Raw genomic sequence first — 57,671 nt, 5'->3', positions numbered from 1 at the left:
TTGGAGGGTATTCTCAAAGTATTGTAGTCGATGAAGATTTTGTACTTCATATTTCAGATAAATTAGAACTTTCTGCTGTTGCGCCATTATTATGCGCGGGAATCACAACATATTCTCCGTTAAGACACTGGAAAGTTGGTCCTGGTCAAACAGTTGGAATTGTTGGCATTGGAGGTTTAGGGCATATGGGAATCAAATTAGCAAAAGCTATGGGAGCTCATGTGGTGGTTCTAACCACTTCTTTATCTAAAGTAGAAGATGCAAAACGTTTGGGTGCCGATGAGGTTATTTTGTCTACAGATCCAGAGCAAATGGCAAAACACGCCAAAAGCATGAATTTTATCTTAGACTGCGTTTCTGCTGAACACAACATCGATTCTTACCTAAATTTATTAAAAGTCGACGGAACTTTAACTTTAGTTGGAGCGCCAATGGATCCGCTTCCTGTAACTTCTTTCAGTCTTATTTTAGGAAGAAGAAGCTTCGCTGGTTCTGCCATTGGAGGAATCGCAGAAACTCAAGAAATGCTTGATTTCTGTGCCGAACACAATATCACAGCAGACGTAGAAGTAATTGGTGTTAATGATGTAAACGACGCCTACGAAAGATTATTAAAAGGAGATATTAAGTACCGTTTTGTAATTGATATGGCTTCGCTTAAATAAGGTTCAAAGTGGCAAAGGTTTAGAGTAGCAAAGGTTTCTAATCTTTGTGCTGAAAACAAAAATGCTGCATTAAGGAAAAAAGAAGCAAAGGTTCAAAGAGACAAAAGGTTTCCAATCTTTGTATTAAATAAAGGTTTAGAGCAATAAAAAAAGAAAGGGAGGTAGTTTTTAATCTTAGTTTCTAAAAAAGAAATCTATTAAGGAAAGGATTGAAGGTGCAGAGAAAAAAACTTTGTACCTATGTCCCTCTGAACCTTTGCACCTAAAAAAGAAAAAATCATGCAAACAAGAAAACTAGGAAATAGCGGTTTAGAAGTCTCAGCATTGGGACTCGGCTGCATGGGAATGAGTTTTGGATACGGTCCAGCTCATGATAAAAATGAAATGATAAGTCTGCTTCGTTCTGCTTATGAAAAAGGAATTACTTTTTTTGATACGGCTGAATGTTACGGACCATTTTTGAACGAAGAACTTTTAGGAGAGGCTTTAGCGCCTTTTCGCGATAAAGTAGTAATTGCAACAAAATTCGGCTTTTTGGAAGGCGATTCTAAAAAAGGATTAGACAGCCGTCCAGAATGGATTAGAAAAAGCATAGAAGGTTCGTTAAAAAGATTAAATACCGATGTAATCGATTTGTATTATCAGCATCGTGTTGATCCGAATGTGCCTATGGAAGATGTTGCTGGAACCATAAAAGATTTAATTCAGGAAGGAAAAGTAAAACATTTTGGACTTTCAGAAGCTGGCGTAGAAAGTATTCGCCGTGCGCATGCTGTTCAACCTGTTACCGCACTACAAAGCGAATATTCGCTGTGGTGGAGAACTCCAGAAGAAGAAATTCTACCTGTTTTAGAAGAATTAGGAATTGGTTTTGTGCCTTTTAGTCCGTTGGGAAGAGGTTTTTTAACTGCAAAAATTGATGCAAACACACAATTTGACAGCACCGATTTTAGAAATACATTGCCTCGTTTTGCTCCTGAAGCCAGAAAAGCAAATCAAGCGTTTGTAGATCTATTAGGAAAAATGGCTGCCGATAGAGGAGCTACAAATGCACAAATTGCACTTGCGTGGATTTTAGCTCAAAAACCTTGGATTGCACCAATTCCAGGAACTACAAAATTACATCGTTTAGAAGAAAACCTTGGCGCATTAAACTTAGTGCTTTCTGCTAGCGACCTTTCAGAAATTAACGATGCCGCATCAAAAATAACAATAGAAGGTTCCAGATATCCAGAGCATTTACAGAAAATAGCTGGAAAGTAAATTTTAAAAAGGTTCAAAGTTGCAAAGATGCAAAGGTTTAAAGGCAAAAATCTTTGCGCCTTTTCAGCTTTATACCTCTATAACTTAAAAAAGAAAAACCCTCAAGCAATTCAACTCTTGAGGGTTTTGTAATATATACGAAGACTTAAAATGTAAAGAATTTTTCTTTTAAAAGAAACCTTTGAACCTTTGCATCTTTGAGCCTTTGCATCTAAAAAAATAATCAATTATTTTTTTACTTTTTGTCTAGGTTTTGTTTCAGCAATTTAGCGTGTTCCAAATGCGCTGTTAAACCTACAATATTGTTAGAAGCCCAAGTTCTCACTTCTTGATCATTAGCATCTTTTGCGGCCTTATCTAGTTTTTTTATCGCTTTTTCGTGACCATCAATCATCATATCGGCGAATTTTTTATCAAAATCAACACCCGATTTTTCGTTTAATTTATTGTATTCTTCTTGTCCTTCCTCAGTTAGAGAAGTTGGAAGAGTAAAGTTTTTCGCTTTTGCTAAAGCACTTACTTCAGAAGCCGATTTAGTGTGCTCATCAACAAGCATTTTACCAAATTTTTTCACTTCAGGATTTGTACTTTTTGTTTGTGCCAGTTTACCGATTTCGATTTCAGCCAAATTAATTTCAGCTTGATCTACCAAAAATTCAGAATCATCTTCTTTGCTGCCTATAGAATCAAATTTTGCTTCGTTTGCGTCTTCTGCAACTTCTTTTGGATCTTCCTGTTTGGTTTCGTTTTTACAAGATTGAAGGAATATAATAATAAGTCCTGCTCCTAAAATGGCTTTTCCGGCTAATAATAACTTTTTCATGATTTTAATAGTTTAAATGTTATAATGTAAAATTATGGAGTAGTTACAGGAATGTCTTACAGGATTTTGAGAGATTGTTATAGGATTAAGATGTAGTTATTAGCTATTTAATTTTGTTTGGTATTTTAAATAAGCATAAGTTTGTTATTTTAAGAAAAATATTACTTTTAAAAATGAATATTCAATCAGAGTTTAGAAATGCATTGTTTGTAAGAATACTAATGGGTGTTGTTCTTTTTGTAACATCATTATTTTATGTTGTATATAATTTACTGATAATCTTCAATCCAAATCCATTATTGATTGTTACATGTTTGGTTCTTTTATTTACTATTTATTGTATTCCTGATTTGTTTGAAATATTTACATTGACGATTAAAGATGATGGAATTGAAATAAGAACGCTTATTACTGGTCGTAAAAAGTTTATTGCTTATGATAGTATTAAAAATATTAAGAGAGGAAAAGTTAGATTTCGAACTAAAACAGGAGCCATATCAGATGGATATTATTATAGTACATTGATATTTAAAGATAATACAAGTATAATAATCTCTCCAGATCATTTTAAAAATTATCAGACTTTGATGAGTTATATTTATGAGAAATTTTAAGTTTAAGAAATCAATAAGAGAGCCTAATCCTAATTCCAAAAAGAATTGGGATTTTTTTTTGACTACTAACATTTCACAAATCACATTTCACACAAAAATCATTTTACATTTCCTCTTACACAATTCCCATCCTAAAAATATGAAATATCGAGCCAAAATTCTATAACAGATTCGCTTAACATTTTAAGGAACTTTGACTTATCAGATTTTTAGAATTTAACCCCTTAAAATTTAAAGTCATGCCAGATCCAAGAATTAAAAATGAAAAGCAGTATGAAGCGTTGGTAAAAAAAGGATACAGCAAAGAAAAATCGGCTCGAATTGCCAATACCCCAGACGCAGGTAAAAAAGGCGGAAAAGCGAAACCGTATGAAGAATGGACTAAAGAAGAACTTCTAAAGCAAGCTATGAAAGTAGGCATAAAAGGAAGATCTTATATGAACAAAAGAGGTTTAATTGATTCTCTAAGAAATAACTAAAATTATAAATAAGTTTTAATGTGATAAAATTTTAAATACCATGAATGCTGCAGCTAGAAAAGAAATCTTAATGAATCAGCTGATTAAAGCTCCACATTTGGTCATCGAAAAACTGGATTTGGAATATATCAACGATCATCAATTGACAATTGTACGCTGCCGCGAAGGTGAGAATTTCGTTTATAAAAAGAACGGAAGAAACCTTAAAAATAAAAATGAAATTAAACGCATTAATAGCTTAGTACTTCCGCCGGCTTGGGAAAATGTTAGAATTACAGATGTAACAAACGGACATTTGCAAGCAGTAGGAACCGATGTTAAAAACAGAAAACAATACCGTTATCATCCGAGATGGAATTTGATACGAAACCAAACCAAGTTTTACAAAATTGCTTCGTTTGGTGCCAAGCTTCCTTTAATTAGAAAGCAGGTTGATATTGATTTAGAAAAGAAAGAATGGTCAAAAGAGAAAGTAATTGCTTTGGTGATTCGGTTAATGGAAGAGACGCACATTCGAATTGGAAATGAGAAATACGCCAAAGACAATAAATCGTATGGACTTTCGACTTTAAGAAAGCGCCATATTAATATCAATAAGAATTCGCTTCGATTTGAATTTATTGGAAAAAAGGGAGTACAGCATACCATTACGACCCGAAATAAACAATTGATCAAACTGGTAAGCCGCTGCGAAGAAATTCCAGGTTGGGAAGTTTTTAAATATTACGATAAAAATGGCGAAAAGAAAGTGCTCGACAGCCATATGGTCAACGAGTATCTGCATACTATTTCGGGAGAAGATTTTAGTGCAAAAGATTTTAGAACTTGGGCAGCTTCGATTATTTTTTTTGAAAGTCTAATGGAGCTCGGAATTGCAGATGACGAAAAAGAAAGCAAACAGAACATTATAACTGCTTTCGATTTAACCGCCGAAGCACTTGGAAATACAAGAAAAGTATGCAAAGATTATTACGTTCATCCGCTTTTAATTTCGACTTATGAAGACGGCTCGATTCAGAAATATTTTGATATAGCCAAGAAAAGCCGAAGTACAAAAAAGTATTTTACAAAATCAGAAATAGCATTTTCAGAATTGATTCAGAATTATCAGATCAATTTAGAAACGCCTTGTCAATAAAAGAGTTACTGCATCTCTTAAAAAGCTTAAAAGTTTGAATTACAAACAAAATCATTATTAACTAAAAAACTATTATTATGTTACGTTGGACAGTCACTTTTATTATTCTAGCCATAGTGGCGGGAATATTTGGTTTCGGTGGAATTGCCGCTGGAGCCGCTAGTATAGCTAAAATTTTATTCTTTATATTTTTAGTTCTTTTCGTTATTTCTTTAATAAGCGGAAGATCAACAAGAGTATAAAAGAAGTATCAGTAAATACAAACAAATCAAAACGGCACATCTCATTTCGAAGATGTGTCGTTTGTGGTTTCATTAAAAAAAGCAAATCATGGGAACAAAAAGCGGTGCTTATCAGGATGTTTATATTAAAAGAGAAGATGAAATGGTGAGCCTTAAAAATGATGTGACAGATTTTTGTGAAAAGTATATAAAACCTGTTCATCCTAAAGATTGGGATTGGTCGGTGCGTGATTTTGAAAATCCTAAAAACGATCCCACAACTGCAGAAGCGCGAGCTATTGCAAATGTGGTTTTTAAGGATTTAAATGATAAAAAACACACCGATGTTGATCTTTCTACAATGAATAACGTTCATGCAATAAAAGCCTACCTGGATCCGAAAAGCAAACATGAAGCTTTTAATATGGAAGAATTTGCTTTTGCATTAAAAGTTGAATTGGAGCACGGAAGGGTAAAAGATGTAAATGTTACCAATAACCATCCGTTTTTGACGGCTATGATTGCGCTTGCACACATGACTGAAAGTCTAACATATTATAAAAGATTGAAAGTGATGGAAGCCGAAGGGGAAATTTATGAAATTGTCAGAAAAATAGAATCAGCATCAGTTGGCAAGGAAAAATGGTATAAAGAATTAGGGAAAGCAGAACAGGAGCTTAACGAGGCCAAAGCCGGATTAGCCGAGCGTTTGGCACGTATGGACGATATTCCAGTATTGAAAATTATTGGAGATTAGTGTTAAATTTTAAACTCAAAAAAACCGTCTTGTTATTCAACGAGACGGTTTTTTATCCTTTTAAATAAGAAATTAGAATTTGCGAGGATCATTTTCGGGATATCTTTCATCATCCTTATCTTCCTGAACATCATCTTCAATATAATCGGTGTCGTCGTCCTCGTCAATATCTTCCTCTATGTACTCGTCTTCGTCGTCTTCATCATCATCGTCTTCATCAAGATCTTCCAAGACGTCTTCAGTTTCATTAAAATCATATTCTTCTTCGGTTAAATCTGAAGGATTATCAAATTCGTCGTTTTCTTCGAAATCATCTTCTAATTCGACTTCATAAATATCATCGTTATTATCTTCTAAATCTCTGTCCTTATGAAAATCATCATTTAAATCATCCAAATCATCATCGGCAAAATCTTCCTGATCTGGATTAGGTCGATTCGGATTGTAGCCATTTCTTACCGTATATCCTCGCTCTGCAATTTCACGATTATCGGTATCCGGTTTTCTAATATCGTTTTTAAGATCTTCTGCCAAATTTCGGTCATCTGAGAAATGTTCTCTAAAATCTTTATTTGTGCCGTTGTTTTTATCTATAGTACTCATGGTCGCTGTTTTTATGATTATATATACAAAGCTAGCATGAAGCTGACAGAATATATTATAAAATTATAAAGTGTAATTCTATAATTAACAGATGTTTAGAATAGAATTTTAACTTGTAATCATATAACCAGTCTGATTGTGCAGGCAGTAATTTTACCAGCATATTAATCATAAAAACTATTACCATGAAAACTACAGATAATAAAAATGCAAAAGAAACTACGCCGAGAGGAGTTACCAAGCCGAAGTCGAATGCTGCTTCAGGATTAACAGAATTATTTGAAGACGGATTAAAAGATATTTATTGGGCAGAAAAAGCACTGACCAAAGCTTTGCCTGTAATGGTAAAAAATGCTTCTTCTGTTGAATTGAAGGATGCGATTGACAATCATTTAACCGAAACGGAAGAACAGATTATTCGTTTGGAAGAAATTTTTAAAATTATTGGTAAAAAAGCAACAGCAAAAAAATGCGATGCAATGGAAGGTTTAATTGAAGAAGCCAAAGGAATGCTCGAGGAAACCGAACTTGGAGTAGTGCGAGATGCAGCAATTATTGCAGCAAGTCAGAAAATTGAGCATTATGAAATTGCTACTTATGGTACTTTAAGACAATTTGCAGAAACGCTCGGTCTGCCAGAAGCGGCAACTTTATTAGAACAAACGCTCGACGAAGAAAAAGGAGCCGATAAAACCCTTACAGAAGTCGCTGTAAACGCAGTAAATCTTGAAGCTGCCGAAATTGAGTAGCAGATTAAGAAATGAAATAAAAGTGCAGTTCTAAATCTGCACTTTTTTAGTTAAATAAAAAATACAGTATATGCCCGAAGGTCCGTCTATAGTAATCTTAAAAGAAGAAGTGCAGCAATTTGCCAGACAGAAAATAATTTCTGTATCTGGAAATGCCCATATTGATATTTCTCGCCTGAAGGATAAAACCGTTCTTGCTTTTAAAACCTGGGGAAAACATTTTTTAATCTGTTTTGATTCCTTTACAGTGAAAATTCACATGTTAATGTTCGGAACGTATCGAATTAATGAACGTAAAGATTCAAAACCGAGATTGAGTTTAGTTTTTGAGAATGGAGAGATCAATTTCTACACCTGCTCAGTTAAAATTTTAGAAGGCGATGTCAATTCACATTACGATTGGAGTGTCGATGTAATGAATGAAAATTGGAATCCGAAAAAGGCAAAAGCTAGTGTCGACAAAATGGAAAATAAAATGATTTGCGATGTAATTCTAGATCAGGAAATTTTTTCTGGAGTGGGTAATATCATTAAAAATGAAGTTTTGTACCGCTGTTATGTACATCCTGAATCGATTGTAGAGAAAATTCCGTCTCATGTTATTAGTGAGCTTATTGCAGAATGTTCTACTTATAGTTTTGAATTTTTGTATTGGAAAAAGAAATTCGAACTGAAACAACATTGGGAAGCTTATACCAAAAGTATTTGTTTGCGATGTAATCTTCCGTTTCAAAGAAAACAGACGGGAGAGCGAAAACGCAGAAGTTTTTTCTGCACCAATTGTCAACAACTATACAAATGAAAAATCAAGTAATAATAGGATGTTCAAGCTTTTACAACAGTTTCTGGAAAAATATTTTTTATCCTCAAAACCTGCCTTCAAAGCAATGGTTTGAGTTTTATTGTCATCATTTTGATACTTACGAATTTAACGGCAGTTTTTATAAATTTCCGACAGTAAGAATTTTTCAAAATTGGTACAATAAAACGCCTGAATCTTTTTTGTTTTCTGTAAAAGTGCCCAAAGAAATTACACATATTAAAAAACTGCAAGAATGTGAAACGCTATTGAATGACTTTTATGAAGTCTGTAAAGTAGGTATGAAGGAAAAACTTGCAGTAGTTTTATTTCAATTTCCTCCGAGTTATATTTTTAGTCGAGAAAAATTAGAAACTATAATCAATAGCCTAGATTATAATTTTAAAAATGTAGTCGAATTTCGTCATGAAAGCTGGTGGAATGACGAGGTGTGGAATGTTTTCAAAGAAAATAATATTACATTTTGCAGTGTGAGCCATCCCAATCTTCCTCAAACTATTTTTAAAGATTTTCCGCTTTTCTATATGCGATTTCACGGAGTTCCAAAATTGTTTTATTCCAGTTATTCTACTGAAGAATTGACTAAAATAAACCGTGAAATTCATTCCAAAAAAGGTTTTATTTATTTTAATAACACAGCAAGCGAAGCAGGAATTTTGAATGCTTTAGAGTTGAAAAGAATGAATGGTTAGAGTCTTTCTTGCTTTTTTAACCGCAAAGTTCGCAAAGTTTTTTATTTTGAAGGCTTAATGCAAACGTAAAAAAGTTCGCAAAGCTGTTCTTAGTATATGTAGATTTAAACAGATTCAAAATCAATTTAATCTTTTATCCCGATAACTATTGGGAGTGGCAAAAAAAATTAACCGCAAAGAGCGCAAAGGTTTACGCAAGACAAGCAAAAGAAAAAATCTTAGCGAACTTAGCGTAAATCTTTGCGCTCTTTGCGGTTAAAACCTTTTCGGTTAAACAGAAAACTACAATTTCAAGCTTCCTTCAATTCCATCATCCATTGTTTTTCCTGTTACAAAAGCAGCGGTCATTTTTGCAATTGCAACCATTTTTCCATTTTTGTTGTTCCAATAATATCCATCTTCAGGAACTACTTTAATCACACTCAAATTTGGATCATCGACACCGCCAGGCATCCAGATTTTCACAGTAGGATTCCATAATTTTTCGATAGTTTCCCTATCGTATGAAATGCTTGCGGTTCCGTGAAGTGTTAGAAATTTATCATGCGGTTCAGAAAAGAAGATTTCAACCATTGGGTTTAATGTAATTTCTGCATTCTGACTGCTGTTTCGGTCAGATAAAAACCATAAGTTTCCCAAATCGTCAATTTTCTGAACAGACATTGGTCGCGACTGTAGTCTATATTCATTGTATGTACAAAACATACAAGTTTTAATATGCTCAGCAAGATCTTTTATCTTATCAACAGCAAATTCATCTGTAAGGTCTTTATGATCGCCCATAACGTTATTTTTTTAAGTTTTTTCATATTTAATTATTTGACTTACAATAAGATATTGTCTGAAAAATACCGAAAGTAAAGTTGGTGCTTTTTGTACTTTTTTGGTTTATATAATTAAACTTATAAATTATGAGATTTCTATTTGTTTTGTAACAAACTCGGGCGGTTCTGCCTTTTGTTACATAAAATTGCACTATATTTGGAAAAATAAACTTCTAAGCCGAAAATACCATGACAGATTTTACCATATTCTATACCGATGATGACGAAGATGATTTGTGTATTTTTGCTGATGCTGTAGAATCTATACCTCAGAATATCAATTTGCAAACTTATTCAGGAAGTCAAAATTTTCTGAATGCTCTTTCAGATTCATCTGTTGTTCCGTCTGTTATTTTCTTGGATTTAAATATGCCAGGAAAAAATGGTTTTGATGTTTTGGAAGAACTTAGAAAATCTGATGATAAAAAAGACATTCCCGTTGTGATTTATTCAACATCGAGCGAACCTGGAAATATTGAGAGATGTCTTAATCTTGGAGCCAACTGCTTTATTACCAAACCAGTTTTAATGAGCGATATTATAAAGGCAATAGAACACGCAATGCAAATTGACTGGTCTAAATTTATCCCGAACCGATCTAATTTTGTATTTAAATATTAATATCTGATAAATCGGGAATATAAATATTAAAAACCGAGCCTTTACCTTTTTCACTCGAAACTGTAATTACGCCTTTGTGGTTTTCTACGATTTTTTTAACTATTGCAAGACCGATTCCTGTTCCTTTGTATTCGCTTTCGGTGTTTAGGCGCTGGAAAACTTCAAAGATTTTTTCTTTATAAATCAATTCAAAACCAATTCCGTTATCTGAAACTTGGAGATGATGGTACATTTTGTCTTTAAATTCAGCATTTGGAACCGATTTTCCATCAACTTTTGTAACCGCTATTTTTACTTTTGGAGGAACACCCGGACGCGAGAATTTTAAGGCGTTTTCTACTAGATTATGAAGCAGCTGTCTAAACTGAAATTGTATAAGAGTAGCTTCTCCTAAATCGTGATATTCAACTACAGCATTTTTTTCTTCAATTCGATCCGAAAAATCACTGATTATGTCGTCGGCAATTTCGTCTATTTTAACCGTTGTAAAAACACGATCGGCAGAATTGGCGCGGGAATAGGTTAGTAAATCCTGTATTAGATTTTGCATTTTCTTTGCCGAAAACTCAATTCTTGCTAAATAGGTTTTGGCATTCGCCGAAATATTCTGCTCATCTAAGTCAGATAATCGGCTTGCAAAAGTCTGTATTTTTCGTAATGGTTCTTGAAGGTCATGGCTAGAAATATAAGCAAATGATTGCAGTTCAATATTCATATTGACAAGGTCTCTATTGGTAAGTTCCAGCTGTGTGGTACGTTCAATAATCTGTTCTTCCAATTTGTTGGTAAAGTTCTTTTGTTCTTCTATATCGGTGCTGGTTCCAACCCACATTTGCACCTTTCCAGATTCGTCCAATTGTGCAACAGCGCGGCTCAGCTGCCATCTGTATTCTCCATCATATCGTCTAAAACGATGTACAAAAAGAAATTCGTGACCGCTTTTAACAGATTCCATCCAAAGCTTTACATTTTCTTCTCTATCATCTGGATGCACGACCTGAAGCCATCCATTTTTGTCAATTTCTTCCTTTGTAAATCCAGAATAGGTAAAGAAAGTTTCATTAAAATAATTCAGATTACCTAAAGTGTCACTTGTCCAGATTAATTGAGGGATAGAGTCGGCAAGGAGCCTGAATTTTTTCTCACTTTTTGCTAAAACTTGCTGACCTTCTTTTTCGGTTGTAACATCCATAACAGTTCCCACCATTTTTGAAGGTTCATTATTTTCATCAAAAAAGATTTTGCCATGCACTTTAATCCAAGCTATAGAATTATCTAGCTTAAAAACACGGGCTTCATATTTGTAAATACTCGTTTGTAAAGCCTTTTCAAACGCATCTGCAACAATATGTTCATCTTCAGGAATAACACGGCTTCGAATGTCTTGATGTACTATTTTCGTATTTTTGTCAAATCCGAAAATGTCAAGGATATTATCGCTGTAGATTAATTTTTTGTTCTTTAAATTCAAATCCCACATTGCAATTTCGCCAATTTCGGCAGCTTGTCTAGCTCTTTCTTCGGCAGTTTCAATTTTTTTACGGGCTTTGACTTTAGCAGTTACATCATAAACGGTACACATAATACCAGAGGCCGTTCCATTCTTTTCATAAAGTGTTGTATATTCATAATCAAGGTAGAATTTTTTTAGTTTTCCGTTGATATCAACATAAGCAACGCCTTCATTTTCTTGGATTGTTTTTCCATTAATCAGAACTTCAAGCAATAATTCAGGATATTTTTGATTTTTCAATTCAGGAAATACTTCTAGTAGCGGTATGCCAATACAGTCTTTTTCTTCTTTTTGCCAGATATTATGCATCATGGCTTTATTGGCCATTTCGATTACAAAATCTTTTCCCCTAAATATCGCCATAGCAATAGGAGAGTCCATTACAATTTCTCTAAACGCTTTTTCGCTTTCAGTCAAAAGATGTCTTGCTTTTACTTCTTCGGTTACTTCGTAAGACACAACGGTGACACCTTCGATAACCCCGTTTTCATCTTTTAGCGGATAAAAAACGAGATTAAAGTAGCCCAATTCTTCTTTGTTATAACGATTTAAAGTCACCGGAAGTTCATCAGTAAAATAGGCAGTTCCAGTTTCGAAAACATTTTTCAGCAACGGGAAAACCTTTTCTTTTGCCTCAGGAACCGAATCAAAAATAGGTTTGTCAAGAATATCTTTTTCCTCTTTGTCAATAATATGAAGATAGGTTGAGTTGACCATTTCCGCAATAAGATCTGGACCTTTTAAGATGCAGATTCCAAGAGGAAGCTGTTTTACCGTATTTCTAAATCGCTTTTCACTTTCTTCTAATTTTTTTCGAGTCAGTACTTGCTCTGTTGTTTCATTACAGATAACCAAAACACCAGTCGTTTTTCCATTTTCATCATTTACCGGACTGTAGCTGAAAGTCCAGTAAACATCTTCCATCTTACCATTTCTATAAATAGGCAATAATTGATCTTCATGCCAGGTTGCTTCTCCTTTCGTGAGCACTTGATCTATCAACGGTTCAATAAAGTCCCAGATTTCAGGCCAGTAATCAGCGCCTTTTTCACCAAGAATCGATGGATGTTTGCCATTATTGCCCAAACTCGGGCGATAAGCATCATTATAAAAACAAATATGGTCTGGTCCCCAAAACAAAAACATGGGAAATTTGGAGTTTAAAAGAATTCCCAGAGTAGTGCGAAGACTTTGTGGCCAAGATTCTACTGGCCCTACTGCCGTTTTGCTCCAATCTTTGGCACGGGTAAGTTCACCCATTTCTCCTCCGTTGGCCAGAAAATCATAGTTTTTAATCATTAATATTTTGTATTTTATTTAATTTCTAATGGGCTTATTATCAGACTTTATTGCATGTTCCGAATTAAGCTCTGTTAAAATTAATAAAAAATAAAATCTCTTTTAAAGCCCTTTTTTGAATGAGGTAAGATTAAAATCTATTGAGTTAATTTTATCTCGTTTGTATGCGGAAATTTGATAAACAGATAAACTCAAAAGATATGAAACGAGAAGATTCAAAACATGAAACCGACAATATAAAAAGATATCAAGAGGAAGGTTATACTGCTAATTACATATTCGAAAATGATCGTTTAGTAGACTCAGAAACTAAAGAGGTTTATAATCCTGAAGATGTATTTATTGTAGCGCATCATCGATATGAAGGAATGAGCGATCCAGATGATATGTCAATTTTATACGTTATCGAAACAAAAGATAAAAGAAAAGGAACTCATTTATTAGGATACGGTCCAATGGCCGATTTGGAAGAAGCAGAATTTTTTAAAGACATTCCGAAAGCCAATTATGCTAAAAATGCAGACATAAACGAATTGACTTAAAAGAATAAAAATAGATTGGTATTTTTATTTTGCTGATGAGCAGTTGTTTCAAATTTATTTGAGGCAGCTGCTTTTTTTTTTAGGTGCAAAGGTTCAGAGGAACAAAGGATCAGAGGTTTCTATTTGAAGTTTGTTTTTGTTTAAAGAGGTTTAAGAGGCTAAAGACAGGCTTTTGAATCTTACTAAATCATTCGATTTTAAACCTTTGAACCTTTGTTCCTTTGAACCTTTTTGCTTTCCAAATATAAATTATGAAATATCTTCCAAAAATTGTATAAAGAGTTGAAGGTTAATATAAACGAAATTTGGATTATAGAAATGAAGTAAAAACCAAAGTTAGTTTTTGTACGTAAATAAGTACTAACCACTTTATTAAAACCAAACCATATAATGAAAAAACTTTACATAAATACTGGAAGCTTTGATGCTGTTTTTAACAATTTGAAAGATAGTTTTGGCGGAAACTTAAAAGTTACTGCCAATGAATACAAATTGACAATTAAATCAAAATGGGCAACAGGAAGCATTTCTGGAGTGCGTTTTGAAAAAGAAATGACGTATCTCAACTTTGATTTGGCTTTTAATCAAGACGTTAATTTAAGTATCGAATCTAATCCATTTGCGCCTGTGTTTTTTGCTTATTGCGAAAATGGAAATGTCTTGCACAGTTTTGGCGCAAACGGAGCTGTTAAACGCTTAAAAAAGCAACAGTCTGGTATTATGAGTAATTCTTCTTCAATTAATAGCGTGTTGTATTTTGAAAGCCACAAACAGATTCAGTTTTCATTGATTGGAATGCCAACTAATAGAGAATCAAAAGAAGCCGATGTTGATTTTATTGCTCAAGTTAGAAAGAGATTTACGTGCGAATCTGGAAATTATATTTATATCGGAGCTGAGAATTTAAAAATAGGCGAGAAGTTTCAGGAACTTAAGGCAATTCCAAAGCAAGGAACTGTTCGTTATCTGCTGATGAAAAGCATCTTGCGAGATATTTTAGAGTTGGAGGTAGCGCAGCATAGTTACAATTATTTAACTCCGTTTGTTCCGATTTTGAATTTCGCTATTAAACAGCTAGGCGAAATCAGAAAACTTTCAGAAATAAATTTGGGAGCAGTTATGTCGCCAGTACTATTCTTTAAAAGAAGCTTGCAATCGCGAACTTTAAAAGAAAAGTTGCATTTAGAATTAAAACCTTATAATCAAAAATTAGCTAGCTAGTAAGCAATATTATATTCTTCAATTTCTGAAAAAACAGCTTCATCCGAGCTGTTTTTTTATGCTTATTCTTTTTCATAATAAATGATAAAATAAACCATAATGAGATTTAAAACGAAAGAAATACTATTGGTCAGAATAATTGGAAGGTCTTTTTTAAGAATTCCGTAGACAATCCAGACCGCAATTCCAAAGGTTAAAATGCTGAACATTCGTAGCGAAATTTCTTTTACTTTCTTAGTTTTCCAGACCTTTATAATTTGCGGAATCGTAGATAGTGTAATACAAGCTCCAGCAAAAAGTCCGATGATATCTATATAATTCATTTTTCTTTTTTTAAGGTTCTAAGCTCCTAAGGCGCTAAGGTTCTGAGGTATTCGTTGGTTTTGTTATTAGACTCATTACATAGATTACAAAAGAAAAACTTAGAATCTTAGCATCTCAGAACCTCAGAATCTTTTCTACCCTACTAACTCACCGCCATTGATATGAATAAACTGGCCCGTAATATAACTGCTATCTTCGCACGCCAGAAATACATACGCAGGAGCTACTTCAGATGGCTGTCCGGCTCTTTCCATCGGATTATCTTTTCCGAAATCAGATAATTTATCAAAACTGGCTACGATCAGAGGAGTCCAGATTGGTCCTGGAGCAACGCCATTTACACGTATTTTCTTTTTTGCCAACATAGTAGAAAGTGATCGTGTAAAACTAACAATCGCACCCTTTGTGCTGGCATAATCTGCTAAATGCTCGCTTCCGCGAAAAGCCGTCACAGAAGTTGTATTGATAATAGAATCGCCTTCTTTTAAGAAAGCAAGTGCTGCTTTGGTGATATAAAAGAAAGGATAAATATTGGTTTCAAAAGTTTTATGGAGCTGTGTTGAAGTTATATTTTCAATTTCAGTTTGCGGAAACTGAGTTGCAGCATTATTCACAATAATATTAAGGCTCTTAAAAGTAGTATGACACTTTTTAATGGCATTTTGGCAAAATTTCTCATCTTTCAAGTCACCGCTAATCAATAGGCATTGCTGACCTTCTTTTTCGATCATTGCTTTGGTTTCTTTGGCATCTTTATCTTCTTTTAAGTAGACAATCGCTATATTGGCACCTTCACGAGCAAAATGTACCGCGACACTTCGTCCTATTCCGCTGTCTCCTCCAGTAATAAAAGCTGTTTTTCCAAATAGTTTACCGCTTCCAACATAGTTTTCTCTTATAATTTCAGGCTCGGGATTCATCATGTGTTCATTGCCGGGAAGATTTTGTTTTTGCTCGGGAAATGTTTGTTTCTTTTTCATGATTTCTCTTTTTAAGCTTTTTTAATGCAATTAAAATTAGAGGATAGCTGCAATTTTACTTGCCTTAAAAGACATTTTGTTTGCCTCAATAAAATCAAAAAGAGGTGTGTTGTATGAAAATACATCAATTAGCAAGAAAAGTTGAAATAACAAGAAATTTCTAATAAGTTAGCAATCATACGCTATGATTAAAATGACGGTAAAAGATGGGAATTTTGTAACTATTTCCGATTTAGATAAAAAACCTGCTCGTTATTTTTTTTATACATTTGGGAATTTCCACATAATTTTTAAGAGTTACTTCGGCAATTCTTTAAAAAAATAAGAAAATTTTTAAATTTCACTTTAAATTCAAGAGTTTTGATTTACAACAGATTTAGCTCCCACACGGCATGGTATTAATTGTAGACGATATAAGGGCCAATATTATTGCCTTAAAGAAAACATTAGAGCTGCATAATATCGATGTCGATAGTGCCGAATCTGGAGAAGAAGCTTTAAAGAAAATCCTAAAAACAGATTATTGTCTGATTATTATGGATGTTCAAATGCCAGGACTTGATGGCTTTGAAGTGGTAAAAATCCTTTCAGGAAATCAACGCACAAAAGACATTCCCGTAATTTTTCTTTCGGCACTTAATACCGAGAAAAAATACATTTTTAAAGGATATGAAACTGGTGCTGTTGAGTATATTACCAAGCCAGTAGACAGCGATTTGCTGATTCTTAAAGTAAAGACTTTCATTAAGATTTACGAACAGCAAAACGAACTTCGAGCTATGAAAGATCTGCTTTCTAAAGAAATCAAAATTAGAAAAGAAGCTCAGGACAATCTTGAAATAAAAATTGCGGAGAGAACGCGGGAATTGGTTCAGAAAAACGAAGAACTGGAACTCCGAAATCATGAATTGCAGCAGTTTTCGTGGGTAGTATCGCATGATTTGAATGAACCTATTCGCAAGATTCAGATATTCATTAAAATAATAAAAGATCTCTATTTAAAGGCAGACGACAAAGCGATTGATTATGTAGATCGAACGATAAAATCGGCAGAAAGAATGCAGACTTTGATTACCGATCTTTTGGCTTATTCTAGGCTTTCGGCACAAGTTAAACCTGAGAAAACAGATTTAAACGTGGTTTTACAAGAAGTGTTGGGTGATTTTGATTATCTCATAGAACGCAAAAATGCTACAATAAAAACCAGCGAACTGCCAACAATTGACAGTATTCCGAGTCAGATGCGTCAGGTTTTTCAAAATCTCATTGGAAATGCTTTGAAGTTTTCTGGAAATGACGAAAAAGCGGTAATTGAAATTACTTCGGAAACTATTTTGGAAAAAGCAATCGAAAGTCCGACTTCGCCAGAAGGAAAATTTTGCAGAATTACAGTAAAAGATAACGGAATTGGTTTTGATGAGATTTATCTTGATCGCATTTTTATTATCTTTCAAAGTTTAAACGATCGCCAATCTTACGAAGGAACGGGAATTGGACTGGCAATTGCTAAGAAAATCATAGAAAAACATAACGGATTAATTACGGCTAAAAGTAAAGTGGGAGAAGGTGCAAGCTTTATCATTGTTCTTCCTTTAAAATACGAATAAAAATAATTTAGAAATATATGAATGGTAATTTTAAAAGAAATTTATTAATCAGTTCACTAGTTTCACTGCTTGTACTTACTATTAGTTCTGTTGCCTCTTTTATTAGTATTAAAAGTTTACTAAACAGTAACTTTTGGGTAAACCATACGCAGGATGTAATCTATAACCTAAACGAGGGTTCATCGATTATTACAGAAGCTCAAACTAGTATGAGAGGATATCTGCTTACTGGAGACGAGCAGTTTGTGGACCGTTTTAATGATGCCGAAAATAAATCAAATTCTTATTTTACAAAACTGGATGAACTTACAGCTGATAATCCTTCACAGACAAAATTACTAGATGAATTACGCACCAAACGTTCTGGTTTCTTTAAATATTTGAATAATCAGATTGTCAAAAAACGTTTAAGCAAAGAAACACTGATTTTCGATTTAAATGAAGGTCGAAAAATGATGAATGACATTAGGTCAATCGTCAGAAAAGTTGAAAATACAGAACAAAAACTTTTAGATGAACGTAACTCAAATTCAAAACGTTACGGAAATTATAGTTTGGCTTTAATTGCTGTTGCTTTCTTTATAGCCTTTCTTATTTCTATTGTTTTCCTAATCAGAATTCTGAAAGATTACAACGAGAGAACTTTATTGCAGCAAGAATTAATCAAAAAAGATAAAGAAACAGCCGAAAGACTTCAAGTAATTAGCGGTATTGCAACTCAAATTTCTAAAGGAAATTATGATGTACAAATTGATGATAGAAAAGCAGATACGCTAGGTACTCTTGGATCTTCTATTCATGAGATGAAAGATTCTTTAAAAAGTTCTTTTGAATTATTATCTCAAAAAGAATGGCTTCAATCAGGCGTTGCGACTTTGAATGATAAAATGCTGGGCGAAAAAACAATTCAGAAATTATCTAAAGATGTAATCGAATTTTTGTGCCAATATACCAACAGCAGTGCAGGAGTTTTGTATGTTGTAGATGGAGAAGAATTGACTGTTACTGGTGGTTATAGTTATATACCGAGTAAAAATAGAGAACGAATCAAGAAAGGGGAGGGGTTGATTGGACAATCTATTGTTTCTGGAAAAATGTTGGAGTTAAAAACACTTTCTCCAGACGATATTCAGATCAATTATGCATTGGGAGAAATAAAACCAACCCATATCGTGGCAATGCCATTAATGGATTTCAAGATTGAAGGAGCAGTTGAGCTGGCTAGCATATACGGATTTTCGATGTTGCAGCTTGAATTCTTAAATAGCGTAGCAAATAATATCGGAATTGCGATTAAAGCGACCCAAAACCGTAAAAGAGTAATGGAACTTCTGGAAGAAACCAAATCTCAGGCAGAAGAATTACAGATTCAGCATAGCGAATTGGAAGCGATAAATGCAGAATTAGAAGCACAGACAGAAAAATTACAGGCTTCGGAAGAAGAACTTCGTGTGCAGCAGGAAGAATTGGAACAAACCAATGAAGAATTGTCTGAAAGAAGCGTTTTATTAGAAGAAAAAAACACCGAGATTCAAAAGAAATCAGAAGCTTTGGAATTGACTACGCGTTACAAATCGGAGTTTTTGGCTAATATGTCGCACGAATTGAGAACACCGCTGAATTCTATTTTATTGTTAAGCCGTTTGCTGTCTGAAAACAACAATAAAACGATGAATAATGAAGAAATCGAATTTGCAAAGGTAATTCAGAGTTCAGGAAACAGTTTGTTAGGCTTAATTGATGAAATTCTAGATTTATCTAAAATTGAAGCTGGAAAAATGGATCTGGAATTCTTAGATGTTTCAACTAAAGAAATTACAGATAATCTTCATAATTTGTTTTATCTGGTTGCAAAAGAAAAGGGAATTAATTTTGAAATTATTGCCAAAGAAGCGCCAATTGTTATTAAAACAGACAAAATGCGTTTGGAGCAGATTTTGAAAAACCTGATTTCGAACGCCATTAAATTTACTGAAAAAGGAACTGTCTCGCTTGAAATTAAAGTCGATACAGACGATGATAAAATTATCTGCTTTATTGTAAAAGATACCGGAATAGGAATTCCGATCGAAAAACAGCCATTGATTTTTGAAGCGTTCCAGCAAGCCGATGGTTCAACAAAACGTAAATATGGCGGAACTGGTTTAGGACTTTCAATCAGTCGTGAATTGGCTAAATTATTACGTGGAGAAATTATTCTTCATAGTAAAGTTAACGACGGAAGTACTTTTACATTATGCCTTCCAAAGTTAGGATTTGCTATCAACAAAGTTTCGGTAAATAAAATTCCGCATGCAGAAGAAATCGAAGTAACGACCGAAAGTGAGGAGGAAAAACCAAAATACATCAGTGAAGTTATTCCACAAGAAATTGAAGACGACAGAGATTCAATTGTCGAAGGAGATAAAGTAATTTTGATTGTAGAAGATGACATCAATTTTGCCAAATCGTTATTGGCTTTCACACAGAAAAAAGGATACAAAGGTGTAGTAGCAGTAAGAGGCGATTATGCTTTAAACTTTGCTTTAATTTACAGACCAATCGGAATTTTATTGGATATCGAACTTCCAATAAAAAGCGGATGGCAGGTTTTAGAAGAGCTAAAAAATCATTCTCATACCAAACATATTTCGGTGCATATTATGTCTTCGCATAAACTGAAACAGGAAAGTCTGCTAAAAGGAGCTGTAGATTTCTTAGACAAACCCGTTGCTTTTGACCGAATTCCAGATGTTTTCAAACGTATTGAACACATTATAAATAAAGAATCGCAGAAGGTTTTAATTATTGAAGATAACCCGAAACATGCAAAAGCACTAGCATATTTCCTAGAGACTTATAATATTAATTCGGAGATTAAAAGCGAAGTTTCAGAAGGTTTATCCTCTTTAGGAAAAGAAGAGGTAGATTGCGTAATTCTAGATATGGGAATTCCTGACAAGCAGGCGTACGAAATTCTAGACGGCGTTAAGAAAAGTCCAGGTCTAGAGAATCTTCCGGTAATTGTATTTACAGGAAAAAGCCTTTCTATAAAAGAAGAATTAAAAATTAAGAAATATGCCGATTCTATCATTGTAAAAACGGCACATTCGTACCAAAGAATGCTCGATGAGGTTTCGCTTTTCCTTCACTTAGTAGAAAATAAAAAAGAAGGAAATGCAGGAAAAGAAAGCAGTAAAAAACTGAATTCGTTAAATAATATTTTATTTGAGAAAAAAGTATTAATTGTTGATGATGACGTGCGAAATATCTATTCGCTTTCAAAAGCTTTAGAAGCATTTAAAATGAATGTCATTACAGCTTTTGACGGAAAAGAAGCAATTAAAATTCTGAACGAAAACCCAGATACAGATGTAGTGCTTTTAGATATGATGATGCCAAATATGGACGGTTACGAAACAGCAGAAAAGATTAGAAGCAATCCTAAATTTCTTAACTTAGCAGTAATCGCTGTAACAGCAAAAGCTATGACAGGCGATAGAGAAAAATGTATTAAAGCAGGAGCTTCAGATTACATTACAAAACCGGTCGATGTCGATCAGTTGTTATCGCTGCTTCGAGTTTGGTTATACGATAAAATCTAATCTTAAAAATACTGTACATGGAAAAGAAAAAAGTATTGATTGTAGATGACGATTCTAGAAATATTTTTGCTTTAGTAAATACTTTAAAAGCAAAATCTTTTGACTGTTTGTCTTGTTTAAGTGCCGAAGAAGCCCTGAAAATATTAGCAAAAGATAACTCAATTGATGCCGTTTTATTGGATATGATGATGCCAGAAATGGACGGTTACGAGGCGATTCCACTTATTAAAGCCATTCCCTCACAAGAGAATACTTTTGTAGTTGCCGTAACAGCGCAAGCTATGGCAGGAGATAAAGAAAAATGTTTACAAGCCGGAGCAGATGCATACATCTCAAAACCTGTAGATGTAGATAAATTACTTCACATCTTGGGAGAAATTTAAATGAATTATGATTGAAGATATTGAATTAGAAACTCTCATTAATGAAGTTTACGAATATTATGGTTTTGATTTTGGAAGTTATTCAAGAGCATCACTTAAAAGACGTGTAAGCAGGGTATTTACTTTAGATGGATTCAAGTATTTTCATGAATTTCTGTCTAAAGTCCGCACCGATCCAGAATATTGTAAAAAAATGATTGACGAAATAACGGTTAACGTTACAGAGATGTTTCGTGATCCGTCTTTTTATCAAACCCTTCGAAAAGAAATTCTTCCTTTACTGGGAACAAAACCTTTTATTAGAATCTGGCATGCTGGCTGTTCTACGGGAGAAGAAGTCTATTCGATGGCTATTATGCTCAAAGAAGAAGGTTTGCTGCATAAATCATTATTGTATGCAACCGATATAAACGCAACAGTTTTGGAAACAGCCAAAAGCGGTATTTTTCCGTTGAGAATGATAAAAGATTACGCCGATAATTACCGTGAAGCTGGCGGTCAGGAAGATTTTTCAGATTATTATATTGCCAATTATGGGTTTGCAAAATTTAATGAAAACCTATCGGAGAAAATGGTTTTCTCGCAGCATAATCTGGTTTCAGATACTTCGTTCAATGAATTTGACCTCATTTTATGCCGCAATGTTTTAATTTATTTTGACAATAATCTGCAGAAAAGAGTAGTCAATCTTTTTGATGACAGTCTGGCCGTTTTAGGCTTTTTAGCTCTCGGAACAAAAGAAACTATAAAGTATTCTATATCTCAAACCAAATACAAACAATTTGATAAGGAGAAAATATGGAGGAAAATAAAAGAATAACAAATTGTAAAGTAGTTATAATTGGAGGTTCGGCTGGAAGTTTGCAGGCATTATTGCAGATTTTGCCATTTTTAGATCAAGCGGTTTCTTTTGCAATTGTTATTGTTGTTCACAGAAAAAACTCAGACGAACAAACTTTAGAAGACTTAATCGCTTTAAAATCAAAAATAGGCGTAAAAGAAGTAGAAGATAAAGTAAAACTGAAACCAGGATTTATTTATATCGCGCCTTCTAATTATCATTTATTATTTGAAAAAAACGAAACCTTGTCTTTAGACACTTCAGAAAAAATAAACTACAGCAGACCAAGTATAGATGTTTCTTTTGAGTCTGCTGCAGAGGTTTATGGTGAAAATTTAGTTGGTATTTTACTTTCTGGTTCCAATTCGGATGGAACAGTTGGATCGAGAGCAATTCAAACAGCTGGCGGAATAAGCGTTGTACAGAATCCGCTTTCTGCAGATATGCCTTTTATGCCCAATAATGCCATTTTGCACACTGTACCAGATTTTGTTTTAACTACCGAAGAAATTTTGGAGTTTATAAAAGAAATAAATCAGGAATAGGAGGTTTACTGAAAAGAAGTGTCGCCCCTTTGGAGCTTTTCGGATACTTATAAAATTATTGCTATAAATATTCAGCTTCTCCGAAGCCTTTTTAAAAGCATAAAGTTTGGAATTCAGGTGTTAAAATGTAAAAACAATCTAGAAGTAGTCCCAGAGGGACGAAATATTTATAGAAAACAATAGTAAAAATAGTCAAAAGCTCCAGCGGAGCGAAATATATATTGAATTATAAAAGGCTATTTTTTCTCGTCTTCAGGAAGCACCACTTTATTTAATTCAGCTTCTTTTTCTGCTCTTTTCTGAGCTGCTTTTCCTTTTCCAATTGGCAATCCCGCAGTAACATACAAAGATCTGTTGTATTGATTGTTTGGACCATCTCCTTTCATTACAGTGACAAGTCCCAAGTAGTATTGAACGGTAATATTTAAACCATGACCAACATTCATATGATAACCTGCGCCAAAGGCAAGTCCAGCATCTATAACATGAATTTGATCTCTGATGTTTTTCTTGTAAACGACGTCATCATTGTTGATTTCTTTTGTAAACTCATCAAAAGCTTTGGCTAACAAACCAAATTGTGGACCAGCTTTAAGGTAGATGTTATTTTTAAATTGATATTTAATTAATATCGGAACATTAAAATAACGAATTTCACGATTTACATGCCCGCCAGCAAAAGTATTATCCAAATTTTCATCATTCAAAGAATACACCGGAATATCTTTGGCGCCCATAGGCGATTTTACAATTACTCCCGTATTGATCATCCAAGCTGGATTTTTCTTAGACCTAAAGTCAAAGTAAAAACCAAGATTGAATCCTGGGTTTAAAGCAGAAGAACCCATATTGGAAATGGTAGAAAAATTAGCACCGCCTTCCAAACCAAATTCTAAAAACTCCGAATTGAGTTTATCTCCAAATATCAAGGAAATCAAGACTTGGGATTGTGCTGTGGTAATACAAAAGAAAGCGATAAAGATCAGAAAACCTTTTTTCATATGATTTCTGAATTAAAGTCCAAAACGATACTGAAGACTGCCCAGAACTTGTGTGCGTGAACCTAAGAAACCGGCTTCTGCGCGAAACATAACGTGTCGGCTGAATTGATATTGAGATCCTATAATAAAGTTCCACATATCTTTTGGTCTTTTTTGAAGTGAATATTGAACCGATGAATCTGAAGCTGTGCTTAATGCTCCGTCTAGGGTTGCTAAGAATGTTCCTGCTCTATCTAAAGCTCTATCGGCAGTGTTATGTTTAGCAATATTAACCGGATTTTTTTGTTCAGCTGGAGTCAAACCATCCCACCAGTTATCTACTTTTGTCTGATTGTCAGATACTTTTTGAAGTCCGCTGTCTACTTTAGCTTGGGCACTACTTAGATCAATAAAATCAGATAAAGGCAAATCTCCATTGGTATCTCCAGAAATATGAACTCTAAAAGCTCCAACCCAAACCGCTATATTGGTGTCTGGTTTATTGAATTTAAATGTTTTACCTAATCTCGGACCAAAAATATAAGAGAATGCAGGTTTGTCAAGAGAACTAATATCGGTCCAAGCCATGTTCATATCCAGAGCAAACCAACCACCGCCAATACCAATTGTTGGCGTCATACCTATACCAAAAGTGGTAGCGTCAAAATTGGCTTTAGTGCTAAAATTGGCAATTTCAGACCAATTATTATCTGCGTCTGGCACCCAAATGCCAGCATTGATTTTAGTTGAAGTTTTGGCTTTTCCAAAAATTCCATAAATATTTAAAAAGGGAAGCAGCCATACATCAGGTCTAATCGTTAGCGCACCAGCTTCAACTGTTGATTTATCAAATCGTACAATTTCATCTAAATTATATTGAGGGCCATGATTAAAACCAATATTTAAATCATTAATAACAATTTCAGATTCCTGCCAAAAATAATTAACAGAAACTCCTGCAGAGTATGGAAGTTTATAGCCTTTCTGTGCTACTTTTTCTCCCCAGATTGGTAGTGCGTAAGGGTATTTTTCGACTTTAAGACTATCTTTTAAATCTTCATTTTTTTTACCTACAATTTTATCGGTATAAACCTGCGCAAAAATTTGCATGCTGAATAGTAATAAAAAGGCTGATATTAGTGTATTACATTTCATTGATTAGAGTGTTTTTAATGTTAATTAATTAAACTGCGAAAAATAAATATGTACTAATGCTATTGTGGGAATCTTTTTATTGGTATGCGATATAGGTTTGTATTATAATTAAAGGTTAAGGCTTAATAATGTGTTAATTAGTGTTAAAGTTAACGAAATTTTCTTACCTCCGACAAAAATTAAATGAGAAAATGATAAAAGCTTTAAAAATAATTTTAGGATATTTTTAAGTATTTTTCTTTTTAGGAATTATTGCCATTAATTATCAATTTAAAAAATAATCGTACTTTTACCACTATGAAATGGATAACAATCATATTATCAATTTACCTGCTGGCATTATCTAATATGCCATGTGCGGATATGGAAGTAAACAGCACTATGCATAAAACCGCCCAGTTTGCTTCAGAAGACAATCATTCGCACGACAAAAACAATGATTTATGTTCTCCTTTTTGTGTCTGCAACTGCTGTGGAGCACAAGTTTTAAGCTACCATTCTGCTGTAAGTTTTGAATTCCCTAAAACTTACAATCAAATTTCAATTGCCTTACCGAGTTACAATTCTGTTTTTATTTCCAATTTCTACGGAAGTATTTGGCAGCCACCTCAAATAGTATAATGATTATGCCTGTTCCTATATTTTAGGAAATGGGCGAGAGAGTTGTGGACTTTCCACACATTTACAGACAATTTACTTGTCTAATTTCTCATGTCATTATATATTCAAATGTTAGATAAAATCATTCAGTTTAGTATACGAAACAAATTCGTTATACTACTATTTACCCTAGTGCTTATTGCTTGGGGAAGCTATTCGCTTAAAAATTTACCGCTCGACGCGCTACCAGATGTAACCAACAATCAGGTTCAGATTATTACAACGGCGCCAACATTGGCAAGTCAGGAAGTCGAACAATTAATTACATATCCTTTAGAAAGAGCGGTTAAGACAGTTCCTAATATTATTGAACTCCGTAGTATTTCCCGTTTTGGACTATCGGTTGTTACTGTTGTCTTTGAGGATGATGTTGATATTTATTGGGCGCGCGAGCAGATTTTTCAACGCTTAAAACAAGCCGAAGAAAATATACCAGATTATGTAAATTCTCCAGAATTAGCGCCAATTTCTACAGGATTGGGAGAAATTTACCAATATGATGTTTATGCTAAAAAAGGGTACGAAAACAAATACAGCGCTGTAGAACTGCGAACCATTCAGGATTGGATTATTATTCCGCAATTGCAGGGAATCCGAGGTGTTGCCGACGTAAGTACTTGGGGCGGAAAATTGAAACAGTTCGAAATTGCCGTAAATCCGAATATGCTGAACAGTCTCGGTGTAACGATCACTGAAATTTTTGATGCTTTAGAAAAAAACAATCAAAATACAGGTGGAGCATACATCGAAAAAGATCAGTACACTTATTTTATTCGAGGTGTCGGAATGGCAAAAGGCATAAAAGACCTTGAAAATGTTGTAGTTAAAAACCGAAACGGATCGCCAGTTTTGGTGCGTAACGTGGCGCAAGTACGCGAAGGAGTAGCGTTGCGTTATGGCGCTTCAACCAAAGACGGAAAAGGAGAAATTGTTTCCGGAATGGTTTTAATGCTCAAAGGAGAGAATTCTAGTGCTGTTGTAAATCGCGTTCACGAAAAAATGGCTCAGATTAACAAAAGCCTTCCAGAAGGCGTTGTTGCCGAGGCTTTTATTGACAGAGGAAAACTGGTAGACAATTCTATTAGAACGGTTGCGAAGAATTTATTAGAAGGAGCGTTAATCGTTATTTTCGTTCTGATTTTATTCTTAGGAAATCTTCGAGCGGGATTAATCGTTGCTTCTGTAATTCCACTAGCAATGCTATTTGCTGTTATTTTAATGAATGCCTTTGGCGTAAGCGGAAACCTGATGAGTTTAGGTGCCATAGATTTTGGAATCATAGTCGACGGAGCCGTCATCATTGTCGAAGCCACGATGCATCATCTGCAGCAATTCAAAAACAAAAAAGAATTAACGCAGGAAGAAATGGATGCTGAGGTTTATAATTCGGCTTCAAAAATTAGAAACAGCGCCGCTTTTGGTGAGATAATTATCTTGATTGTGTATCTGCCAATTCTAGCTTTAATTGGAACCGAAGGAAAAATGTTTAAACCAATGGCGATGACGGTTGGTTTTGCCATTATTGGTGCATTTATTCTTTCGCTGACTTATATTCCGATGATGAGTGCTTTGTTTCTTTCTAAAAAAACAGAACACAAAGAAAACTTCAGTGATCGCATGATTGCATGGCTAGAAAGCCGTTATACGCCTTTGTTGAAAAAAGCTTTAGAGTTTAAAAAAGTAGTGCTTTCTGTTGCGATTGGGTTATTTGCTTTTGCCTTTATTGTTTTTCAAAATATGGGAGGCGAATTTATTCCGACAATCGAAGAAGGCGATTTGGCAATCAATGCTACGATTATGACGGGAAGTTCGCTTACGCAGATGGTGGAAACTACAACCAAATACGAACAGATTTTAAAAGCTAAATTCCCAGAAATTAAAACGATTGTCACCAAAATAGGAAGTGGTGAAATCCCGACGGATCCGATGCCAATAGAGAGTGGGGATTTAATTATTGTTTTAAAAGACAAAAAAGAATGGAAAGGCAAATATCATAATTGGGAAGAATTGGCCAATGCCATGAAAGAGGAAATGGAGATTATTCCTGGAGCCAATATCGAAATTTCTCAGCCTATTCAGATGCGTTTTAATGAGCTAATGACGGGAAGCCGTTCTGATATTGCGATCAAGATTTTTGGTGACGATTTGGAAATCTTAGATGCTAAAGCGACGGAATTGATTTCGAAAATAAAAGGAATCGACGGAATAGGTGATTTAAAAGCTGATAAAGTAACAGGATTGCCTCAAATTACCATCAAATACGATTATGATAAAATCGCGTTGTACGGACTGAATATTTCAGATATCAATCAAATTATTCGTTCCTCTTTTGCGGGAGAAGTAGCTGGAAAGATTTATGACGAAAGCAAGAGATTTGATGTGGTAGTAAGAATGGACGAAAATAATCGTGCTGATATTACAGATGTCAGTAATTTGTTTATTCCGCTTCCGAGTGGACAGCAAGTGCCGCTTTCTCAGGTTGCTTCTGTTGATTATGAACAAGGTCCTGTGCAAGTTATCCGCGAAGACGGAAAAAGAAGAATTACGGTTGGATTGAATGTTCGCGGAAGAGACATTAAAAGTGTAGTCGAAGAAATCCAGGCAAAATTGGATAAAAGCTTTAAACTTCCAGCGGGTTATTATGTGACTTACGGTGGACAATTCGAAAATCTGATTGAAGCTTCAAAAAGACTTTCTGTAGCTTTGCCAATTGCTTTGGGACTAATTTTGGTCTTGCTGTATTTCACTTTCAAAAGTGCCAAACAAGCATTGCTGATTTTTAGTGCGATTCCGCTATCGGCGATCGGAGGTGTTTTTGCGCTTTCGCTGAGAGGAATGCCGTTTAGTATTTCTGCCGGAATTGGGTTTATCGCCTTATTCGGAATAGCAGTTTTGAACGGAATTGTATTGATTTCGTATTTCAATCAATTAAAGACAGAAGGAATTTTAGATCCGTTTCAGCGCGTTCTTATCGGAACCAAAACTCGTTTGCGTCCTGTTTTAATGACTGCAGCAGTAGCTTCATTAGGATTTTTGCCAATGGCCTTATCTACAAGTGGAGGAGCAGAAGTACAAAAACCTCTAGCGACCGTAGTAATCGGCGGATTAATCTCGGCAACTTTATTAACCTTAATCGTTTTGCCGATTTTGTATTTATTGTTGGAGCGTGGGTTTAACCGCAAAGAACGCTAAGGTTTACGCAAAGCACACAAAGAAAAATTTAAAGAAAATGAAAAATTTATTATACAGTTTAAGAAAGATAATCTTTGCGAACTTCGCGCATCCTTTGCGGACTTTGCGGTTAAATAAGTTGCTATTAGCAAATAAGGTTTTGTGTTTAAGTGGATTTCTACTAGCAAGTACAGTAACATTTGCACAGCAATCCATAAGTCTAGAAAAAGCAATAGAGCTAGCCAAATCGCACAACGTCGACTTAAAAATCGCCGATAAAGAAATCGAAAAACAAACCGTTCTCAAAAAAGCGGCTTTTCAGCCTGATCCGTTGCAAGTGCAATATCAAGGCGGTCAGTTTAATAGTGCCGATTACGATCATAATGTTTCGGTACAGCAGTTTTTTCCGTTAGGGAATATTACAAAAGCCAACCGACAATTGCAGGAAGAATTGGCAAAACTGGCAGAGAAACGAAAAGCTTTGTCTTCGTATGAAATTGAGAAAGCGGTGACATTGGCCTATTATCAATATTTGTATGGTGTTTCAATCCAGAAACTCAACTCAGAATTGAATGATATTTATACGAAGTTCTTGAAGAACGCCGAACTTCGTTTTAAAACAGGAGAAAGCGGGAATATTGAAGTAATTAGCGCAAAAGCCAAAGTAAAAGAAATTGAGACGCAGAAAGCACAGTTAGAATATGACTTGGCAATTTATCAGAAGCAATTGCAGTTTTTTATCCAAACAGATGAAAATGTAATTCCAGATTCTAATACTGTTTTGCAATACACCTTTGCAGAAAATCAGGAAAATACAAAAGCAGAAACGCTAATGACCGATTTTTATCAGCAGCAGATTTCGGTTTATCAAAAAGAAGCGGGAACGTTTAAAGCTTTGCGTACGCCCAAAGTAGGATTAGGGTATTTTGCTCAAACCATCAATACCGAATCTTTATTTCAAGGATTTACAGCCGGATTGCAGATTCCGTTATTTGGTGGTGTTAATACGACAAAAGCTAAAGCAGCCGAAATCAGTATCTCGCAATCGCAATTAGCTTTAGATCGAAATAAAATGATGCTGAATCTGCAGAAAGAAGAATTACAGAACAATTTCAAAAAACAGCAGAAAAACTTAGCGTATTTTCAAAATGAAGGTTTGCATTATGCCGATCAGATTATTGAAACGGCTCAGAAAAGTTATGCTAATGGCGATATGAGTTATTGGTCGTATATCAGCTTTTTAAATCAGGCCATCGATATAAAAAAGCAATTTGCAGAAGCGACACACAGCTATAATCAAAGCGCTATCGAACTTCAATTTCCAACTATCAAAAACAATTAATCATGAAAAATATATCTAGTTATTTAACCGCAAAGAACGCTAAGGTTTCGCAAAGAACACAAAGTTTAATTTCCTTGCGCGCCTTGCTCCCGATAGCTATCGGGATTGTTTGCCTTGCGGTTACTTTAGTAGCTTGTAATGAAAAAAAGACCGAGGAAACAAAAGAAGAAGAAAAATCTACTACAGAAGTGGCGTTAAGCGCTTCTCAATACAAAACAGTTGGAATAGAAACTGGTATTGTAGAAGATCGTAATCTGAATAAAGTAATCAAAGCAAATGGTTATACAACTGTTCCTCCACAAAACTCAGCTGAGGTTTCGACTTTAATTGGCGGAACGGTAAAAGATATTTTTGTTTTGGAAGGAACCTATGTCAACAAAGGAAAAGTATTGGCAACGATTCAGAATCTGGAAGTTATAGGAATGCAGGAAGATTATCAGTCGGCGGTTGCAAATGTAGAGTATTTGCAGTTAGAATATAATCGTCAGAAAACGTTGAGTGATGAAAATGTGAATCCGAGAAAGACTTTCCAGGAAGTAAAAGCCAAACTAACAGCTGAAAGAGCCAGAGCTCAAGCAGCAAAAAACAAACTAGATGCTTTGCATGTTAATACAAAAGGAACAACATCTGTAGTGCCGATTGTTTCGCCAATAAATGGTTTTGTTGGAAAAATTAATATTGCCAAAGGTGCTTTTGCTAATACAGGAGTTTCGCTTTTTGAAGTGGTTGACAACAGTCAGATGCATTTGGATTTGAATGTATATGAGAAAGATTTAGGTTCGATTTCTATTGGTCAGGTAATTGATTTTGTCTTAACAAATCAGTCCAATAAATCGATTAAAGGAAAGATTTTCGGAATCAATAAATCTTTTTCAAATGAAAGTAAAACAGTTGCAGTACATGCCAAAATTGATCCGGCTGATGCGAAAGGATTGATTCCAGGAATGTACGTTTCGGCAAATATTAATATTACCAATGCAACTGTTCCAGCACTTCCAAAAGATGCTGTGGTTCGAAATGCCGATAAATATTTTGTTTTTGTTCAAGAAGAAGGACATGCAGAAGAAAAACATGAACACGCAGCAGGCAAAAAAGAAGAAGCGCACGAGGAAGAAATTCATTTTAAAGCTGTAGAAGTAATTCCAGGCACAACCGATTTAGGGTTTACAGAAGTTAAATTCGTTGATAAGATTGATCCTCAAGCAAAAATTGTTACAAAAGGTGCTTTTTATCTGCTTTCTGCAATGAAAGGCGGCGGAGAGCATGAGCATTGATTTTTTTTTAAAGATGCTGAGACACTAAGGTGCTAAGATGATGAGTTTTTTCTCATTTTATGTCATTTCGACGAAGGAGAAATCTCCACGAGAAGCTCGACAAAGATTGGGTTTTCGGTGCGGAGTTACTTGTGGAGATTTCTCCTTCGTCGAAATGACAAATAGAACGTTTAATTCTCATTCAGTAAAAAACTTAGTGCCTTCGTGTCAACAAACTTTACCGCAAAATGCTTAAATTTAGGGCATTATTTAAACAAAGTTTTGCTAACCTGAAACATGAAACGTGAAACTTTAAAAGTTAAAAAAGTTATCCATGATACATCAAGATAAAGAAGTAAAAACGATAAAAAATAGAGTAAAACCCTCCTGTAGCTGTTCACATGACGAACCCGTGCACTCTGATAATGATGGGCACAATCACGAAGGGCATGATCATGAACATAACGCAAACGGCAGTCTTTTTCAATTGTTTCTGCCATCAATTATATCCTTTGTTTTATTATTAATCGGAATTGGTTTAGACAATTATTTTCCGCAAGATTGGTTTAAAGATTATATTAGAATCGTTTGGTATGCAATTGCCTATCTTCCGGTTGGATTTCCGGTTTTAAGAGAAGCTTACGAAAGCATTGTAAAAGGAGATGTTTTCTCTGAATTTTTCCTGATGTGTATTGCCACAATTGGTGCCTTTGCCATTGGAGAATATCCAGAAGGTGTAGCTGTTATGCTGTTTTATACCATTGGGGAAACCTTTCAGGGAATGGCGGTTAACAGAGCCAAATCGAGTATTAAAAGTCTTTTAGACCAGCGCCCAGATGAGGTTCATGTTTTAGAGAATAATGTAGCGGTAAAAGTCAAAGCCAAAGACGTTCAGATTGGAGCGGTTATTCAGCTTAAAGCAGGAGAAAAACTAGGATTAGATGGTGTTTTGCTATCAGATTCGGCTTCGTTTAATACAGCCGCTTTGACAGGAGAAAGCAAGCCAGATACTAAAAAGAAAGGCGATATAGTTTTGGCCGGAATGTTAAACGGTAGCACTATTGCAGAAGTAAAAGTAACAACAGCTTACAACGACAGTAAACTGTCTAAAATTCTGGAGTTAGTTCAAAATGCTACAACAAAAAAAGCGCCAGCGGAATTATTCATCAGAAAGTTCGCGAAAATTTATACCCCAATTGTAGTCTATCTGGCAATTGCGATTTGTTTGCTTCCAATGCTTTTTGTTGATAATTATGTATTTAGTAATTGGCTGTATAGGGCTTTGGTTTTCTTGGTTATTTCTTGCCCTTGTGCTTTGGTTATCAGTATTCCGTTGGGTTATTTTGGCGGAATCGGTGCGGCAAGTAAAAACGGAATCCTGTTTAAAGGCAGTAATTTCCTTGATAGTATTTCGACAATTCAGAATGTGGTGGTAGACAAAACGGGAACCATGACCGAAGGTGTTTTTGAAGTTCAAGAAGTCATTATAAAACCCGAGTTTGATCAGGCAGAAATCTTAAAACTGGTCAATGCTTTAGAAAGTAGAAGCACGCATCCTGTCGCAACGGCCATTCATAATCATGTTGGGGCAATAGATCCTTCTGTTGAACTGAAAGATATCGAAGAAATTTCAGGCCATGGATTGAAAGCTTCTTATAACGAAAAAGAGTTGCTGGTAGGGAACTTTAAGCTTTTGGATAAATATGTGATTTCGTATGATATTGATCCGTCTTCAATTGTTTACACGACGATTGCAATTGCTTACGGAGGTCAATTTGCAGGCCACCTTACAATTGCCGATGAAATTAAAGAAGATGCTCAAGAAACGGTTTCAAAACTAAAAGCATTAGGTGTTAAACTTACTATGTTGAGTGGAGATAAAGCTAATGTCGTTCAGTTTGTTGCAGATAAAATCGGAATTAAAAGTGCTTTTGGAGATTTGCTTCCAGAAGATAAAGTCAATAAAGTCAACGAAATTAAAGCTAAAAACGAAACAGTGGCCTTTGTTGGCGATGGTGTAAACGATGCGCCGGTAATTGCTTTGAGTACAGTTGGAATTGCAATGGGAGGTTTGGGTAGCGATGCTGCGATCGAAACAGCAGATATTGTTATTCAGGACGATAAACCCAGTAAAATTGCAATGGCAGTCAATATCGGAAAACAGACCAAGAAGATTGTCTGGCAGAATATTACACTCGCTTTTGCCGTAAAGGCTTTTGTGCTAATTCTTGGTGCTGGCGGACTTGCCACCATGTGGGAAGCCGTTTTTGCTGATGTTGGAGTAGCGCTGTTAGCGATATTAAATGCGGTTCGAATTCAGAGAATGAAATTTTAAGATAAAAAAAGCCCGATTCGTATGAATTGGGCTTTTTACTTATTTCTTTAAATGTTTTTGCTCTTGAATTTCTCCATTGCCAAAAGACCAGTTTTCATGACCATTATTCTCCAGTAAAACAATAATTATGTTGTTGATTAAGATTTCAGTTGAAGCTGAAATTTTTGAGGCAATTTGGTGATATAGCTTTTTCTTTTGTTCTAAAGTTCTTCCTTGTCCTGCAGTTATTTGCACAAAAATGATTTCGTCAGAATGTGAAATTCCTAAATAACTCTTAGGATATTTTATCTGATGAGGCTCTAGTTCTTCAATCACATGAAAATAATCATCGACAGGAATATTAAATTCTTCGATTAAAGATTGATGAACAGCTTCAGAAATAGTATTTTTTGTTTCAAGAGAAAGCTTTTTGGGAAGACTGATTCTAACAAATGGCATTTTGATTCATTTAAAAGTTATATAAAAATACAGAATTTAGAATTGCCAGATTATTAAAAATCCAATTCAATTATGTTTTCATTATTCTCTAAAGTAATTTTCACCGGATTACTTTCAGAAGGAATTTGAGTTGGATACCAATTTCTAGTAGGTTGCACCAAAATTAATAAACCTTCATGATCGCCAATTGCAGCAAATTTATCGGTATTGGTATTTTGAGAAAAGAAATGCAATCCGTGTTCTTCAATTAATTGATTTCCTAATTGTAATGGACTTTCCGTAACAATTCCGATTTCGCTAATGCTTAAAATGGATGCAGAGTTGAATTCGCCAATTTGTTCGTTGTTAAGATCGTGTCGGGCAATGAATTCGAGTAAATTTCCATTGTGATCAAAGAAATAAATAGAATGTGCATTCCAATTTTCGAAATTCGTAACGACACTTTTATCTTCTAAAACAATTAAATCAACTTTGTCTTTGCACCATTCAATAGCTTCTTCAAGCTGATTTTCAGGAATATTGAAAGCAAAATGATATATGGAATTAAACTCCTTGTCTTCGACAAATTTTAAAATCGAAGTTCCAGCCTGAAATGTTAGCGATTTTTGGTCATTTTCAAGAATGAAAAGCCCAAAAATGTTCTGATAAAATGCTTTCGTTTTTTGAATATCGTTTGTTTTAATTTGTATCTGATCTATTCTCATGACAATAATTTTTTATAAAAGAAAAAAGTTTCTTTTGAATGGTAAACAAATTTAGAAAATGCCTGTGATATCAACGATGCGACGCTATTTTATACATCAATGAAAGTATAGTAAATAAGTATTGGCTGAAGCAAAATCGCATCTCTAAATATTTTATTAAAGTTACAAAAAGACAAACAGGAAGTGTTGTAAGATTATCGTAAAAACTTTCATTTTGCAATCTCTGTGCATATAAAAAAGCCCGATGATAATCGGGCTTTTTGTTTTTAATATGTAGCAGGTTTTCTAACATTTTTCCCCACTTTGTTATTCAAATCATCGCCAAGATCTTCTCTTGCAGTATCGGCAATTTTCTGGATTTCGGCTACTATTTCGGGATATAATTGCTGCACATCTCGGACTTCTCCTGGATCATGGGCTAAATCATAAAGCGCCATAGGAAACTCAGCCGAAGCGCCTTCACCGCGATAACCGTCTTTTCCTTGTAATTTTTTGTTGTAGGTTGTGCCTTTATGCGGAAAAACCAATTTCCAGTGTTTATAGCGAATGGCTTCTAAATTATTGCTTCCAACTCCGAAATAATAATAAAAAACTTCTCGTGGACCTGAAGCTGTTTTTCCAGTAAAAACAGGAAGAAAATTCAAACCATCAATTTGGTTTTTTGGTAAAGCAGAACCTGTGATGGAAGCAATTGTAGGCAATAAATCCATATTGGTCATTAACGAACTATTGACCGTTCCAGCTTTTATTTTACCCGGCCAGCGAATTAAAAACGGAACCCTTGTACCGCCTTCCCATGTAGTTGATTTTCCTTCTCTAAAACCTCCCGAAGAACCTGCATTATCACCAAAAACAAGCCACGGGCCATTATCGCTGGTAATAATTAAAACAGTGTTTTTGGCAATTCCTTCTTTATCTAATGTGTTTATAATTTCGCCAATTGACCAATCCAGTTCCATAATAACATCTCCAAAAAGACCTAAATCACTTTTCCCTTTAAATTTGTCTGAAACAGCCAAAGGTGCGTGAGGCAGAGGATGCGTTAGATATAGAAAGAAAGGATTTTTTTTGTTTTTCTGAATAAAACCAATCGCTTTTTCAGTAAAAAGAGTCGTTAATTTTGAAGCATCTTTGATATTTTCAATCGTATCAATAATGGTTGTATTGCTGATTAACGGAAGCGGAGGAAAGCTCGAACGCATGTCTTTAGAATCGGTAACTTTTGAGTAGCCGTCATAATCTATTGGCCATACATCATGCGAATACGGAATCCCGAAGAATTCATCAAAACCGTAATTTGTTGGCCAATAAGGAAGTTCGTTCCCTAAATGCCATTTTCCGTAATTAGCTGTTTTGTAACCGTTTTTCTTCAAAAGCGAAGCAATGGTTTCCTCATTCGGATTTAAAGCGTGTTTGGCTCCAGGAAGCAATACGCCTGACATTCCGATTCTGTTAGGATAACAGCCCGTAAGTAGAGCCGCGCGTGACGCTGTACAAATGGCCTGTCCAGCATTAAAGTTGGTTAAACGCATTCCTTCCTCGGCAATCTGGTTGAAATGCGGAGTGTTAACTCCCGTCATTCCGTACGGTTCTGTGTCGCCATAGCCCATATCATCCATGTTGATGATAATAATATTGGGTTTAGAATTTGAATTTTTATTCTGAGCAATGCTTAAAGAGGCAATTGCCAAAAGAAAGAGCAAGAAGAAGCTTCTTTTCATAATTTGTGGTTTTTGGAGTAATTAATAATGGCATGGCGTATAAGTTTGGTTGACCACAAATATATTCAAAAGATGAAGTTGAGAAACAAAAAAAGCCCATTTCACAAAGAAATAGGCTTTTGTTTTTATTTTAAGAGAACCAGTTAAGGCTTCAAATCCACCACCACTTTTTCAATTTTGCCTTGAAAAGTAAAAGGAGCATCATAAGTTCTGTTTACTGGTGTTCCAAAATCTTCTCCAACATCTAAAGTCTCATCGGCAGAAAAACGGCTTGGCACTGTTTTCGGAATATCTCCGCTGGCTACTTTTTTGCCATCAACAAGCAAGGTAGCTTTAGCCGATTTTCCAATACCGCCGCCTGCGTAATCAAAATTCACTACAATTTTGTGTTTGCCTGCAGTTAAAGCGGTTGGCGATTGTATGCTCCATTTATGATTTGGATAATGAGAAAAAGCATACGCAAACGTTGGTTTACCTTTTTGAAGCATTAAAGCCAATCCGGCAAAATAACCTCCTTGCGTAATAATCATCCCTTCTTGTCCAGCTTTTACATCGACATCGGCTGTTATGCTGAACGATGTATTTTTCATATTAGGTGCCATTCCTTCTGTGATACGAGATGTACCTTGATGAAAAGTAAACTGATTTCTGCCTTTATTTAAATTAGGACGATTTTCGGGATTTACTCTGTCTATGTAACGATCATCAAATGGGAAAACTTTGTATTTTTCTGCCTCTTCCATAAATGCTTTTTGCATTTCTTTCAGTTTTTCTGGATTCTCAGCCGCTATATCTTTTGCTTGGCTGTAATCTTTTGTCAGGTCGTACAATTCCCATTTATAATCTTTAACAGGATCTTCGGTTGGTACAGGATGTCCTTGCCACGGAAGGTTTTTTGGAGTTGTGCTCGCCATCCATCCGTCTTTGTAATAAGCTCTGTTTGCAATAACCTCAAAGTACTGTGATTTGTGTGTTTCGGGTGCATTGGCATTATCAAAAGAATATACAAGACTTTTTCCTGCCATTGGCGTCTGATCGAAACCATCAACTTTTTTAGGTTGCGGAATATTTGCTGCTTCAAGAATGGTTGGAACGATATCGGTTATATGAGCAAACTGACTTCTTATCTGCCCAGTTTGTTTGATTCGTGCTGGCCATGAAATTACCATTCCTGTGCGGCTTCCGCCTAAATGTGAAGCAATTTTTTTGTCCCATTGAAAAGGTGTATTCATAGCATGTGCCCAACTATGTGAAAAATGTTCAGCCATCCATGGACCGCCAAAATCATCTAAATGTTTTAGCATAAAATCCTCGGAGTCAACTTCACCATTAACCATAATACCAATTTCACTAGTTAATCCTTGTCCTGTAGGATCTTCGGCACTAGAACCATTATCTCCCATAATAAAGATGACCAAAGTATTATCATATTGGCCAAGATCTTTGATGCTTTGCAATATTCTCCCTATTTGATAATCACAATGCGCAAGCATTCCGGCATAAACTTCCATTTCTCTCGCTGCCACTTTTTTCATTCCTGGCGATAAAGCATCCCATTTTTGGTAATCTGCTGGAGTAGGAGCTAATAAGGCATCTGGAGGAATAATACCAAGCTTTTTTTGATTTTCGTAAGTTTCAATTCGTTGTTTATCAAATCCCTGATCAAACTTTCCTTTAAACTTTGCAATCCATTCTTTTGGTGCTTGGTGCGGAGCATGCGCAGTTCCAGGAGTATAATAAGCAAAGAAAGGTTTGTTTGGCGAAACATTCTTTTGAGTTTGTATCCAATGAATGGCATGATCGGCTAAATCTTTGTCTAAAATATATTCAGAATCTACTTTATCATCTTTTAAATATGGATCGACAGGTTTTGTTCCTTCAAATAAAGCAGGTCTAAATTGATGCGCATCGGCACCTAAAAAACCATAGAAATATTCAAAACCTAAACCTGTAGGCCATAAATTAAAAGGTCCTGCTGGAGTAGATTGCCAATCAGGTACATTATGATTTTTTCCAAACCATGAAGTTCCGTAACCATTATCGGTTAAGATTTTACCAATTGTAGCAACGCTTCGCGGCACTAAACTGTTGTAACCAGGATACGGAGTGGAGAATTCCATAATAATTCCTGTCGCTGCAGTATGGTGATTTCTTCCTGTAATTAAAGCTGCTCTCGAAGGAGAACAAACCGCTGTGGTATGAAAACGGTTGTAGCGTAATCCGCTTTTGGCAAGAGCATCAAAATTTGGTGTTGGAATTGGTCCTCCAAATGTAGAACTTGCTCCAAAACCAACATCATCAATCATAATCAGTAAAACATTTGGTGCACCTTCAGGAGCACTAATTTCTTTTGGCCATTCTATAGGATCAGAATCTTTAATTGTGGGAGCTACTTTTCCCACTTTTTGATAAGGCTCAATGGGTAAAACGGTTCTATCTGGCCAATTTTGGGCATGCATTTTACCAAAGGCAAGAAATGTGATTAGTACTGCGAATAAAAAGTTATTTTTCATAAAATTAAGTGGTATTATATTTATATAAAAAAAACAGTGATAACTTTTTTAAGAACTTGTATTCTAGTTGAATACATAGTAAATGTACGAAATTTAAAATGTGATATTTAAAATAATGTTAAAATTTTTATAAAGGCGATTTCTAAAATTTTTTGAATAAAAAAAAGCCCATTTCGTAAAGAAATGGGCTTAGGAAATTTGCAAATTTTGGGGCAAATGCAAATCTATCAACTAACTTATTTTGGCATTTCTGGAATTATAATTCTTCTTGTTGGAGTGCTTAGAGTTTCTATAAATGCGAGTAAATCGCTGATTTCTTCTTTGCTCAAATCTAACTTTCTAAGCATTGGATCTGCTTTTGGAATAAGTGAATCTCTTGCAGTTCCTAAGTATTTCTTTTGAACAGGAGACGGATTTCCTAAATTGTATAATTCGACAACATCCAATAAAGTTGGAAAATGTCCGTGATGCATCCACGGTTTTGTGTTTACGACTTCACGAAGCGTTGGCGTTCTAAATTTGCCTATATCTTTTACATTTTTAGTAACATTATAGCGTCCGAAATCTTCATTTTTTGTTCCGAATAAAGTTTGTCCGTCATTATGAAACTGATTGTCGCTGAAATATGGCGTATTATGGCAATTGATGCATTGTGCTTTGGTTCTAAACAAATGCATTCCCTTTACTTGCTGATCGGTAAATGCGTCTGATTTTCCGCTTACAAACTGATCAAATTTACTTTTCGGACTATTGATCGATCTTTCGAAAGTGGCAATGGCATACTGAATTCTTTCTAAAGTCACTTTTTTATCGCCAAAAGCGGCAGTAAATAAAGAATTATAGCCTTTTATCTTTGCAATTTTATCTACAGCAATAGTCAGTTTTTCATTCATTTCTAAAGGATCCTGAACAGGAAATTGTGCTTGATCTTCGAGACTTGACGCACGTCCGTCCCAAAACAAAGAAGTGGCATAAGCTGCGTTTAAAATTGTCATCGAATTGCGTTTTCCAGTTTGGCGATCATGGCCAAAAGAACGCGTTAAATTATCTGTCCAACCCAATTCAGGATTATGGCAGGAAGCACACGCAATTTGTCCGCTTTTAGACAACCTCGCATCAAAAAACAATATTTTCCCTAAACTTTCCTTTTCTTTAGAATACGGATTATAAGCTGGATAAGGAACCGCAGGCAAAACGCCAATATCCTGAAATTTGGCTTTATCGACATTTTCGTGTAATTCCGCAGCAGGCCATTTTGACGAATCTCCGCTGGAATACAGTTCCCGTAATTCCTGAATGTCAATATAATCGGGACCTTCGGCTGTTTTATAAGCCGATAATCCAAGTAAGAATAGGAGTGGGAAGATTAGTTTTTTCAATTCTTTTTGTTTTTTGTTTTTTGTTCTTTTTTGTTTCAGGTTTCAAGTTTCACGTTGCAACAGAACGTGAAACTTGAAACCTGAAACCTGAAACCATTTTCATATTAAAGAGTAACTTCTTTAGGACATGAAATACTCAATGCTGTTGGTTTTGGATATGTTTTGTTGTTGTACATTCTGTATTGTGTCGAAATCGTTCCTCCAAACAGTTTATCGTTGGTTAGTTTTAATTCAAATGAAATTTCATATAAACCTGCGCTGATTTCTTTATAGGTTCCTTCTCCAGAAATGGCAATAACATGCGTATTTGTAGCACTTGATCCGATCGTAATATCTTGCGGAATCACGAGAACGGTTCCTTCTGTTTTGTTGTTTCCGTTTGCTGGGAAAAACTCCAAAGCCGAAGTGATATTAAACCCAGGCGAAATTGCGGCAGAGTTACTTTCGTTAGAAAACCATCTTTTTAAGCCAAAAGAGTTGACTGTATTAGTTCCGCTAGAAACATTAAATCCAATTTTGAAGGCGTCGTGGTAAATGTCATCGTTAGGGTTTGTTGTGCCTTTATCGCTATATAAAATGGCGTTTGGATCGTCTTTGGTAACAACAACTGGATAAGTTAAAGCATTAAAAGTCTGCCATGTACAGTTTCCATTATTATTAAACCAATGTTCACCGTAAGTCAGATAAAAGGCATTTGTTGGATCTGTAAATTTAGATGCTGGATTGGCCTGAATATCTCTCGGAGATTTTATTGGTTTTACGATGGTTAGATTGGTGTTTCCTGTAGCAGTGTAATTAGGAATATTTATTAAAGTAATCTTCGATTCGTAACGGGCATCATCATTTTGAAGATCTTCTAAAAGAGTTAAATGATACGTTACAGAACTTCTGTTATCGCCAAAATCATCATGCGTTAAAGAATATTCAAAACCATTTTGAAACTTGAAAAAGTTAGCGTTTTCAATTTCCTCAGGAAAGAAACCATTTGGAAAATTTACTTTAAAATCGATTGTTTCGCCTACTTCGCCTTTCACATTATATTGTGTTACCGGAAAAGTATAATTGGTGGCAATCGTTCCTAAATCTATTTTGAAAGTATTGTTTGGATAGGTCGAATTTAAATTCCCGATATGAATATCAGGATTAGAAACGGTTTCAAGCTTTAGATTAATACTTTGATTTGCAGTCCATCTTTTATCAAAAGAAACATAAATAGTATCGGTTAGTTTGTTTCCTTGAAATGAAAGCTGATTTACCGGATTTACGCTAAAACTATTTGCAACGCCTGATGTTTCGGCACTAAAATTGGCTGTAACGGCTTCTTTTAAGGAACGAGTGGTAAGAGTTACTGGAACTTTTAATGTTTTTACGGATTTGTTTTCATAAGTGGATTGAGGAACTAAATTTCCGTTTATAGCAGGATATTCCAACGGAGAATTATCTGCTTTTACCAAGAAATTAAATCGTAAATACGGATCAATTTCAGAACCTAATTTATAATCGTCTTTGGAACAGGAAATATATAATAGGGCAGTAAATAGTAGGCTAAATATCTTAATACGAGTCATTTTGCTGCAAGTTTGGGTTAAGATTAGTGTTGAATGTTGGAATTGGCAGGACATATTTTAAAGACGGATAAGTCAAACTGCACACATTTGCAAGACAGCCATCGGTTCTTGAAACATCTTTATGGTTTCTGGCAATATCAAAGAACAAAAAGCCTTCAAAACACAATTCTTTTCTTCTTTCTAAAAAGATATCTTCTTTTAGATTTGCTGTACTGGTCAATAATGAAGCATTGGCGCGGGCGCGAATCGTGTTAATGTCTGCCATTGCAATATCGGCCCTGTTGGTTTGTAAAGCAGCTTCGGCACGAATCAAATACATTTCGCTAAGTCTAAAAGCGACATAACCCGCATTGTCTTGAAACTTTTTGGTAAAACTGTAATTTACGTAAGTCTGAACGCCATCAACCAATGTGAAAAGAGGTTTTACCAAGAAAAGCTGCTTTCTTAAATCATTGTTTTCATATAAATTAATCAAATCATTTGAAGCGGTATATTTTTCAAAACTCAAATCTGTATTATAGCCAAAAACTTTTGACATTGATCCCGAAACATTGTTTTCACTGTCTGTAGGAATAGCAAATTCAAGTAGAACTTCTGAAATTGGAAGATCTGGTTTTGCCCATTCTGTTAATAGGTTTTCTTTACTGGTCAAAGCGGTTCCAGAATTGGTAATAACATCATTTGCTGTTTCGTAAGCATTTGCCCAATCTCCTTTTTGAAGATAAACTCTCGCTAATAAAGCTTTTGTGTTTTTTTGATTGAAAAAAGAGTAAGCAGCGCCAGAAAGCAAAGAACTATCCGAATAATTAGCAAGAGCAGTCTGGAGATCATTAATAAGTAAAGCATACGTTTCTGCAGCGGTTTTACGTGCAGGATATTGTATTCCGGCTTTTATAGATACTGTACTGTAAACGATTCCTAAATGTGATGCATCTGCAGTATATTTATAATCTTGACTGTAAACCAGCGATAAAAGAAAATGCGTATAAGCTCTTATAGCCAACGCTTCTGCTTTGATCTGATTTTTCTCTGCAACGGTAGCGTCGGTTAGGGAAGGAGTATACTCTAAAATTAGATTCGCCTGATTTATAATATCATAACTTTCATCGTAAAATATTTTAAAATTACTTGTCAGCGCTTGATCATCAAAAGAATATACTTGTTCAACATTAGATGGTGTCGAAATCTGCCCTCTAAGACTTCCTGTTGCAATTGGAGTAAATTTGATATTACCGCCTTGTAAATCTGCATAAACAGCAAAACGTTCTGGTCGAACATTGGCTTCTAGTGAAGAATAAAGACCTCTAAGCGCTTGTAAAACGCCTGTTTTATTCTGCAAAAGCTCGTCTATAGAGGTTTGTGTTCCTGGTTCTTGCTCTAAAAAGTCACTGCAGCTTTGCAATGAAAATAGTAGAAAGAATAGGTATAGGTATTTTGAATATTTCATTTTCTTAAAATTTAGCATTAATTCCTAGCGAAATTGTTCTTGCCTGCGGATACGTATAACTGTATTCTCGTACGCCGTTCATTCCTTTTGGACTTTTTTCTTTGTACCAATAGGCCACGTTTGTAGCATCGGCAAAAACAGAAAGTGCATCCAGAAAAGTATTTTTTAACGGTACGTTATAGCTTAGATTAATATTGCTGATTCTGATGTAAGTGGCATCGTAAACGTATTTGCTTAAGTTGGTTATAATTGGCGAAAGCGTAACGGCAGATTGTGTAACATTATCACCTGGGTTTCTCCAATAGTCATAAGCATTTACAGAAAGGTTTCTGTTTGTTGTTACGTTATATTGATCAATAAGAACACTTGATGCTAAAAAGTCTCCGCCAATTTGATAATCGCCTCTAATCGATAAAGTAAGATTATTGTAAAACGTAAAATTATTATAGAAACCTCCATAAGCATCTGCCTGTTTGTCTCCAATAGGTTCCCAATCTGCAATTGTGTATAATTCGCCATACGTTTTAGCATCGTAAACTTGACCATTTTTCTCAACAAGATCTCTTCCAGTAGCAGGATCTACGCCAACCCATTTAACTCCCCACAATGTCGTAGTGCTGTAGCCAATTTTTTGTGCCAATGCTAAATTTGCCACCGAATAGTCGCTTCCTAAACCTTTTAAATCGGTTACTTTGCTGTCTACTGTAGAAATATTGAACGCTGTTGTCCATTTAAAGGCGTTGCTTTTTATCCATTTAATTCTTGTAGTAAGTTCAAAACCTTTGTTGTACATGCTGGCCGCATTTAATTGTATCGAGCTATAACCAGTTTCGGTAGGAATGTCTCTGGCCGTAATTAAATTGCTTTTATTATCATAGTAGTATTCTAAAGTCAATTCGATTCTTTTGAAAACATTAAAATCAAATCCAGCGTTGAATTTTGTGTTTTTTTCCCAGCTTAATCTGCCGTTTGGAGCCGCTCCAGGCGTTGCTTCTATACCGCCATTGTATCCGTTTTGGCTAATATTATATAATCCTTTAGATCTATAAGAACCAATCTTAGAATTTCCTGTTGTACCATAACTGGCTTTTAATTTCAGGAAATCAATCCAAGAATTTGAGTTCAGGAAATTTTCATTGGTAATAATCCATCCAACGCCCAAACCACCGTTATGAGCTACGTCGGTATCATCTCCAAAAACAGAACTCTGATCGCGACGGTAATTGGCCAACAAGAAATAACGTTTTTTGTAATTGTAGTTTACTTGCGAGAACAAAGAAACTCTCGAGTTATAGCTAATTTCGTTTCTATAACTCTGTCCATCTATAGATTCATCTTTTGGCGTATCTGGATTGTCGTCTCTTATCGCTTCAGAAACTTTATGAATGTATTCTGGGTTTAAAAATCCAATTCCAGCTTTATAATTAAAATCAGTTTTATCCTCAGCAAGTTCAAAACCAACTACACCATCAATTTCATGAGTTTCGTTCCATTGTTTATTGAATAAAGCTTGTCCTTGCCAGTTCCATTTGGTAGAATTTCTCTGATTGATAACGCGGCGTCCCCAAGCTGGACGACTAATTCCCTCCAACATAAAAGTTCCGTTATATTGACCGCTTTCATTTGCTGCAGAAAAGTAGCGATCCTGTTCTTTATCGGTATAATCCATACCGAAAAGAGTAGAAAATTTAATGTTTTTATTGAGTTTATAAGATAAATTCAAACTTCCTAAAAGACCAAAAGTTTGTGCTTCGTTTTTATTTTGCTCAATTGCCGCCAAAGGATTCCCTCTTGCAGAACCGCTTACACCCAAATTGGCATAAGAACCATCAGAATTATACAAAGCAAGCGTTGGAAGATAGGCAAAACTATAAAAGATATTTGGAGCATCTTTTTGCACATAACTAGGATTCAGCATCAAGTTAATGTCCCATTTTCCAGAGTTGTAACCCAAATTGATTCCCGCGTTTAACTGTTTGGTTTCGTTACCAATCTGCGGTTCATCTATTTTAGTGTAACTTACATTAGTTCTATACGAAAATTTAGAAGTAGAACCCGAAACATTAAAATTATACTTATTATATATTCCTGCACGATTTAATATATTAAACCAATCGGTATTGATACCGTTATACGAAACAGGAACATAACCTGGAGTAGTATTTTTCATGAACTCATTTCGCAGTTCTGTATATTGTTCTCCGTTTAAATATTTAATCTGATTTATGGCAGAAGAAACTCCAAGCTGATTTGAGAAGCCAAATTGTGTTTTTCCTTTTTTACCCTTTTTGGTTGTAATCAAAATTACACCATTAGCTCCGTCAGCACCATAAATACCAACCGCTGCAGCATCTTTTAAAACAGAAATAGTTTCAATATTCTCTGGAGCAATTTTCATTAACGGATTCGCCAAATTTTCGGCATAATCGCCGTTTCCATTAAAGTTGGCACTGTCAATTGCATATTCTTCGCTCATAACCACACCATCTACAATAATAAGAGGCTGAGACGAAGTTCCTGTAATAGCACCGCTTAAAGAAGACAAAGTACCTTGTCCGCGAATATTGATTTTAACCGGACCGCCAACGCCAGAAGTATTTTCAACCAAAACTCCAGCAATCTGACCTGTAATCATTTTGTCAAAACTTTCAGAAGCCTGTTCAACCGCAATATCTTTAGCATTTAAAGTCGAAATACTTCCAACAATTTCCTCCTTCAATTTAGTAGTGCCATAAGAAGAAGTTACCACAACAGGATTCAATTCATCGGTAGTTTCCTGAAGATAAAAAACAAACGTTTTTTTGTCTTCTGCTTTTTGCGATTGCGTTTCCATTCCTAAAAATCCTGCTTCAAGAACCAGATTTTCGATATTGCTTCCTTTTAGCTGATAAACAAACTTTCCGTTAAAATCGGTTATAGCACCCATTCCAGTTCCTTTTATTCGAATAGAAGCGCCTGGAAGAGGCTGTCTGTCTTTTGCATTGTAAACCGTTCCGCTAATCATTCGCTGCGTTTCCTGAACAGTATTATTTGGAGCGTCAGAAATTGAACTCGTTAAAAGAACTTGTTTTTTCTGAATGTAAAACGAAATGTTTTTGTCTTTTAATAACTGCGTTAAAGCCGTTTCTAAACTGACATTATTTACATCTAAATCACCAAGCTGATCGGCATCGATTTTTCTAGCATTATAAATGATCCTAAAATCGGTTTGCTCTTCAATAGATTTGATAATTAGGCTTATAGGTTTATTTTTTGCATGTAATGTTATGAGTTTATTCTGAGAAAATCCTTTAAATCCAGATATGAGGAGGGCTAAGAAAAACAGAATTTTTCTTAAAGCGGGCTGTATCGTAAATGTCATGTTTATTTATTTATCGCGGATTGGTGATGGTAATCGTTTTTTGTTTAATGGAATAATTAAAAGGCGTGTCACGTTTTAGGAGATCTAAAATGTTCTCGACACTAGATTCGCTAATATTTATTGTACCAGTAAAATTCTGTCTGGCCAAATCAGAATTTTCATTGATAATTTCAACGTCGTAGGTACGCTGAATAATTTTAGCGATTGTAGAAAATGGGGTGTCTTTAAATGCCAGTTCTCCTTTTGTCCAGGCTGAGTAAAGGGAAACATCAACATTTTTGAGGGTAATTTTTTTAGTATTATTTTGCCAAGTTGCCATTTGATTTGGCTCGAGCAAAATAACATTTGAAGGATCTGCGGTTTCAGACATCTGGATGCTTCCTTCTAGTAAAGTGCTGTTAACAGTTGGATTTTCGGGATAAGCGCTCACATTAAACTTTGTCCCAAGAACCTTAATATCAACCTGATTGGCGTTTACAACAAACGGATGCTCTTTATCTTTGGCTACTTCAAAAAATGCTTCACCTGTCAAGTATACATTTCTGTTTCCGTTTAAGCCAAATTGTTCCGGATAACGTAAAGAACTGCCGGCATTTAAACTCACAATAGTACCATCTGAAAGTTTAAGTTTAAAGCGTTTTCCGTATGGAACCGAGAGTGTATTGTAAATCACTTTATGATCCTGAACTTTGCCAAAATAAATAATTTCAGTCGGAAATTTTTTGGCAATCAAATCGCCTTTGTCATTCAACAATGCAGTTTCTTTTTTTCCAGATATATATTCCAGACGGCCGTCGCCCAATTCCAGAACAATTTCTTTTGGAGTTTCAGATTTGCTGTTAAATAAGTAAAAAGTTGTTCCTAACGCCAAGAACACTAAAAATATCGCAGCATATTGTAAATACTGTCTAATGCTATTTTTTGGTTTCATCTGGATTACTGGAACCGTTTCAATAGATAAATCGGAAGAAAGAGTGGTGAATGCCCAAATCTTTTTCGTTTTTATAAATTGTTTTTTGTTTTCTTCTGATGCCTCAATCCAATCAAAAAGTGCCTGAACTTCTTGTTCTGAAGCTTCATTAGAAAGGTATTTATATATTATTTCCGATGTCATATTTGCGTTTTAAAACTTCTCGCCATTATAAGTACACCTCAGAATTAAAATACCCTACCTTTTATTCTTAATTATTATAAATAAGGATAAAAATTAAGAACAAATAATCAGATAAGCGGGTTTTTAAAATCTTCAAAGCCTTTGTCATATGGGCTTCGACAGCTTTTAAAGAAACTCCCATTTCTTCGGCGATTTCTGCATTTTTTTTATTCTCGAAACGTTTTTTTATAAAAACTTCTCGCGTTTTTGGTGGCAGATCGCTAATAGATTCCTGAATAATACGTTCTAACTCGGTTAATTCTAAAGTGTCGAACTGAATGGAGTTTAAAACCTCAATATCCAATTCTCGCTCTTTGTGGTTTAAGAGGTCATTTTTGAATTTATCTTTCACTTTATTGTGGCGAATTAAATTCAAACATTTTGATTTGGCATAGGTAAACAAGAAAGCCTGAATTCCGTTAACAGATTCCACATTTTCTCTATTTTGCCATAAGTGTAGTAAGGCTTCCTGAGCCAGATTTTCGGCTTCGTCCTGATCGTAAATGAACTGAACGCTGAAAGATTGAATTCTTCTAAAATATTTATCGTAAAAAAACTTAAATGCAGTTTCGTCGCCTTCCTTAAAAGAATGGAAAAGATCTAATTCGAAACTGGCATTATTATTCATTAAACGGAATTTATTTGAAAAAAAGCAATATGAAGTAAATATTAAAAACAACTCAAATTTGCTCAGAAAGCGGCAAATATAAAAGTTTATTTATATTAATTCTAAATAAAATAAAATTATTGAGTGTTTGAAGAAATTTTATTCAGAATAGGTTTATTTAACCGCTAATTGGCTGCTAAGTTAACCGCAAAGAACGCAAAGGTTTACGCAAAGTTTGCAAAGTATTTTACCAAAGCTTTGCGAACTTTGCGTTTCAATAAAGCTTTGTATAGAATCAATCTTTGCGCTCTTTGCGGTTAAATAAGCAGTTAAAATATCAAAGATTGCTATACAATAATTGCAGTGTATGAAAATCGGATGAACCATCAAAGTGTTTGTGAAGCACTTCTTGAAAAATTGGTTCTGTATTTTGAACGCTGGCGAACAATGTCATACAGGATTGAAGATTTTCTACATCAATGCTTTCAAAAATATCAGAAACATTTTCTTCCTTTTTGATCAGTTCAGAAGTGATTTCTATAAGATGTTTTCCTAGAATTGGATGCTCTAGAAAAGCAATTGCTTCATCGGCATTTTTGATTTCGTAAAATTTGGAAGTATCATTAGAACCCATTCCTTTTATCTGCGGAAATATAAACCACATCCAAGGAGATTCTTTCTTACCATTTTTAATTTCGTCCAGAGCTGTCAGATACAATTTATTCTGAGCATCTAAAAAACGAAGCAGTCCATTATTGTTGTAGGCCATTACTTACTGATATTTATTTGGGGTATCAGGCCATAAATCTAGTCAAAATATGTTTACTTGTATAAGGTCAGATTCTTTTTTTAATGCCATTTTTTAACATTTTCAACAGAATAATTTAGAAAAGCGATTCGGTGTAAAATTGGATAGATTTATTTTGCATTAACAGATAAAATCGTATTAATAAATGATTTTATTGTTATAAAATGAAGTTTTAGTTGGTAATTCTGTTATGATTTTCCTATTTTTATAAACAAGCGGTTTCTAAAACTGCTGTATTCTTTAAAATTAGAATTGATATTTACTTCTTTATAATATCAATATTTTTCAACCGGGCAGTCTCGCCCACAAAAAATAACATGCTTATGAAAATAGGATTAATCGGATTCGGAAAAACTGGAAAATCAGTAGCTTCAATATTATTAGAAAATAAAAAATTCTGCTTAGAATGGGTTTTAAGACAAAGTACAGTTTTGGAACACAGATCGGTACCAGAATTCTTTGGAGTGCAGTCAGAAGAACCCGGCTTAATCTATTCTAGTTCTAAAACTTCTATCGAGGAATTATTAGATAAACATCCTGTCGACGTTATTATCGATTTTTCATCGCATCAGGGAATTTACACGTACGGTGAAGCGGCAGCCAAAAAGAATATAAAAATCATATCGGCAATCTCTCATTATAAAGATAAAGAACTAGATTTTTTAAAGAAACTAGCTAAGAAAACTACAGTATTCTGGTCGCCTAATATTACTTTAGGAGTAAACTATTTATTATTTGCTGCTAAATTTTTAAAGAAAATTGCACCTTGGGTGGATATCGAAGTAAACGAAGAGCACTTTAAAACCAAACAGGGAACATCTGGAACAGCAGTAAAAATTGCCGAAGCACTGGATGTGGATAAAGAAAATATCAATTCGGTTAGAGCAGGAGGAATCGTTGGAAAACATGAAGTTATTTTTGGTTTTCCATTTCAAACCGTGCGTTTAATTCACGAATCGATTTCGAGAGAAGCATTCGGAAACGGAGTTATTTTTGTGGCCGAAAATCTAAAAGAGAAAGAAAAAGGGTTATACAATTTTGAAGATATTCTAACGCCTTATTTTACGGTTTAAGTTTGTTTTTTGCCGCTAAGACACAAAGACACTAGGTTTTTTTAATCTTGCAGAGTCGCAAAGTTTTTCTTTTTTTAAGTTTTTTAGGTTTAAAACTTTCCACCTTTGCGTCTTAGCGGCAAAAACTTATTTCCTAAAAGTCAAAGCCTTCATATATTCTAAATTCATTTTAGCAATAGAAAGCACCGAAATTCCCTGTGGACATTCTATTTCGCAGGCTCTTGTATCAGAACAAGCTCCAAAACCTTCTTCATCCATTTGTTTTACCATCGAAACAACACGTGTTTGGGCTTCTAATTTTCCTTGTGGCAAAAGTGCTAAATGCGTTATTTTGGCACCAACAAACAAAGCGGCGCTGGCATTTTTACAGGAAGCGACACAAGCTCCGCATCCAATACAGGCGGCAGCATCAAAAGCGGCTTCTGCAGTTTCATACGAAATCGGAATACTGTTTGCTTCTGGCGCTTGACCCGTTGCCGCGCCAATAAAACCTCCCGAAGCAATGATAGAATCAAATGCTTTTCGGTCAATTTTTAAATCGCGGAGAACAGGAAAAGCTTTAGCGCGAAAAGGCTCAATATAAATAGTATCCCCATCCTTAAAACTTCTCATATGAAGCTGACAGGTTGTAGTATTTTTTAAAGGACCATGAGCGCGTCCGTTTATCATTACGCCGCATTGCCCACAGATTCCTTCACGGCAGTCATGATCAAATTCGATTACACGTTCCCCATTTTGAATTAGAGATTCGTTTAAAAGATCCAGCATTTCTAGAAACGACATATGTTCAGATACTCCATCAATTTCATAATCTGTCATCTCTCCTTTTGTTGAAGAATTAAACTGGCGCCATATTTTTAGATAAAGTTTCATAGATAATTATGAGTTATGAGTTATGAATTTTGAGTTGTTAATTAATAATTTACAATTAACAATTCACCATTATTTATAGCTTCTCACTGCAAGTTCCACCGATTCAAAGGTTAAAGGTTCTTTATGAAGTTCTGGTTCGTTATTTAAACCTTTCCATTCCCAGGCAGAAACATAGCAGAATTCATTGTCGTTGCGAACAGCCTCGCCATCAGCAGTTTGATATTCTTCTCTAAAGTGTGCACCGCAGGATTCTTCACGCTGTAAGGCATCGTAGCACATTAATTCGGCTAATTCGATATAATCGGCAATTCGGCCTGCTTTTTCTAGTTCGCTGTTTAAAGTATTATCCCCAGTGATTCTGAGATCTTTTTCAAATGAAGCTTTCAGTTCACGAATTTCGATTAAAGCTTCTTCCAATTTTTGTCTGCTTCGTGAAAGACCACATTTTTCGTATAGAAGACGTCCGATTTTTTTATGGAAATAATCTGCTGAAAGTGTTCCGTTCGTATGTAAAAAGCGATCCAGCTGCCTTCTCACGGCTTTCTCAGCTTCTTCAAATGCAGGATGCGAAATATCAGATTTCGGTAAATTCAATTCGCCAGCCAAATAATTCGGAATGGTATATGGCGCAATAAAATAACCGTCGACACAAGCTTGAAGCAGTGAATTGGCACCTAGACGATTGGCGCCATGATCGGCAAAATTGGCTTCACCTAAAGCAAATAAACCTGGAATTGTAGTCATAAGTTCATAATCGACCCAAAGCCCGCCCATAGTGAAATGCGCCGAGGGCGAAATCAGCATTGGTTCTTTATAAGCGTTTATTCCTGTAATCTTTTCGTACATCGCAAAAAGATTGCTGTATTTGGCTTCGATTTTATCTTTTCCCTGTGCTTTAATGGCATCCGAGAAATCGAGATAAATAGCATTTTTCATAGGTCCAACACCATGACCCGCATCAATTCTTTCTTTTGCCGCTCTTGACGAAATATCTCTTGGCGCTAAATTTCCAAAGGAAGGATAACGGCGTTCTAAGTAATAATCGCGTTCTTCTTCGGGAATGGCGTTTGCAGTTCGTTCATCTGCGGCTTTTTTAGGAACCCAGATACGTCCGTCATTTCGAAGCGATTCCGACATTAAAGTCAGTTTTGACTGGTTTTCACCATGTTGAGGAAGAGAAGTAGGGTGAAACTGAATCCAGCTCACGCCTGCCATATAAGCACCTTTTTTATGCGCACGCCAAATGGCAGAGCTGTTACAGCCCATGGCCAAAGTAGACAGATAATATACTTTTCCGTAACCGCCAGAAGCCAAAACTACGGCATCGGCGGCATGACGCTCTAAAATTCCAGTTTCGAGATTTCGTGCAATTATGCCTTTGGCTTTGCCATCAATAACAACGAGTTCAAGCATTTCGTGACGGGTATACAAAGTCACTTTTCCTAAAGATGCCTGACGCTCCAAGGCTTGATAAGCGCCCAATAAAAGCTGTTGTCCGGTTTGGCCTCTAGCATAAAAAGTTCGAGAAACCTGAACACCTCCAAAAGATCGGTTGTTTAAATAACCCGCATATTCCCTTGCAAAAGGTACACCTTGTGCAACTGCGTGGTCTATAAGATGTGCAGAACATTCGGCTAAACGATAAACATTGGCTTCACGAGATCTGAAATCGCCACCTTTTATGGTATCGTAAAACATTCTGTAGGTACTATCACCATCGTTTTTGTAGTTTTTGGCAGCATTTACTCCGCCTTGAGCGGCAACAGAATGCGCGCGTCGTGGAGAATCCTGAAAGCAGAAGGATTTTATATTATAACCTTGTTCAGCAAGCGAAGCCGCGCAGGAAGCGCCTGCAAGACCTGTTCCAACGACTATAATATTTAGTTTTTTTCGGTTTGCGGGATTGACCAATTTGGCTTTAGACTTGTAAAGACTCCATTTATCAGCAAGAGGACCTTCGGGTATTTTTGATTCCATCATTTTTAGTGGTTTAAAATGAATTGATACAAAAGCTTTAATAGAAAACTAAATTTAGTATAAAATATTGATATTTAGCTGTTTTTGTATGAATATGTTTAAATAAAAAATGGATTTTAATTACAGTAACATGTTTAAATTTTTCACGCAGATTAAAAAAGATTTAAGCAGATTATTGCAGATTCTAATAAAAAAATCCGCAATAATCTGCTAAATCTGCGTGAAACAAAAAAATTTTAGCAGTTATATATTTAAATCTTTTAGGAAGATTTTAAATAAAAAAAAATCTGTTGAATCTGCTGAATCTGCGAGCAAAATTACTCCCGCAGATTTAGCAGATTCAGCAGATTTATAAAATTGAATTGAAATATTTTTAAAAATTATTTCTCGATTATCATGGTAACTCCTTGACCGCCTGCGGCACAGATCGAAATTAAGCCTCTTCCTGAACCTTTTTCGTTCAATAATTTGGCCATTACGCCAATAATTCTTCCGCCAGTTGCGGCAAATGGGTGTGCGGCTGCTAAACTGCTTCCTTTTACATTTAGTTTGTTTCGGTCAATAGCCCCTAACGTTTTCTTTAAACCTATTTCGGTGCTTAGTTCTGGGCTTTCCCAGATTTTTAAAGTTGCTAAAGTCTGAGCTGCAAAAGCTTCGTGAATTTCGTAATAATCAAAATCTTGCAAGTTTAATTCTGCTTTTTCCAGCATTCTTGAAGCTGCGAATAAAGGTGCTAATAGAAGATTCTGCTGATTTTTGACATATTCAATAGCAGCAATTTCCGCGAAAGTAATATACGCCAAAATAGGAAGTCCTTGTTCTTTTGCCCATTCTTCGCTAGCCAGAAGAATACAAGAAGCTCCGTCTGTTAAAGGTGTTGAATTTCCTGCGGTTAAAGTACCATTTACTTTATCAAACGCTGGTTTTAATTTCGCTAGTTTTTCAATTGTACTGTCTCTTCTAAGATTATTGTCTGTATCCAATCCGTTGAAAGGCGTAATCATATCATCAAAAAAGCCTTCATCATAGGCTTTGGCCATATTCAAATGACTTCTTAAAGCAAACTCATCTTGGTCTTCACGCGAAATTTTATAATATTTTGCTGTAATCTCGGTATGTCCGCCCATAGAGAGTCCAGTTTGCGATTCCTCATTTTTAGGAACCAATGGACTAAGATCTTTTGGACGAAGTTTTAGAAACGTTTTGATTTTCTCACCCAAAGACTTTGCTTGCCTGGCTTCTAACAATACTTTTCTAAGTTTTTCGCTTACCGCAATTGGCATATCACTTATCGAATCTACACCTCCAGCAATTCCAGAATCAATTTGTCCGAGCGCAATTTTGTTGGCAATATAAATAGCACTTTCAATTCCGGTATCGCAAGCCTGCTGCAGATCGCATGCAGGTGTTGCGGGGTCTAGACTGGTTTGCATGACACATTCTCGAATCAAATTATTGTCGTAAGTATGTTTAATTACAGCACCTCCAGCAACTTCGCCTAATAATTTTCCTTTTAGATTGTATTTATCAATAAGACCATTGAGTGCAGCGGTCATCATATCTTTATTTCCCACATTAGAATAAGCTGTATTAGCTCTTGCAAAAGGAATTCTGTTATAGCCTACAATGGCAACTTTTCTTATTGTATTTGATTTCATATCAGGAAGTTATTTGTTTTTGGTTTTGAAATTTCGAAATATAAAGATAGAAATAGATTTTGGTTTCCTGCTTAATGCAGATTAAGATTATCAGGAAATAGGAGAGAAATGAATGGTTCAAATTTTATTTTAACGGATTTAGCATAATAATTTATATTTATTTAGAATGAATTAAAATAATTTGGAAATGTTAAGATTAGCATATACTTTTGTCGCTCAATTTAAAATCAAAACCAAATGAAAATAATTATGAATGCCAAAGTTTATCTTTTTGTGCTGTTTTTGAGCTCATTAAATATGATGGCTCAACAGCTTGGAACTGTAAACGGGAAAGTTTCTTTGAGCGGAAATAAACCCGCAGAAAATATTGCTATGGCTTTAAAAGGAACAAAATATTCAGATATTACAACTGTTTCAGGACATTATGAAATTAAAAATGTAAAACCAGGAACATACACTATTGTATTAAATGGAGTAGGAATTCAGCCTATTGAGGATAAAATCGTAGTTAATTCAAAACAAGTAACAACTAAGAATTTTTCTCTTTCAGAAAGCCAGCAAGATCTTGAAGAAGTGGTGATTAAAAAGAATAAATACAAGCAAGATAAGCCTTCATTATCATTACGTCTTCAAACGCCAGTTTTAGAAATTCCTCAAAACATACAAATTGTAAGTGGACAGACTTTAAAAGACCAACAGATTACAAGTATGAGCGATGGTGTAATCCGTAACGTAAGTGGTGCTGTACGTTTAGAACATTGGGGAGATTTGTACACCAATATTACCATGAGAGGTTCTCAAATCCAGGCTTTTAGAAACGGATTTAATGTGGTTTCTTCTTTCTGGGGACCATTAACTGAAGATATGAGTTTTGTTGATCATATCGAGTTTGTAAAAGGTCCAGCGGGTTTTATGCTTTCAAGCGGTGATCCAAGCGGATTATATAATGTGGTGACTAAAAAGCCTACAGGTGTAACAAAAGGTGAGGTGAGTGTGCTTGGCGGAAGCTATGATTTTTATAGAGTTAGCGTTGACTTTGACGGAAAATTGGATAAAAAAGGAAAATTATTATATAGATTCAACGGAGCAGCGCAGCAAAAAGGATCGCATCGTCCATTTGAACACAATAATCGTTATGTAATTGCTCCTGTGATTTCATATCAAATTGATGATAAAACGAAAATTACTGCCGAGTATAATTTTCAATACGCAAATATGACTGAAGTAGGTTCTTACTATGTTTTTGGACCTAAATCTGATGGATATGCAACTTTGCCTCGTAATTTTACGATGACACAGCCTGGACTGCCTGATACAAACATTCAAGATCATAGCGGTTATCTTCAGTTCGAACATAAGTTTGACGAAAATTGGAAGCTTACAGCTCAAACGTCTTATTTTAAATACATTCAGCAAGGGTATAGCTCTTGGCCAAGTTTAGTTGGGCCAGCTGAAATAGATACGGATGGAGACAAAATTTCAGATGTTTTCCTTGATAAAGGAGATATCATTAGAAATGTTGGTATTTGGGATGCAGAAAGCAATATGTATTTAGGGCAGATTTTTGTAAATGGAAAATTCAGTACAGGAAATGTTTCTCATAAAGTATTGGGTGGAGTAGATTTAGGAAGTAAAGATTATATGGCTGATTGGGGACAATCTCATGATTTGGATACTTATGCAAATCCTTTTAACGTTTACAATCCAAATTATGGCACGCCATCAAATGGTTTACCGCAATTTGATCACGATACTCCGTTAAGCCAAAGAGCAGTAGGACGTTATGGTTCGAAATATGCTGCGGGATATGTACAGGATGAACTTGGTTTTTTAGAGAATAAATTGAGATTGACTCTTGCGGCAAGATATACTTGGATTAGCCAGACGAGCAGTTATGATCAACCGCAAGAAGATAGCCATATTACGCCTCGTGCGGGTCTAAGTTATTCTATTACTGATGATTTTGCAGTTTACGGATTATATGATCAAGCCTTTACACCTCAATCGGGTGTAGTGAGAAGTGGTGATGTAAAACCGCTTACAGGAAACAATGTTGAATTTGGACTTAAAAAAGATTGGTTTGACGGTTCTTGGAATACCAGTTTATCGGTTTATAATATCTTAAAGAAAAATGAGCTAACGGGAGATCCTAATAATCAGCCAAATGAGCAATATAAAATAGTTTTGGGTGAAAAAAGAGCTCGTGGTGTTGAATTTGATTTGAGAGGAAAAATCTTTGATGGTTTAAATCTTATTGCAAATTATGCTTTTACAGAGTCAACGGTAACCAAAGTTGATCCAGATGTTTCCGAAGCTAATGGTATTAAAGTAGGAGATGTTGTGCCTGGCTATGCTAAACATACTGCAAATGCGTGGTTAAATTATAC

Annotated in this window: 47 protein-coding genes (2 of these 47 cut by a window edge); 25 read left to right on the top strand and 22 right to left on the bottom strand. The window is 35.1% G+C overall.

The window, feature by feature from the left end:
• Positions 1-665, top strand: the 3' portion of a protein-coding gene (locus LPB248_RS01945) for an NAD(P)-dependent alcohol dehydrogenase (RefSeq protein WP_177209928.1). Its footprint begins 388 nt before the window's first position; only the last 665 of its 1,053 coding nucleotides appear in the window; the start codon falls outside the window, past its left edge; its stop codon occupies positions 663-665.
• Between the two features lie 279 nt (positions 666-944).
• The gene (locus tag LPB248_RS01940) at positions 945-1,928 is read left to right on the top strand and encodes an aldo/keto reductase (protein WP_177209927.1); all 984 of its coding nucleotides are present in this window, start codon (positions 945-947) and stop codon (positions 1,926-1,928) included.
• A gap of 235 nt (positions 1,929-2,163) precedes the next feature.
• On the opposite strand, the gene LPB248_RS01935 is transcribed toward LPB248_RS01940, so the two are convergent.
• Positions 2,164-2,751 carry a DUF4142 domain-containing protein gene (locus LPB248_RS01935; protein ID WP_177209926.1) on the bottom strand — a complete coding sequence of 196 codons (588 nt, stop codon included), beginning with the start codon at positions 2,749-2,751 and terminating at the stop codon, positions 2,164-2,166.
• A 173-nt stretch (positions 2,752-2,924) separates the two neighbouring features.
• Between LPB248_RS01935 and LPB248_RS01930 the strand changes: the two genes are divergently transcribed.
• The 5 genes from LPB248_RS01930 (at position 2,925) to LPB248_RS01910 (ending at position 5,960) form a co-directional block, all read left to right on the top strand.
• Positions 2,925-3,365 carry a hypothetical protein gene (locus LPB248_RS01930; RefSeq protein ID WP_177209925.1) on the top strand — a complete coding sequence of 147 codons (441 nt, stop codon included), beginning with the start codon at positions 2,925-2,927 and terminating at the stop codon, positions 3,363-3,365.
• 239 nt (positions 3,366-3,604) lie between these two features.
• Complete coding sequence (locus tag LPB248_RS01925; protein ID WP_177209924.1) at positions 3,605-3,844, top strand: Rho termination factor; 240 nt, start codon at positions 3,605-3,607, stop codon at positions 3,842-3,844.
• 40 nt (positions 3,845-3,884) lie between these two features.
• Entirely contained in the window at positions 3,885-4,982 is a 1,098-nt protein-coding gene (locus LPB248_RS01920; RefSeq protein ID WP_177209923.1) for a DNA topoisomerase IB, read from the top strand.
• 77 nt (positions 4,983-5,059) lie between these two features.
• Complete coding sequence (locus LPB248_RS01915) at positions 5,060-5,224, top strand: DUF1328 domain-containing protein (protein WP_008463190.1); 165 nt, start codon at positions 5,060-5,062, stop codon at positions 5,222-5,224.
• An 88-nt stretch (positions 5,225-5,312) separates the two neighbouring features.
• Positions 5,313-5,960: a DUF5661 family protein gene (locus LPB248_RS01910; RefSeq protein WP_177209922.1), complete on the top strand. Its 648-nt coding sequence runs from the start codon at positions 5,313-5,315 to the stop codon at positions 5,958-5,960.
• A 72-nt stretch (positions 5,961-6,032) separates the two neighbouring features.
• Here LPB248_RS01910 and LPB248_RS01905 read toward each other — a convergent pair whose 3' ends face one another.
• Positions 6,033-6,563, bottom strand: a complete 531-nt coding sequence (locus tag LPB248_RS01905; RefSeq protein ID WP_177209921.1) for a hypothetical protein — start codon at positions 6,561-6,563, stop codon at positions 6,033-6,035.
• A 185-nt stretch (positions 6,564-6,748) separates the two neighbouring features.
• On the opposite strand from LPB248_RS01905, the gene LPB248_RS01900 reads away from it, so the two are divergent.
• From LPB248_RS01900 to LPB248_RS01890, 3 genes are all read left to right on the top strand, one after another.
• Positions 6,749-7,312 carry a ferritin-like domain-containing protein gene (locus tag LPB248_RS01900; RefSeq protein ID WP_177209920.1) on the top strand — a complete coding sequence of 188 codons (564 nt, stop codon included), beginning with the start codon at positions 6,749-6,751 and terminating at the stop codon, positions 7,310-7,312.
• A gap of 70 nt (positions 7,313-7,382) precedes the next feature.
• A complete protein-coding gene (locus tag LPB248_RS01895) occupies positions 7,383-8,114 on the top strand; it encodes a DNA-formamidopyrimidine glycosylase family protein (RefSeq protein ID WP_177209919.1) in 732 nt (243 codons plus the stop codon).
• Positions 8,111-8,824: a DUF72 domain-containing protein gene (locus LPB248_RS01890; protein ID WP_177209918.1), complete on the top strand. Its 714-nt coding sequence runs from the start codon at positions 8,111-8,113 to the stop codon at positions 8,822-8,824. The genes LPB248_RS01895 and LPB248_RS01890 overlap by 4 nt, the downstream gene beginning before the upstream one ends.
• 282 nt (positions 8,825-9,106) lie before the next feature.
• Here LPB248_RS01890 and LPB248_RS01885 read toward each other — a convergent pair whose 3' ends face one another.
• Positions 9,107-9,607, bottom strand: coding sequence for a pyridoxamine 5'-phosphate oxidase family protein (locus LPB248_RS01885; RefSeq protein WP_177209917.1), 501 nt, complete (start codon positions 9,605-9,607; stop codon positions 9,107-9,109).
• Positions 9,608-9,837: 230 nt separating this feature from the next.
• On the opposite strand from LPB248_RS01885, the gene LPB248_RS01880 reads away from it, so the two are divergent.
• Positions 9,838-10,269 carry a response regulator gene (locus LPB248_RS01880; RefSeq protein WP_177209916.1) on the top strand — a complete coding sequence of 144 codons (432 nt, stop codon included), beginning with the start codon at positions 9,838-9,840 and terminating at the stop codon, positions 10,267-10,269.
• Here the strand turns inward: LPB248_RS01880 and LPB248_RS01875 are convergent.
• Entirely contained in the window at positions 10,259-13,081 is a 2,823-nt protein-coding gene (locus LPB248_RS01875) for a PAS domain-containing protein (protein WP_177209915.1), read from the bottom strand. The genes LPB248_RS01880 and LPB248_RS01875 overlap by 11 nt on opposite strands.
• A 200-nt stretch (positions 13,082-13,281) precedes the next feature.
• On the opposite strand from LPB248_RS01875, the gene LPB248_RS01870 reads away from it, so the two are divergent.
• Both LPB248_RS01870 and LPB248_RS01865 read left to right on the top strand, forming a co-directional pair.
• Positions 13,282-13,623 carry a hypothetical protein gene (locus LPB248_RS01870; protein ID WP_177209914.1) on the top strand — a complete coding sequence of 114 codons (342 nt, stop codon included), beginning with the start codon at positions 13,282-13,284 and terminating at the stop codon, positions 13,621-13,623.
• 390 nt (positions 13,624-14,013) lie between these two features.
• Positions 14,014-14,844, top strand: a complete 831-nt coding sequence (locus LPB248_RS01865; protein ID WP_177209913.1) for a hypothetical protein — start codon at positions 14,014-14,016, stop codon at positions 14,842-14,844.
• A gap of 62 nt (positions 14,845-14,906) precedes the next feature.
• Here LPB248_RS01865 and LPB248_RS01860 read toward each other — a convergent pair whose 3' ends face one another.
• On the bottom strand, positions 14,907-15,167 hold the full coding sequence (locus LPB248_RS01860; RefSeq protein ID WP_177209912.1) for a SemiSWEET family sugar transporter: 261 nt from the start codon (positions 15,165-15,167) through the stop codon (positions 14,907-14,909).
• Between the two features lie 135 nt (positions 15,168-15,302).
• Positions 15,303-16,148, bottom strand: coding sequence for an SDR family oxidoreductase (locus tag LPB248_RS01855; protein WP_177209911.1), 846 nt, complete (start codon positions 16,146-16,148; stop codon positions 15,303-15,305).
• A 392-nt stretch (positions 16,149-16,540) separates the two neighbouring features.
• On the opposite strand from LPB248_RS01855, the gene LPB248_RS01850 reads away from it, so the two are divergent.
• From LPB248_RS01850 to LPB248_RS01830, 5 genes are read left to right on the top strand one after another with little or no spacing between them, the layout of a single operon-like run.
• On the top strand, positions 16,541-17,755 hold the full coding sequence (locus tag LPB248_RS01850; RefSeq protein WP_177209910.1) for a response regulator: 1,215 nt from the start codon (positions 16,541-16,543) through the stop codon (positions 17,753-17,755).
• A 17-nt stretch (positions 17,756-17,772) separates the two neighbouring features.
• Positions 17,773-21,339, top strand: coding sequence for a response regulator (locus tag LPB248_RS01845; RefSeq protein WP_177209909.1), 3,567 nt, complete (start codon positions 17,773-17,775; stop codon positions 21,337-21,339).
• 17 nt (positions 21,340-21,356) lie between these two features.
• Positions 21,357-21,722 (top strand): response regulator, encoded by a 366-nt coding sequence (locus tag LPB248_RS01840; protein ID WP_177209908.1) that lies wholly within the window; start codon positions 21,357-21,359, stop codon positions 21,720-21,722.
• A 7-nt stretch (positions 21,723-21,729) separates the two neighbouring features.
• Complete coding sequence (locus tag LPB248_RS01835; RefSeq protein ID WP_177209907.1) at positions 21,730-22,542, top strand: CheR family methyltransferase; 813 nt, start codon at positions 21,730-21,732, stop codon at positions 22,540-22,542.
• Positions 22,521-23,108, top strand: a complete 588-nt coding sequence (locus LPB248_RS01830; RefSeq protein WP_177209906.1) for a chemotaxis protein CheB — start codon at positions 22,521-22,523, stop codon at positions 23,106-23,108. Before LPB248_RS01835 ends, LPB248_RS01830 begins: the two co-directional genes overlap by 22 nt.
• Positions 23,109-23,344: 236 nt before the next feature.
• Here the strand turns inward: LPB248_RS01830 and LPB248_RS01825 are convergent, their stop codons facing one another.
• Together LPB248_RS01825 and LPB248_RS01820 are read right to left on the bottom strand one after the other, a co-directional pair.
• Positions 23,345-24,109, bottom strand: coding sequence for a porin family protein (locus LPB248_RS01825; RefSeq protein ID WP_177209905.1), 765 nt, complete (start codon positions 24,107-24,109; stop codon positions 23,345-23,347).
• A gap of 12 nt (positions 24,110-24,121) precedes the next feature.
• Positions 24,122-25,243, bottom strand: coding sequence for a hypothetical protein (locus LPB248_RS01820; RefSeq protein ID WP_177209904.1), 1,122 nt, complete (start codon positions 25,241-25,243; stop codon positions 24,122-24,124).
• Between the two features lie 297 nt (positions 25,244-25,540).
• Between LPB248_RS01820 and LPB248_RS01815 the strand changes: the two genes are divergently transcribed.
• The 5 genes from LPB248_RS01815 (at position 25,541) to LPB248_RS01795 (ending at position 34,004) form a co-directional block, all read left to right on the top strand.
• On the top strand, positions 25,541-25,864 hold the full coding sequence (locus tag LPB248_RS01815) for a DUF6660 family protein (protein ID WP_255462994.1): 324 nt from the start codon (positions 25,541-25,543) through the stop codon (positions 25,862-25,864).
• Between the two features lie 108 nt (positions 25,865-25,972).
• Positions 25,973-29,095, top strand: coding sequence for an efflux RND transporter permease subunit (locus tag LPB248_RS01810; protein ID WP_177212493.1), 3,123 nt, complete (start codon positions 25,973-25,975; stop codon positions 29,093-29,095).
• A gap of 37 nt (positions 29,096-29,132) precedes the next feature.
• The gene (locus tag LPB248_RS01805; RefSeq protein WP_177209903.1) at positions 29,133-30,416 is read left to right on the top strand and encodes a TolC family protein; all 1,284 of its coding nucleotides are present in this window, start codon (positions 29,133-29,135) and stop codon (positions 30,414-30,416) included.
• Between the two features lie 2 nt (positions 30,417-30,418).
• A complete protein-coding gene (locus LPB248_RS01800) occupies positions 30,419-31,690 on the top strand; it encodes an efflux RND transporter periplasmic adaptor subunit (protein WP_177209902.1) in 1,272 nt (423 codons plus the stop codon).
• Positions 31,691-32,003: 313 nt separating this feature from the next.
• Positions 32,004-34,004: a heavy metal translocating P-type ATPase gene (locus LPB248_RS01795; RefSeq protein ID WP_177209901.1), complete on the top strand. Its 2,001-nt coding sequence runs from the start codon at positions 32,004-32,006 to the stop codon at positions 34,002-34,004.
• A 39-nt stretch (positions 34,005-34,043) separates the two neighbouring features.
• Here the strand turns inward: LPB248_RS01795 and LPB248_RS01790 are convergent, their stop codons facing one another.
• The 11 genes from LPB248_RS01790 to LPB248_RS01740 form a co-directional block, all read right to left on the bottom strand.
• Complete coding sequence (locus tag LPB248_RS01790) at positions 34,044-34,442, bottom strand: tautomerase family protein (protein ID WP_177209900.1); 399 nt, start codon at positions 34,440-34,442, stop codon at positions 34,044-34,046.
• A 53-nt stretch (positions 34,443-34,495) separates the two neighbouring features.
• On the bottom strand, positions 34,496-35,146 hold the full coding sequence (locus LPB248_RS01785) for a VOC family protein (RefSeq protein ID WP_177209899.1): 651 nt from the start codon (positions 35,144-35,146) through the stop codon (positions 34,496-34,498).
• A gap of 266 nt (positions 35,147-35,412) precedes the next feature.
• On the bottom strand, positions 35,413-36,867 hold the full coding sequence (locus tag LPB248_RS01780) for a sulfatase (RefSeq protein WP_177209898.1): 1,455 nt from the start codon (positions 36,865-36,867) through the stop codon (positions 35,413-35,415).
• A 143-nt stretch (positions 36,868-37,010) separates the two neighbouring features.
• A complete protein-coding gene (locus tag LPB248_RS01775; protein ID WP_177209897.1) occupies positions 37,011-39,380 on the bottom strand; it encodes an arylsulfatase in 2,370 nt (789 codons plus the stop codon).
• Between the two features lie 236 nt (positions 39,381-39,616).
• Positions 39,617-40,759, bottom strand: a complete 1,143-nt coding sequence (locus LPB248_RS01770; protein WP_177209896.1) for a cytochrome-c peroxidase — start codon at positions 40,757-40,759, stop codon at positions 39,617-39,619.
• A 104-nt stretch (positions 40,760-40,863) separates the two neighbouring features.
• Complete coding sequence (locus tag LPB248_RS01765; protein ID WP_177209895.1) at positions 40,864-42,327, bottom strand: hypothetical protein; 1,464 nt, start codon at positions 42,325-42,327, stop codon at positions 40,864-40,866.
• A complete protein-coding gene (locus LPB248_RS01760) occupies positions 42,314-43,774 on the bottom strand; it encodes a RagB/SusD family nutrient uptake outer membrane protein (RefSeq protein WP_255462991.1) in 1,461 nt (486 codons plus the stop codon). The genes LPB248_RS01765 and LPB248_RS01760 overlap by 14 nt, the downstream gene beginning before the upstream one ends.
• A 4-nt stretch (positions 43,775-43,778) precedes the next feature.
• Complete coding sequence (locus tag LPB248_RS01755; RefSeq protein WP_177209893.1) at positions 43,779-47,135, bottom strand: SusC/RagA family TonB-linked outer membrane protein; 3,357 nt, start codon at positions 47,133-47,135, stop codon at positions 43,779-43,781.
• Positions 47,136-47,145: 10 nt separating this feature from the next.
• Positions 47,146-48,249, bottom strand: a complete 1,104-nt coding sequence (locus LPB248_RS01750; RefSeq protein ID WP_177209892.1) for a FecR family protein — start codon at positions 48,247-48,249, stop codon at positions 47,146-47,148.
• A gap of 67 nt (positions 48,250-48,316) precedes the next feature.
• A complete protein-coding gene (locus LPB248_RS01745) occupies positions 48,317-48,916 on the bottom strand; it encodes an RNA polymerase sigma-70 factor (RefSeq protein WP_177209891.1) in 600 nt (199 codons plus the stop codon).
• A gap of 316 nt (positions 48,917-49,232) precedes the next feature.
• Entirely contained in the window at positions 49,233-49,664 is a 432-nt protein-coding gene (locus LPB248_RS01740) for a DUF1810 domain-containing protein (RefSeq protein ID WP_177209890.1), read from the bottom strand.
• Between the two features lie 362 nt (positions 49,665-50,026).
• Here LPB248_RS01740 and LPB248_RS01735 point away from each other — a divergent pair, with 362 nt between their 5' ends.
• On the top strand, positions 50,027-50,776 hold the full coding sequence (locus tag LPB248_RS01735; RefSeq protein WP_177209889.1) for a 4-hydroxy-tetrahydrodipicolinate reductase: 750 nt from the start codon (positions 50,027-50,029) through the stop codon (positions 50,774-50,776).
• Positions 50,777-50,902: 126 nt separating this feature from the next.
• Here LPB248_RS01735 and LPB248_RS01730 read toward each other — a convergent pair whose 3' ends face one another.
• The 3 genes from LPB248_RS01730 to LPB248_RS01720 all read right to left on the bottom strand — a co-directional run bounded on the left by LPB248_RS01730 (position 50,903) and on the right by LPB248_RS01720 (position 55,284).
• The gene (locus LPB248_RS01730) at positions 50,903-51,649 is read right to left on the bottom strand and encodes a succinate dehydrogenase/fumarate reductase iron-sulfur subunit (protein WP_177209888.1); all 747 of its coding nucleotides are present in this window, start codon (positions 51,647-51,649) and stop codon (positions 50,903-50,905) included.
• A gap of 69 nt (positions 51,650-51,718) precedes the next feature.
• Positions 51,719-53,629 (bottom strand): fumarate reductase/succinate dehydrogenase flavoprotein subunit, encoded by a 1,911-nt coding sequence (locus LPB248_RS01725; RefSeq protein WP_177209887.1) that lies wholly within the window; start codon positions 53,627-53,629, stop codon positions 51,719-51,721.
• Between the two features lie 377 nt (positions 53,630-54,006).
• Positions 54,007-55,284, bottom strand: coding sequence for an acetyl-CoA C-acetyltransferase (locus tag LPB248_RS01720; RefSeq protein WP_177209886.1), 1,278 nt, complete (start codon positions 55,282-55,284; stop codon positions 54,007-54,009).
• Positions 55,285-55,521: 237 nt separating this feature from the next.
• Here LPB248_RS01720 and LPB248_RS01715 point away from each other — a divergent pair, with 237 nt between their 5' ends.
• Positions 55,522-57,671 carry the 5' portion of a TonB-dependent receptor gene (locus LPB248_RS01715; protein ID WP_177209885.1) on the top strand. 286 nt of this gene lie beyond the right edge of the window, so the window shows 2,150 of its 2,436 coding nt (coding positions 1-2,150); the start codon lies at positions 55,522-55,524; its stop codon lies off the right edge, out of view.

Origin of the sequence: Flavobacterium sp. LPB0248 (assembly GCF_013388355.1) — a bacterium.
Lineage (GTDB): Bacteria > Bacteroidota > Bacteroidia > Flavobacteriales > Flavobacteriaceae > Flavobacterium.
The sequence above is the reverse complement of the archived record's forward strand: the minus strand, read 5'-3'. Positions and strand labels throughout refer to the sequence as shown.

Excerpts from the sequence above, each read along its gene's own strand:
- LPB248_RS01890 (WP_177209918.1), top strand. The coding sequence starts at position 8,111 with ATGAAAAATCAAGTAATAATAGGATGTTCAAGCTTTTACAACAGTTTC.
- LPB248_RS01825 (WP_177209905.1), bottom strand. The coding sequence starts at position 24,109 with ATGAAAAAAGGTTTTCTGATCTTTATCGCTTTCTTTTGTATTACCACA.
- LPB248_RS01775 (WP_177209897.1), bottom strand. The coding sequence starts at position 39,380 with ATGAAAAATAACTTTTTATTCGCAGTACTAATCACATTTCTTGCCTTT.
- LPB248_RS01880 (WP_177209916.1), top strand. The coding sequence starts at position 9,838 with ATGACAGATTTTACCATATTCTATACCGATGATGACGAAGATGATTTG.
- LPB248_RS01855 (WP_177209911.1), bottom strand. The coding sequence starts at position 16,148 with ATGAAAAAGAAACAAACATTTCCCGAGCAAAAACAAAATCTTCCCGGC.
- LPB248_RS01810 (WP_177212493.1), top strand. The coding sequence starts at position 25,973 with ATGTTAGATAAAATCATTCAGTTTAGTATACGAAACAAATTCGTTATA.
- LPB248_RS01755 (WP_177209893.1), bottom strand. The coding sequence starts at position 47,135 with ATGACATTTACGATACAGCCCGCTTTAAGAAAAATTCTGTTTTTCTTA.
- LPB248_RS01930 (WP_177209925.1), top strand. The coding sequence starts at position 2,925 with ATGAATATTCAATCAGAGTTTAGAAATGCATTGTTTGTAAGAATACTA.
- LPB248_RS01935 (WP_177209926.1), bottom strand. The coding sequence starts at position 2,751 with ATGAAAAAGTTATTATTAGCCGGAAAAGCCATTTTAGGAGCAGGACTT.
- LPB248_RS01795 (WP_177209901.1), top strand. The coding sequence starts at position 32,004 with ATGATACATCAAGATAAAGAAGTAAAAACGATAAAAAATAGAGTAAAA.
- LPB248_RS01905 (WP_177209921.1), bottom strand. The coding sequence starts at position 6,563 with ATGAGTACTATAGATAAAAACAACGGCACAAATAAAGATTTTAGAGAA.
- LPB248_RS01910 (WP_177209922.1), top strand. The coding sequence starts at position 5,313 with ATGGGAACAAAAAGCGGTGCTTATCAGGATGTTTATATTAAAAGAGAA.
- LPB248_RS01850 (WP_177209910.1), top strand. The coding sequence starts at position 16,541 with ATGGTATTAATTGTAGACGATATAAGGGCCAATATTATTGCCTTAAAG.
- LPB248_RS01845 (WP_177209909.1), top strand. The coding sequence starts at position 17,773 with ATGAATGGTAATTTTAAAAGAAATTTATTAATCAGTTCACTAGTTTCA.
- LPB248_RS01860 (WP_177209912.1), bottom strand. The coding sequence starts at position 15,167 with ATGAATTATATAGATATCATCGGACTTTTTGCTGGAGCTTGTATTACA.
- LPB248_RS01885 (WP_177209917.1), bottom strand. The coding sequence starts at position 9,607 with ATGGGCGATCATAAAGACCTTACAGATGAATTTGCTGTTGATAAGATA.
- LPB248_RS01870 (WP_177209914.1), top strand. The coding sequence starts at position 13,282 with ATGAAACGAGAAGATTCAAAACATGAAACCGACAATATAAAAAGATAT.
- LPB248_RS01925 (WP_177209924.1), top strand. The coding sequence starts at position 3,605 with ATGCCAGATCCAAGAATTAAAAATGAAAAGCAGTATGAAGCGTTGGTA.
- LPB248_RS01895 (WP_177209919.1), top strand. The coding sequence starts at position 7,383 with ATGCCCGAAGGTCCGTCTATAGTAATCTTAAAAGAAGAAGTGCAGCAA.
- LPB248_RS01750 (WP_177209892.1), bottom strand. The coding sequence starts at position 48,249 with ATGACATCGGAAATAATATATAAATACCTTTCTAATGAAGCTTCAGAA.
- LPB248_RS01800 (WP_177209902.1), top strand. The coding sequence starts at position 30,419 with ATGAAAAATATATCTAGTTATTTAACCGCAAAGAACGCTAAGGTTTCG.
- LPB248_RS01730 (WP_177209888.1), bottom strand. The coding sequence starts at position 51,649 with ATGAAACTTTATCTAAAAATATGGCGCCAGTTTAATTCTTCAACAAAA.
- LPB248_RS01760 (WP_255462991.1), bottom strand. The coding sequence starts at position 43,774 with ATGAAATATTCAAAATACCTATACCTATTCTTTCTACTATTTTCATTG.
- LPB248_RS01740 (WP_177209890.1), bottom strand. The coding sequence starts at position 49,664 with ATGGCCTACAACAATAATGGACTGCTTCGTTTTTTAGATGCTCAGAAT.
- LPB248_RS01725 (WP_177209887.1), bottom strand. The coding sequence starts at position 53,629 with ATGATGGAATCAAAAATACCCGAAGGTCCTCTTGCTGATAAATGGAGT.
- LPB248_RS01735 (WP_177209889.1), top strand. The coding sequence starts at position 50,027 with ATGAAAATAGGATTAATCGGATTCGGAAAAACTGGAAAATCAGTAGCT.
- LPB248_RS01915 (WP_008463190.1), top strand. The coding sequence starts at position 5,060 with ATGTTACGTTGGACAGTCACTTTTATTATTCTAGCCATAGTGGCGGGA.
- LPB248_RS01940 (WP_177209927.1), top strand. The coding sequence starts at position 945 with ATGCAAACAAGAAAACTAGGAAATAGCGGTTTAGAAGTCTCAGCATTG.
- LPB248_RS01820 (WP_177209904.1), bottom strand. The coding sequence starts at position 25,243 with ATGAAATGTAATACACTAATATCAGCCTTTTTATTACTATTCAGCATG.
- LPB248_RS01815 (WP_255462994.1), top strand. The coding sequence starts at position 25,541 with ATGAAATGGATAACAATCATATTATCAATTTACCTGCTGGCATTATCT.
- LPB248_RS01805 (WP_177209903.1), top strand. The coding sequence starts at position 29,133 with ATGAAAAATTTATTATACAGTTTAAGAAAGATAATCTTTGCGAACTTC.
- LPB248_RS01765 (WP_177209895.1), bottom strand. The coding sequence starts at position 42,327 with ATGACTCGTATTAAGATATTTAGCCTACTATTTACTGCCCTATTATAT.
- LPB248_RS01830 (WP_177209906.1), top strand. The coding sequence starts at position 22,521 with ATGGAGGAAAATAAAAGAATAACAAATTGTAAAGTAGTTATAATTGGA.
- LPB248_RS01785 (WP_177209899.1), bottom strand. The coding sequence starts at position 35,146 with ATGAGAATAGATCAGATACAAATTAAAACAAACGATATTCAAAAAACG.
- LPB248_RS01790 (WP_177209900.1), bottom strand. The coding sequence starts at position 34,442 with ATGCCATTTGTTAGAATCAGTCTTCCCAAAAAGCTTTCTCTTGAAACA.
- LPB248_RS01875 (WP_177209915.1), bottom strand. The coding sequence starts at position 13,081 with ATGATTAAAAACTATGATTTTCTGGCCAACGGAGGAGAAATGGGTGAA.
- LPB248_RS01780 (WP_177209898.1), bottom strand. The coding sequence starts at position 36,867 with ATGAAAAGAAGCTTCTTCTTGCTCTTTCTTTTGGCAATTGCCTCTTTA.
- LPB248_RS01920 (WP_177209923.1), top strand. The coding sequence starts at position 3,885 with ATGAATGCTGCAGCTAGAAAAGAAATCTTAATGAATCAGCTGATTAAA.
- LPB248_RS01745 (WP_177209891.1), bottom strand. The coding sequence starts at position 48,916 with ATGAATAATAATGCCAGTTTCGAATTAGATCTTTTCCATTCTTTTAAG.
- LPB248_RS01840 (WP_177209908.1), top strand. The coding sequence starts at position 21,357 with ATGGAAAAGAAAAAAGTATTGATTGTAGATGACGATTCTAGAAATATT.
- LPB248_RS01900 (WP_177209920.1), top strand. The coding sequence starts at position 6,749 with ATGAAAACTACAGATAATAAAAATGCAAAAGAAACTACGCCGAGAGGA.
- LPB248_RS01865 (WP_177209913.1), top strand. The coding sequence starts at position 14,014 with ATGAAAAAACTTTACATAAATACTGGAAGCTTTGATGCTGTTTTTAAC.
- LPB248_RS01835 (WP_177209907.1), top strand. The coding sequence starts at position 21,730 with ATGATTGAAGATATTGAATTAGAAACTCTCATTAATGAAGTTTACGAA.
- LPB248_RS01720 (WP_177209886.1), bottom strand. The coding sequence starts at position 55,284 with ATGAAATCAAATACAATAAGAAAAGTTGCCATTGTAGGCTATAACAGA.